This is a genomic window from Glycomyces algeriensis (genome assembly GCF_027622855.1).
Taxonomy (GTDB): domain Bacteria; phylum Actinomycetota; class Actinomycetes; order Mycobacteriales; family Micromonosporaceae; genus Glycomyces; species Glycomyces algeriensis.
Genome location: NZ_JAPZVR010000001.1, coordinates 638,864 through 695,280, shown reverse-complemented (window position 1 = coordinate 695,280; position 56,417 = coordinate 638,864). Strand labels below are relative to the sequence as shown.

At 71.5% G+C, this 56,417-nt stretch carries 50 protein-coding genes and 1 pseudogene (1 of these 51 cut by a window edge); 28 read left to right on the top strand and 23 right to left on the bottom strand.

Annotation, left to right across the window (positions count from 1 at the left end; genetic code table 11):
- Positions 1-1,005 carry the 5' portion of an ABC transporter substrate-binding protein gene (locus tag O2L52_RS02915; RefSeq protein WP_270113806.1) on the bottom strand. It extends 345 nt beyond the left edge of the window, so 1,005 of the gene's 1,350 nt are visible here — the first part of the coding sequence; it begins with the start codon at positions 1,003-1,005; the stop codon falls past the left edge of the window.
- Positions 1,006-1,081: 76 nt separating this feature from the next.
- On the bottom strand, positions 1,082-2,743 hold the full coding sequence (locus tag O2L52_RS02910; RefSeq protein ID WP_270113805.1) for a glycoside hydrolase family 13 protein: 1,662 nt from the start codon (positions 2,741-2,743) through the stop codon (positions 1,082-1,084).
- Positions 2,744-2,925: 182 nt separating this feature from the next.
- Between O2L52_RS02910 and O2L52_RS02905 the strand changes: the two genes are divergently transcribed.
- Positions 2,926-3,948: a LacI family DNA-binding transcriptional regulator gene (locus tag O2L52_RS02905; RefSeq protein ID WP_270113804.1), complete on the top strand. Its 1,023-nt coding sequence runs from the start codon at positions 2,926-2,928 to the stop codon at positions 3,946-3,948.
- A gap of 117 nt (positions 3,949-4,065) precedes the next feature.
- Here O2L52_RS02905 and O2L52_RS02900 read toward each other — a convergent pair whose 3' ends face one another.
- The 4 genes from O2L52_RS02900 to O2L52_RS02885 form a co-directional block, all read right to left on the bottom strand.
- Positions 4,066-5,424, bottom strand: a complete 1,359-nt coding sequence (locus O2L52_RS02900) for a GH1 family beta-glucosidase (RefSeq protein WP_270113803.1) — start codon at positions 5,422-5,424, stop codon at positions 4,066-4,068.
- Positions 5,425-5,482: 58 nt separating this feature from the next.
- Positions 5,483-6,550, bottom strand: a complete 1,068-nt coding sequence (locus O2L52_RS02895; RefSeq protein ID WP_270113802.1) for a carbohydrate ABC transporter permease — start codon at positions 6,548-6,550, stop codon at positions 5,483-5,485.
- Positions 6,547-7,527: a carbohydrate ABC transporter permease gene (locus O2L52_RS02890; protein WP_270113801.1), complete on the bottom strand. Its 981-nt coding sequence runs from the start codon at positions 7,525-7,527 to the stop codon at positions 6,547-6,549. The genes O2L52_RS02895 and O2L52_RS02890 overlap by 4 nt, the downstream gene beginning before the upstream one ends.
- Positions 7,528-7,719: 192 nt before the next feature.
- The gene (locus tag O2L52_RS02885) at positions 7,720-9,129 is read right to left on the bottom strand and encodes an ABC transporter substrate-binding protein (RefSeq protein WP_270113800.1); all 1,410 of its coding nucleotides are present in this window, start codon (positions 9,127-9,129) and stop codon (positions 7,720-7,722) included.
- Between the two features lie 267 nt (positions 9,130-9,396).
- Here O2L52_RS02885 and O2L52_RS02880 point away from each other — a divergent pair, with 267 nt between their 5' ends.
- From O2L52_RS02880 to O2L52_RS02865, 4 genes are read left to right on the top strand one after another with little or no spacing between them, the layout of a single operon-like run.
- Positions 9,397-10,611, top strand: coding sequence for an ROK family transcriptional regulator (locus tag O2L52_RS02880; protein ID WP_270113799.1), 1,215 nt, complete (start codon positions 9,397-9,399; stop codon positions 10,609-10,611).
- A gap of 58 nt (positions 10,612-10,669) precedes the next feature.
- Positions 10,670-13,195 (top strand): sensor histidine kinase, encoded by a 2,526-nt coding sequence (locus O2L52_RS02875; RefSeq protein WP_270113798.1) that lies wholly within the window; start codon positions 10,670-10,672, stop codon positions 13,193-13,195.
- A complete protein-coding gene (locus O2L52_RS02870; protein ID WP_270113797.1) occupies positions 13,192-13,866 on the top strand; it encodes a response regulator in 675 nt (224 codons plus the stop codon). The genes O2L52_RS02875 and O2L52_RS02870 overlap by 4 nt, the downstream gene beginning before the upstream one ends.
- 51 nt (positions 13,867-13,917) lie before the next feature.
- Positions 13,918-14,493, top strand: a complete 576-nt coding sequence (locus O2L52_RS02865; protein ID WP_270113796.1) for a hypothetical protein — start codon at positions 13,918-13,920, stop codon at positions 14,491-14,493.
- A 48-nt stretch (positions 14,494-14,541) separates the two neighbouring features.
- On the opposite strand, the gene O2L52_RS02860 is transcribed toward O2L52_RS02865, so the two are convergent.
- The 3 genes from O2L52_RS02860 to O2L52_RS02850 form a co-directional block, all read right to left on the bottom strand.
- Complete coding sequence (locus O2L52_RS02860; RefSeq protein ID WP_270113795.1) at positions 14,542-16,995, bottom strand: polysaccharide lyase 8 family protein; 2,454 nt, start codon at positions 16,993-16,995, stop codon at positions 14,542-14,544.
- Between the two features lie 136 nt (positions 16,996-17,131).
- Positions 17,132-18,361: an ergothioneine biosynthesis glutamate--cysteine ligase EgtA gene (gene egtA / locus O2L52_RS02855; protein ID WP_270113794.1), complete on the bottom strand. Its 1,230-nt coding sequence runs from the start codon at positions 18,359-18,361 to the stop codon at positions 17,132-17,134.
- Between the two features lie 82 nt (positions 18,362-18,443).
- Complete coding sequence (locus O2L52_RS02850) at positions 18,444-18,899, bottom strand: RrF2 family transcriptional regulator (RefSeq protein WP_270113793.1); 456 nt, start codon at positions 18,897-18,899, stop codon at positions 18,444-18,446.
- 308 nt (positions 18,900-19,207) lie between these two features.
- On the opposite strand from O2L52_RS02850, the gene O2L52_RS02845 reads away from it, so the two are divergent.
- From O2L52_RS02845 to O2L52_RS02795, 11 genes and pseudogenes are all read left to right on the top strand, one after another.
- The gene (locus tag O2L52_RS02845) at positions 19,208-19,783 is read left to right on the top strand and encodes a winged helix-turn-helix domain-containing protein (protein ID WP_270113792.1); all 576 of its coding nucleotides are present in this window, start codon (positions 19,208-19,210) and stop codon (positions 19,781-19,783) included.
- Positions 19,784-20,215: 432 nt separating this feature from the next.
- Positions 20,216-20,761 (top strand): NADPH-dependent FMN reductase, encoded by a 546-nt coding sequence (locus tag O2L52_RS02840; RefSeq protein WP_270113791.1) that lies wholly within the window; start codon positions 20,216-20,218, stop codon positions 20,759-20,761.
- Complete coding sequence (locus O2L52_RS02835) at positions 20,758-21,267, top strand: flavin reductase family protein (RefSeq protein WP_270113790.1); 510 nt, start codon at positions 20,758-20,760, stop codon at positions 21,265-21,267. Before O2L52_RS02840 ends, O2L52_RS02835 begins: the two co-directional genes overlap by 4 nt.
- Before the next feature lie 68 nt (positions 21,268-21,335).
- The gene (locus O2L52_RS02830) at positions 21,336-22,400 is read left to right on the top strand and encodes an ABC transporter substrate-binding protein (protein ID WP_270113789.1); all 1,065 of its coding nucleotides are present in this window, start codon (positions 21,336-21,338) and stop codon (positions 22,398-22,400) included.
- The gene (locus O2L52_RS02825) at positions 22,397-23,266 is read left to right on the top strand and encodes an ABC transporter permease (protein ID WP_270113788.1); all 870 of its coding nucleotides are present in this window, start codon (positions 22,397-22,399) and stop codon (positions 23,264-23,266) included. The genes O2L52_RS02830 and O2L52_RS02825 overlap by 4 nt, the downstream gene beginning before the upstream one ends.
- Positions 23,242-24,006, top strand: a complete 765-nt coding sequence (locus tag O2L52_RS02820; protein WP_270113787.1) for an ABC transporter ATP-binding protein — start codon at positions 23,242-23,244, stop codon at positions 24,004-24,006. Before O2L52_RS02825 ends, O2L52_RS02820 begins: the two co-directional genes overlap by 25 nt.
- Positions 24,003-25,370, top strand: a complete 1,368-nt coding sequence (locus O2L52_RS02815) for an LLM class flavin-dependent oxidoreductase (RefSeq protein ID WP_270113786.1) — start codon at positions 24,003-24,005, stop codon at positions 25,368-25,370. Before O2L52_RS02820 ends, O2L52_RS02815 begins: the two co-directional genes overlap by 4 nt.
- Before the next feature lie 228 nt (positions 25,371-25,598).
- A complete protein-coding gene (locus O2L52_RS02810) occupies positions 25,599-26,681 on the top strand; it encodes an ABC transporter substrate-binding protein (protein WP_270113785.1) in 1,083 nt (360 codons plus the stop codon).
- 140 nt (positions 26,682-26,821) lie between these two features.
- A pseudogene (locus O2L52_RS02805) lies at positions 26,822-27,469 on the top strand (ABC transporter ATP-binding protein); the annotation flags it as partial.
- Complete coding sequence (locus tag O2L52_RS02800; protein ID WP_270113783.1) at positions 27,459-28,349, top strand: ABC transporter permease; 891 nt, start codon at positions 27,459-27,461, stop codon at positions 28,347-28,349. The pseudogene O2L52_RS02805 and the gene O2L52_RS02800, both read left to right, overlap by 11 nt.
- A gap of 190 nt (positions 28,350-28,539) precedes the next feature.
- Positions 28,540-29,067, top strand: coding sequence for a rhodanese-like domain-containing protein (locus O2L52_RS02795; RefSeq protein WP_270113782.1), 528 nt, complete (start codon positions 28,540-28,542; stop codon positions 29,065-29,067).
- Between the two features lie 3 nt (positions 29,068-29,070).
- Here the strand turns inward: O2L52_RS02795 and O2L52_RS02790 are convergent, their stop codons facing one another.
- Entirely contained in the window at positions 29,071-29,643 is a 573-nt protein-coding gene (locus O2L52_RS02790; protein WP_270113781.1) for a helix-turn-helix domain-containing protein, read from the bottom strand.
- A 116-nt stretch (positions 29,644-29,759) separates the two neighbouring features.
- On the opposite strand from O2L52_RS02790, the gene O2L52_RS02785 reads away from it, so the two are divergent.
- Positions 29,760-30,596, top strand: coding sequence for a DMT family transporter (locus tag O2L52_RS02785; RefSeq protein ID WP_270113780.1), 837 nt, complete (start codon positions 29,760-29,762; stop codon positions 30,594-30,596).
- 45 nt (positions 30,597-30,641) lie between these two features.
- Here O2L52_RS02785 and O2L52_RS02780 read toward each other — a convergent pair whose 3' ends face one another.
- The gene (locus O2L52_RS02780) at positions 30,642-31,856 is read right to left on the bottom strand and encodes an MFS transporter (RefSeq protein ID WP_270113779.1); all 1,215 of its coding nucleotides are present in this window, start codon (positions 31,854-31,856) and stop codon (positions 30,642-30,644) included.
- Between the two features lie 122 nt (positions 31,857-31,978).
- Here O2L52_RS02780 and O2L52_RS02775 point away from each other — a divergent pair, with 122 nt between their 5' ends.
- Complete coding sequence (locus O2L52_RS02775; RefSeq protein ID WP_270113778.1) at positions 31,979-33,127, top strand: glutathione S-transferase family protein; 1,149 nt, start codon at positions 31,979-31,981, stop codon at positions 33,125-33,127.
- Here the strand turns inward: O2L52_RS02775 and O2L52_RS02770 are convergent.
- Positions 33,111-33,755, bottom strand: coding sequence for a phosphotransferase family protein (locus tag O2L52_RS02770; RefSeq protein ID WP_270113777.1), 645 nt, complete (start codon positions 33,753-33,755; stop codon positions 33,111-33,113). The genes O2L52_RS02775 and O2L52_RS02770 overlap by 17 nt on opposite strands.
- A gap of 157 nt (positions 33,756-33,912) precedes the next feature.
- Between O2L52_RS02770 and O2L52_RS02765 the strand changes: the two genes are divergently transcribed.
- From O2L52_RS02765 to O2L52_RS02755, 3 genes are all read left to right on the top strand, one after another.
- Positions 33,913-34,641, top strand: coding sequence for an HAD family hydrolase (locus O2L52_RS02765; protein WP_270113776.1), 729 nt, complete (start codon positions 33,913-33,915; stop codon positions 34,639-34,641).
- Between the two features lie 80 nt (positions 34,642-34,721).
- Positions 34,722-35,660 carry an SDR family NAD(P)-dependent oxidoreductase gene (locus tag O2L52_RS02760; RefSeq protein ID WP_270113775.1) on the top strand — a complete coding sequence of 313 codons (939 nt, stop codon included), beginning with the start codon at positions 34,722-34,724 and terminating at the stop codon, positions 35,658-35,660.
- A gap of 46 nt (positions 35,661-35,706) precedes the next feature.
- Positions 35,707-36,654, top strand: coding sequence for an SDR family NAD(P)-dependent oxidoreductase (locus O2L52_RS02755; protein ID WP_270113774.1), 948 nt, complete (start codon positions 35,707-35,709; stop codon positions 36,652-36,654).
- Between the two features lie 7 nt (positions 36,655-36,661).
- Here O2L52_RS02755 and O2L52_RS02750 read toward each other — a convergent pair whose 3' ends face one another.
- Positions 36,662-37,249, bottom strand: coding sequence for a helix-turn-helix domain-containing protein (locus O2L52_RS02750; RefSeq protein WP_270113773.1), 588 nt, complete (start codon positions 37,247-37,249; stop codon positions 36,662-36,664).
- A 26-nt stretch (positions 37,250-37,275) separates the two neighbouring features.
- Here O2L52_RS02750 and O2L52_RS02745 point away from each other — a divergent pair, with 26 nt between their 5' ends.
- Positions 37,276-38,286 (top strand): NAD(P)/FAD-dependent oxidoreductase, encoded by a 1,011-nt coding sequence (locus O2L52_RS02745; RefSeq protein ID WP_344474051.1) that lies wholly within the window; start codon positions 37,276-37,278, stop codon positions 38,284-38,286.
- Positions 38,287-38,336: 50 nt separating this feature from the next.
- Here the strand turns inward: O2L52_RS02745 and O2L52_RS02740 are convergent, their stop codons facing one another.
- From O2L52_RS02740 to O2L52_RS02720, 5 genes are all read right to left on the bottom strand, one after another.
- Positions 38,337-39,005, bottom strand: a complete 669-nt coding sequence (locus tag O2L52_RS02740) for a maleylpyruvate isomerase family mycothiol-dependent enzyme (protein ID WP_270113771.1) — start codon at positions 39,003-39,005, stop codon at positions 38,337-38,339.
- 92 nt (positions 39,006-39,097) lie between these two features.
- Positions 39,098-39,322 (bottom strand): hypothetical protein, encoded by a 225-nt coding sequence (locus tag O2L52_RS02735; protein WP_270113770.1) that lies wholly within the window; start codon positions 39,320-39,322, stop codon positions 39,098-39,100.
- Positions 39,323-39,385: 63 nt separating this feature from the next.
- Positions 39,386-40,096 carry a CE1759 family FMN reductase gene (locus tag O2L52_RS02730; protein ID WP_270113769.1) on the bottom strand — a complete coding sequence of 237 codons (711 nt, stop codon included), beginning with the start codon at positions 40,094-40,096 and terminating at the stop codon, positions 39,386-39,388.
- A complete protein-coding gene (locus tag O2L52_RS02725) occupies positions 40,093-40,572 on the bottom strand; it encodes a MarR family winged helix-turn-helix transcriptional regulator (protein WP_270113768.1) in 480 nt (159 codons plus the stop codon). Before O2L52_RS02725 ends, O2L52_RS02730 begins: the two co-directional genes overlap by 4 nt.
- Before the next feature lie 11 nt (positions 40,573-40,583).
- The gene (locus O2L52_RS02720) at positions 40,584-41,744 is read right to left on the bottom strand and encodes an LLM class flavin-dependent oxidoreductase (protein WP_270113767.1); all 1,161 of its coding nucleotides are present in this window, start codon (positions 41,742-41,744) and stop codon (positions 40,584-40,586) included.
- 187 nt (positions 41,745-41,931) lie between these two features.
- On the opposite strand from O2L52_RS02720, the gene O2L52_RS02715 reads away from it, so the two are divergent.
- The gene (locus O2L52_RS02715) at positions 41,932-43,092 is read left to right on the top strand and encodes a hypothetical protein (RefSeq protein WP_270113766.1); all 1,161 of its coding nucleotides are present in this window, start codon (positions 41,932-41,934) and stop codon (positions 43,090-43,092) included.
- 212 nt (positions 43,093-43,304) lie between these two features.
- On the opposite strand, the gene O2L52_RS02710 is transcribed toward O2L52_RS02715, so the two are convergent.
- Both O2L52_RS02710 and O2L52_RS02705 read right to left on the bottom strand, forming a co-directional pair.
- Positions 43,305-43,964 (bottom strand): hypothetical protein, encoded by a 660-nt coding sequence (locus O2L52_RS02710; protein ID WP_270113765.1) that lies wholly within the window; start codon positions 43,962-43,964, stop codon positions 43,305-43,307.
- A 260-nt stretch (positions 43,965-44,224) separates the two neighbouring features.
- Entirely contained in the window at positions 44,225-45,706 is a 1,482-nt protein-coding gene (locus O2L52_RS02705) for an RICIN domain-containing protein (protein ID WP_270113764.1), read from the bottom strand.
- Between the two features lie 275 nt (positions 45,707-45,981).
- On the opposite strand from O2L52_RS02705, the gene O2L52_RS02700 reads away from it, so the two are divergent.
- Positions 45,982-47,955 (top strand): potassium transporter Kup, encoded by a 1,974-nt coding sequence (locus O2L52_RS02700; RefSeq protein ID WP_270113763.1) that lies wholly within the window; start codon positions 45,982-45,984, stop codon positions 47,953-47,955.
- 27 nt (positions 47,956-47,982) lie between these two features.
- Here the strand turns inward: O2L52_RS02700 and O2L52_RS02695 are convergent, their stop codons facing one another.
- Together O2L52_RS02695 and pnuC are read right to left on the bottom strand one after the other, a co-directional pair.
- The gene (locus O2L52_RS02695; protein WP_270113762.1) at positions 47,983-49,062 is read right to left on the bottom strand and encodes an AAA family ATPase; all 1,080 of its coding nucleotides are present in this window, start codon (positions 49,060-49,062) and stop codon (positions 47,983-47,985) included.
- Positions 49,059-49,688 (bottom strand): nicotinamide riboside transporter PnuC, encoded by a 630-nt coding sequence (gene pnuC / locus O2L52_RS02690; protein ID WP_270113761.1) that lies wholly within the window; start codon positions 49,686-49,688, stop codon positions 49,059-49,061. Before pnuC ends, O2L52_RS02695 begins: the two co-directional genes overlap by 4 nt.
- A gap of 194 nt (positions 49,689-49,882) precedes the next feature.
- Between pnuC and O2L52_RS02685 the strand changes: the two genes are divergently transcribed.
- The 3 genes from O2L52_RS02685 (at position 49,883) to O2L52_RS02675 (ending at position 54,790) form a co-directional block, all read left to right on the top strand.
- Entirely contained in the window at positions 49,883-51,412 is a 1,530-nt protein-coding gene (locus O2L52_RS02685) for an alpha-N-arabinofuranosidase (RefSeq protein ID WP_270113760.1), read from the top strand.
- A gap of 264 nt (positions 51,413-51,676) precedes the next feature.
- Positions 51,677-53,758, top strand: a complete 2,082-nt coding sequence (locus tag O2L52_RS02680) for an alpha-L-arabinofuranosidase C-terminal domain-containing protein (RefSeq protein ID WP_270113759.1) — start codon at positions 51,677-51,679, stop codon at positions 53,756-53,758.
- 36 nt (positions 53,759-53,794) lie between these two features.
- Complete coding sequence (locus O2L52_RS02675; protein ID WP_270113758.1) at positions 53,795-54,790, top strand: LacI family DNA-binding transcriptional regulator; 996 nt, start codon at positions 53,795-53,797, stop codon at positions 54,788-54,790.
- A gap of 96 nt (positions 54,791-54,886) precedes the next feature.
- Here O2L52_RS02675 and O2L52_RS02670 read toward each other — a convergent pair whose 3' ends face one another.
- Positions 54,887-55,879, bottom strand: a complete 993-nt coding sequence (locus O2L52_RS02670; protein ID WP_270113757.1) for a zinc-dependent alcohol dehydrogenase family protein — start codon at positions 55,877-55,879, stop codon at positions 54,887-54,889.
- Positions 55,880-55,972: 93 nt separating this feature from the next.
- Between O2L52_RS02670 and O2L52_RS02665 the strand changes: the two genes are divergently transcribed.
- Positions 55,973-56,305 carry an ArsR/SmtB family transcription factor gene (locus O2L52_RS02665; protein ID WP_270113756.1) on the top strand — a complete coding sequence of 111 codons (333 nt, stop codon included), beginning with the start codon at positions 55,973-55,975 and terminating at the stop codon, positions 56,303-56,305.
- The last annotated feature ends 112 nt before the right edge of the window (positions 56,306-56,417 follow it).

Sequence of the window (56,417 nt, the reverse complement as noted above, 5' to 3'; positions counted from 1 at the left end):
CTCCATGTAGTAGAAGTCGATCCACTCGACCGCGGCGGCCTGCTCGTCGGCTTCGGCGCTGGGGCTGACGGCGGCGAGGGTGCCGCCGCCGAGGACGCCCGAGTCGGGGCCTTCGGCGAGCGGGAGCACGGTCAGGCCGTAGTCGTCGGGGTTGAGGGCGTTCTGGGTGAAGAGGTTCCCGTAGTTGCCGCCGCCGGAGACGTACATGCCGATGCGGCCGGAGGCGAAGGCCTGGTTGATGGTCGCCCAGTCGTACAGGAAGTCGTCGCCCATGGACTGGTCGTCCCAGCGCATGGCCTGGAGCCGGGTGAGGGCCTCGCGCATGGCGGGCGTGTCGATGGTGGCCTTCCCGTCGGCCTCGGTGCGGCCGCCGAGGGCGTTGACGACGGTGGTGAGGATCCAGCCGCCGGTGTTGTCGTTGGTCATCACGGCGTAGCCGGCCTCGCCGGTCTCCTCCGTGATGGTCTTCGCGGCGGCCTGGATCTCGTCCCAGGTGGTCGGCGGGGCGTCGGGGTCGAGCCCGGCGGCCTCGAACAGGGTCCGGTTGTAGTGCAGCCCTTGGCCGTAGGCGGCGATGGGGACCGCCCACAGGTCGCCTTCGGCGTCCTCGCCGGCGGCGGCGATGTTCGGGTTGTACTGGTCGCGGTAGGGCAGTTCGGCGGTGAGGTCGCCGATGTCGGCGATCTGGCCGCGCTCGATGAGGCCGCGCCCGTCGGTGAAGGGCACCACGAACACGTCGGGGAGGGTGCCGCCCGCGAGCTGCGCGGTGAAGGTCCCGGCGGTCCAGGTGTACTCCTGGGTCTCGACGGCGATGTCCGGGTGGGCTTCCTCGAACTGGTCGATGCGGGCGTTGAACGCGTCGATCGCGGCCTGCTCGAGGCCGGCGTCGATGGTGACGGTGATGTGGGTGCGGCCGTCGTCGGGTTCGTCGTCCGAGCAGGCGGCGAGGCCGACCGCGGCGAGGGCTGCGGCCGCGACTGCGGCGGCGGTGCGAGAGGGTTTCATCGGTTGCTCCTTGTCGGTTCTTCGTTGAGCCGGTTCAGTTGCGGGCTCGTCTTGCGGGCATTGAGGGGTGGGCGGGTCAGGTGCGCAGCCATACTGCGGCGTCCTGCGGCAGGCGGCCGTGCTCGAGCGGAGCGCTGGCGATCAGGACCGCCGTGTGGGCGGGCAGGTCTGCGGGCGCGTCGCCGAAGTTGACGACGCAGACGAGGTCCTCGCCGCGCCGGAAGGCGAGGGTCCCGGGTGCGGCCGGGGTCCAGGCGAAGGCGTCGCCGCGCAGCGCGGTTTCGGTGTGGCGCAGGCGGATCGCCGCGCGGTAGAGGGCGAGGAAGGAGTCGGGGTCGTCCTGCTGGGACGCGGCGGCGTAGGCGCCCCAGCCCTCGGGCTGGGGCAGCCAGGGCGCGGTGCCGGTGGCGTTGAAGCCGCAGGTGGGTCCGGTCGCGGTCCAGGGCAGGGGGACGCGGCAGCCGTCGCGGCCGGGGTCGATGCCGCCGGAGCGGAAGTGCATGGGGTCCTGGCGGGTCCCCTCGGGCAGGTCCTCCACTTCGGGCAGTCCGAGCTCGTCGCCCTGGTAGATGTAGAGCACGCCGGGGAGCGCGGCGGTGAGCAGCGCGGCGGCGCGGGCGCGGCGGGCGCCCAGTCCGAGGTCGGTGGGGGTGCCGAACCGCTTGGCGCTGAACGCGAACGAGGAGTCCTCGCGGCCGTAGCGGGTGACCGGGCGGGTCACGTCGTGGTTGGAGAGGACCCAGGTCGGCGGGGCGTCCACAGTGGCGTGGGCCGCGAAGGTGGAGCGGATCGACCCGGCCAGCGCCTCGGCGTCCCAGGGGCGGGACATGAAGTCGAAGTTGAAGGCCATGTGCATCTCGTCGTCGCGCAGGTAGCGGACGAAGCGCTCGTTGTCGTCGAGCCAGACCTCGCCGACGAGGATGCGGGGGTCCTCGTAGGAGTCGGCGACCTTGCGCCAGCCGCGGTAGACGTCGTGGAGCTCGTCGCGGTCGAGGTGCGGGTGGCGGCCGGGCTCGTGGTGCTCCCCGACCTCGGGCAGCTCGGGGTCCTTGGCGATGAGGGCCGCGGAGTCGATGCGGATGCCGGCGACGCCGCGGTCGTACCAGAACCGCAGGACCGCTTCGTGCTCGGCGACGACGTCGGGGTGGTTCCAGTTGAGGTCGGGCTGCTCGGGGGCGAAGAGGTGGAGGTACCACTGGCCGGGCTTCCCGTCCGGGCCGGTGGTGCGGGTCCAGGTGTCCCCGGCGAAGCTGGAGGTCCACCGGGTCGGCATCTCGTCGCCGCCGAGGCCGCGCCCGTCGTGGAACCAGAAGCGGTCGCGGGCGGGGTCGCCGGGGGCGGCGGCCAGGGCTTCCTGGAACCACGCGTGCTGGTCGGAGACGTGGTTGGGGACGACGTCGACGATGGTGCGGATGCCCAGCTCCCCGGCGGCACTGATGAGCTCCTCGGCGTCGGCGAGGGTGCCGAAGGCGGGGTCGATCGCGCGGTAGTCGGCGACGTCGTAGCCGCCATCGGCCTGCGGCGAGCGATACCAGGGGGTGAACCAGAGCGCGTCGACGCCGAGTTCGGCGAGGTAGGGGAGGCGGTCGCGGACGCCCGCGAGGTCGCCGGTCCCGTCGCCGTCGGCGTCCGCGAAGCTGCGCGGGTAGACCTGGTAGATCACCGCGTTCCGCCACCAGTCCGGTGCGGAGGCGGCGGGGCCCGCGGTGGGGTGTGCAGTGGGGTTGACCGAGCGCAATGCGGTTCCGTTCCTTCGTCCGAGCGCGACCTAGGGCATGCCACAGGGAGGGTGTAGTCCCTGCACATGATAGGTTTAGCGCTATACCTAGGTCGGTAGCTTAGACCCGGGTGACAGACTTGTCAACGGCGGGAGCCCTGCTGCCGCCGCGAGAACGTTTGCTGATCGTTTGGGGAGCTCCGTTGGCCGTCACGCTCAAGGACATCGCCGCAGAGGCGGGCGTCAGCCTCATGACCGTGTCCAACGTGGTCAACGGCAAGCAGGCGCGCGTCTCCGCCGCCACGCGCGACCGCATCCTGCGGATCGTCAAGGACCGCGGCTACGTGCCCAGCGCCTCCGCCCGCAGCCTCGCCGCGAAGTCCTCCCGGCTCGTCGGCCTGCTCGTGCCCGCCGAGGGCGAGACCAGCCTGACGATCGACCCGCACACCGTCGAGGTCGTCGGCATGCTCGAGCGCGAGCTGCGCCGCCTCGACTACCACCTCATGCTGCGCGGCATCTCGCACCGGACGGAGATCACCGAGGCCCTGCGGTCCTGGCACCTCGACGGCGCGGTGCTGCTGGGGTTCCAGGACGCCGAGATCGACCGGCTCAAGGCCGACACCGTCGGGGGCGTGGCCTTGGTCGCCATGGACTCGTACTCGGCGAACCCGCTCGCCCTGGAGGTGCGCTCCGACGACTTCGGCGGCGCCGAACTCGCCGTCCGCCACCTGATCGGCCTGGGGCACCGGCGGATCGCCTTCGCCGGACCGGGGTTCTCGGAGACGGGCGTGGTCCGCGAGCGCTTCGAGGGGTACCGGAAGGTGCTGGCCGAGAACGGGATCGGGTTCGAGCCCGAGCTGGTGTCGCGAGTGGAGATCTCGCACGCCGAGGGCGCGGCCCACGGGCGGTGGCTCGCCGCCGAGCGGCCCGACGTGACCGCCGTGTTCACCACCGCGGACCTCCTGGCGATCGGGGTCGTCGACGGCCTGGCCGCCGCCGGGCGCTCGGTCCCCGGCGACGTGTCGGTCGTGGGCTACGACAACGCCGACATCGCGGCCTATGTGACCCCGAAACTCACCACAGTGGCCCAGGACCTCCCCGGCAAGGCGGCAGAAGCCGTGCGGCTCATGATGGACCGCCTCGCGGGCAAGGACCGCCCCGAGCAGGCCACGACGCTGGGCGTCCGGCTCATCGAGCGGGACACCGCCGGTCCCCCGCCGCAGTGAACGGGGCCGGCGCATCGGCGTGCAACGCAGCAGGAGGCCGCCCGGCCCGGCAAAGGCGGGCGGCCTCCCGGCTCATGCCGCCGGGGGCGGGCGCCTCGCCCGCCCCCGGTCGAGGTGTCAGGGCCAGCGCAGCGAAGCGCCGCCCGAGGCGATGACCTCCCGGTACCAGTGGGCGCTGCGCTTGAGCGTGCGCTGCTGCGTGGCGTAGTCGACCCGCACGAGCCCGAAGCGCTTGGAGTAGCCCTCGCCCCACTCGAAGTTGTCGAGCAGCGACCACACGAAGTACCCGCGCACGTTCACGCCGTTCTCGATGGCGCGGCCCGCGGCCCGCATGTAGCCGTCCAGGTAGTCGACCCGCTCGGTGTCGTCCACCGAGCCGTCCGGGCCCACCGCGTCCTCGAAGGACGCGCCGCTCTCGGTGATGTGCACCGGCAGGTCGGTGTACTCGGCCGAGAGGCGCTCCAGGACGCGCTGCAGGCTGTCGGGGTTGATCTCCCACCCGAACCCGGTCACCGGGTTCGCCGGCGGCAGGCTGCGGTTGCCCAGATGCGTGTCGGAGGGGTCGGCCTCGACCACGAAGCGGTGGTAGTGGTTGACGCCCACGAAGTCCAGGGGCGCGGCGACAGTCTCCATGTCCCCCGGCAGGACCGCGTCGAACGCGCCGGTCGGCGCGAAGTGGCGGAGCATGTCCTCGGGGTACGAGCCGCGGAAGAGCGGGTCGAGGAAGAGCCGGTTGCCGCCGCCGTCGGACAGGCGAGCGGCTTCGAGGTCCGCGGGCTTGTCCGTGGCGGCCTCGAGGTCGGTCATGATGACCGCCGAGCCGACCTTGGCCCCCGGCGCGTGCTCGCGGATCGCGGCCACGGCCAGGCCGTGGCCCAGGTTGAGGTGGTGCGCCGCGCGCAGGGCCGCGACCCGGTCCTGGCGGCCGGGGGCGTGGACGCCCGCGTGGTAGCCGAGGAAGGCCGCGCACCAGGCCTCGTTGATCGGGATCCACTCGTCCACGAGGTCGCCCAGGGCCCGCACGGTCCGGGAGGCGTAGTCCGCGAAGCACTCGGCGGTCGCCCGCTCCGGCCAGCCGCCCTCGTCCTCCAGGACCTGCGGCAGGTCCCAGTGGTAGAGGGTCACCGCCGAGCGGATCCCCTTGTCCCGCAGGTCGGCCAGCTGCTCGCGGTAGAACGCGACGGCCACGGGGTTGAGGTCCCCGCGGCCCAGCGGCTGGAGCCGCGCCCACGAGACCGACATCCGGTAGGCCTTCAGGCCGAGGTCCGCGGCGATCCCGAAGTCCTCGCGCCAGCGGTGGTAGTGGTCGCAGGCGGTCTCGCCGGTGTCGCCGCCCTTGACGTTCCCCGGGGTCGCCGAGAAGGTGTCCCAGATGGACGGCCCGCGGCCGCCCTCGGCGGCGGCGCCCTCGATCTGGTAGGCCGCGGTCGATGCGCCCCAGGAGAAGTCCTCCGGGAACGGGGTGGTGGCGGTCATGGCGTTGCTCCTTGCTGTGGTGGTTCGGTTCGGCTCGTTCGTCCGCGTATTTGTCCGCTCATTTGTCCACACCGGTCACGACGATCCCCCGGACGAAGACCCGCTGCGCCACGAGGAAGATCGCGACCGGCAGGGCCAGCGCCAGGATCGCGGCGGCCAGGATCAGGTGGGGTTCGGTGTTGTAGACGCCGCTGAAGTAGCTCAGGCCCACGCCGATCGGGACGATGTCGCGGTTGCCGGCCAGGTAGAGCAGCGGTTCGAAGAAGTCGTTCCAGGCGTAGAAGAAGTGGAAGAGGCTCACCGCGGTGAGGGCCGGGAAGGCCTGCGGGATGATCACGCGCACGAACGTGCGGATCGGCCCGGCGCCGTCGATGCGGGCGGCCTCCTCGAGCTCCTTCGGGATGGTCATGAAGTACTGGCGCAGGAGGAACACGTTGAAGGCGTTCGCGAACAGCTGCGGCACGATGAGCGGCAGGTAGGTGCCGATCCAGCCCATCTGGAGGAACACCGCGTACTTGGGCACGAGGGTGACCGCCGGGGGCAGGAGGATCGTCGCCATGAGCAGTCCGAAGAGGATGCCGCGGCCGGGGAAGCGGAAGCGCGCGAAGCCGTAGGCGACGACCGCGGAGGAGACGACAGTGAACAGCATCGTCGTGAGGGCGTACATGAGCGTCCAGCCCATGAGGCGCAGGAAGTCGATGGTCTCCCAGGCCTCGGCGAAGTTGCCCCACTGGGGTGCGAGGCCGGTGACCGGTTCGAGGGTGCGCCAGCGGCCCTCCCATGCGATGGTGCCCTCGCCCGGGGCGTCGGGGTCGACGAAGGTGCTGGACTCCCGGCCGGGTTCGACGAGGGCGAGTTCGCGTTCCCCGCCGCCGGGCATGGGCACGGCGTAGACGTCGAGCGTCTCGCCCTCGTACTCGAAGGTGAGGGCGGAGACGGGCAGGAGCGAGCCGTTCGGGTCGGAGACGCCGTCCTTGTCCTTGAGCGCGGTGACCGCGCCGTACCCGAGGGGCATGAGGAAGACCGCGGCGAGCAGGAGCGCGCCGAGGGTGGTGCACGCGGTCAGCAGGAGGTTCCTGCGGCGGCGGCGCAGGGCGGCGTCGGAGTGGTCGGTCTGGGCGGTCACGATCGCTCCGTTCCGTAGTGGACCCAGTAGCGGGCGGTGCCGAACAGCAGGCCCGTGAGGACCGCGACGACGATGAAGATGAGCCAGGCCAGGGCCGCGCCGTAGCCCATGTTCCCGAAGACGAAGGCCTCTTGGTAGAAGTGCACGAGGAGGAACCGGCTCGCGCCGTCGGGGCGGCCGCTGGCGCCGAAGAGGACCCAAGGCACCACGAAGTACTGGAGGACCAGCACGGAGCCGATCACCAGGTTGTAGAAGAGGATCGGGGAGAGCAGCGGCAGGGTGATGGCGCGCAGCCGCCGCCACCAGCCGGCGCCGTCGATCTGGGCGGCCTCGTAGAGCTCGGTGGGGATGCCCTGGAGTCCGGCGAGGTTGACGATCATCGAGTTGCCGATGCCCCACAGGCCGATGAAGCTGAAGGCGAACAGGACGAGGACCGGGTTGTCGAGCCAGCGGATGCCGTCGGAGCCGGTGGCGTCCGCGCCGGTGAGCCCGATGAGCTCGTTGACCCAGCCGGTCTGGGGGTTGAGCACCTGCTGCCAGATGAGGATGCCCGCGACGAGCGGGATCATCGAGGGCATGAAGAACAGGAGCCGGAACAGGCCGGTGAACTTGAGGTACTTCGAGTTCAGGAGGAGGGCCAGGCCGAGGGCGACGATGAGGCTCAGCGGCAGGAAGAGCACCGTGAAGCGGAACGTCGCGGCCAGGGAGCTCCAGGTGTCGGGGTCGGACAGCGCCCGCTCCCAGTTGCTCCCGCCCGCGAACGCGGTCGCGTCGGGGTCGGTGAGCTGGAAGTCCAAGGTGGAGAACACGAGCGACGCGGCGATGGGGACGGCCCAGAAGAGCACGAAGCCGATGATCCACGGGCTGATGAAGGCGTAGCCCCAGCGGGCCTCGCGGCGCTGCATCGGGCTGGCGGGGCGGCCGGACCGGCCCCCGCGGCGCCGGGCGGCGAGCACCGCCTGGGTGAAGTCGGACATGGGTCTTGCCTTTCGGAGGGCGCAGTGGGTGCGCGGCGCGGAACGCGGACCGGGTCGGGGCCCCGGTGGGGCCGCCGTGCCGCTTGGGGTGCCGGGCGGGCGCGGAGCCCGCCCGGCGGAGAGGGGCGGTGGCCTCGGCGACGCCTGCGAGCAGTTACGTCGGTTCAGGCGCCGAGGGTAGGCCGCCCGGGGTCACGCGGCGTCGAAGACCGCTTGGAGGTCCGCTCGGAGCGCTTCGAGCTCGGCCGGGATGTCGAGCCCCTCCTCCTGGGTGAAGCGGGTGCCGTACTCGGCGAGGACCGCTTCGGCCTCGAGGAAGTTGGGCATGCCGCCCTCGTGCGGGGGGTTGTCGACGTAGGACATGCCTTCGATGGCGGTGTCCCAGTTGATGTCCTGGCCTTCGAAGCTCGCGGCGCCGACGCGGTCGAAGTAGCCGTCCTGGAGGCTGATGCGCGCGGGCATGCCGCCGTAGGTGGTGGTCAGCTCCTCCGCGGCGTCGCCGAGGAGGTGGGTGAGGACCGTGAAGGCCTCGTCGGCGTGCTCGGTGTCCTTGGTGATCGAGAAGGTGTCGGCGTGCAGCTTCGCGGTGGTGGTGCCGTTGAACGACGGGACCGCCGCGGTGTCCCAGCTGCCTTCGAACCCGCCCATGCAGCAGGTGGCGTACCACAGGTGGGTGTTGCCCATGGCGAGGTTGCCCGACTCGAACCACGAGCCGGCATTGAGCATGTCGGACTCGCCGTACGGGCCGTTCGGCATGAAGTGGTCCTTCCACATGCCGTCGTAGTACCACTGCTGGGCCTCGACCCAGTGCTCCGGGATCTGCGCGTCGCCTTCGGCGTCGACGAGGCTGCCGGCGCCGAAGAGGGTGGACTGGGCGCGGATGTCGGCGTGGAGGTTGCCGAAGCCGAACTGGACGATGTTGCCCGGGTCGAAGTCGGGGCTGTTGGCGTCGTTGCCGTCGGCGTCGACGGTGAGCCGCTTGGCGAGCTCGGTCATCGTCGCGATGTCCCAGGGCTTCTCGTTGCCGTCGGCGTCGATGTAGGGCGCGCCGTACTCCTGGGGCGGGTAGGGCAGTCCGGCCTCGTCGAACAGGTCGAGGTTCACGTACATGAAGGACGGGAAGACCGCGAACGGCAGGCCGATCTGACCCTCCTCCTCGATCCGGTAGAAGTCGACCAGGGCCTGGTCGAAGTCGCTGAGGTCGTAGTCGTTCTCCTCGATGTGCGGCGTGAGGTCGAGCCAGGCGCCGGGGAACGACGAGCGGCCGCGGATGCCCATGGGGCCCACGATGTCCGGGGCGTCGCCCGTGGCGATCTGGGTGGAGAGGATGTTCGGGGCCTGGTCGGCGTCCACGACCTCGAGGACCAGTTCGATCTCGTCCTGGCTGGCGTTGAACTCCTCGACCACCGCCTCCTGGGCGGGGATGGTGGGGGCGTCGGTGCCGGCGCCCATGCCGACGAACCAGCGGATCTCGACGCGCCCGGAGTCGCTCGAGCCGCCGCCGCCGATGCAGGCGGTCGTGGCCAGGGCGGCGACGGTGCCGACCGCTATGGCGCGGGCGGCGTGGGCGCCGCGTCCGCGGAAGAGAGGTGTGATCCTCATGGGATGCTCCTATGTACGGCCGCGGAGGGGGATCCGCAGCTCGGGAGGGATATTTGGAAAGTTCCTTTGTGGAGATGTCGCGTTGCGGGACGGGGGCCGGAGCCGGGTTCGGGGCCGGTTCGGTGCGATCCGTCGTGCGGACCGGAGGTAGGCTGGCGCAGTAGTATATGACTTACTACTAAGACTTAGATTAAGTATTCGGACACGTGCCGTCAATCCCTTCGACATAACGGCATGGTCCCGGACCGATAACGGACTGGTGGACAGATGGAAGCCCCTAGGCACAGGACCACGCGCGACCTCAAGCTCGGCAACCGCATGAGCCTGCTGCGGACCCTCTACTTCGACGGCCCGCTCACCCGCCGCGACCTCGCGCCCGCCACCGGACTGAGCACCGCGACCATCTCGAACGTGACCGCCGAGCTCCTCGCCGACGGCGTCCTGCGCGAGGCCGGCAAGGTCGAGTCCGACGGCGGGAGGCCCCAGATCCTCCTCGAAGTCGACCCCGGCCACGCCCGGGTCGTCGGCGTCGACGTCGGCGAGACCCAGGTCCGCGTCGAGCTGATGGACCTCAAGCTCGACGAGCGCGCCGGCGCCCGCTACGCCCTCGCCCCCGGCCGCCACGACCCCGCCACGGTCATCGAGCACATCGTCGCGGGCGTCAAAGAGGTCGTCGCCGAAGCCGGGGCCGCCCCCGTGCTCGGCGTCGGCGTCGCCATGCCCGGCATCGTCGAGTACGGGCCCGACGGCGTCATCCACGCCAAGGCCTTCGGCTGGGACGCCGTCCCCTTGGGCCGCATGCTGATGGAACGCCTCGACCCGCTGCCCGTGCACGTCGAGAACGGCGCGATGACCATGGGCCAGGCCGAACTCTGGTTCGGCGCCGGGCGCGGCGCCCAGAACGCCGTGATCGCGCTCATCGGCTCGGGCGTCGGCTCCTGCATCGTCGCGGGCGGCGCCCTCTACCGCGGCGCCGGATCCAGCGCCGGCGAATGGGGCCACACCACCATGGCCGTCGCCGGGCGGCCCTGCCGCTGCGGCTCCCGCGGATGCCTGGAGGCCTACGTGGGCGCGGAGGGCATCCTCGACCGGTACCTCGCCGCGACCGGCGTCGTCGAACTCTCCGGCCAAGGCGAGGAGGCCGACCTCGAACGGCTCCTCGACGACCCCTCCCCCGCCGCCGTCGCCGTCGTCGACGAGACGGTCGAGTACCTCGGCGCGGGCCTGGCCGACCTGCTCAACCTCTTCAACCCCGAGCTCATCGTCATCGGCGGCTGGGCCGGGCTCATGCTCGCCCAGCGCCGGCTCGCCGGCATCCAGGCGGCGGCCGGGGCGTACGCGCTCGGCCAGCCGTTCGCGACCGCCCGCATCGAACCCGGGCTCCTCGGCCCCGACGCGGTGGCCAAGGGCGCCGCGACCCCCGTCATCGAGCGGTTCCTCAGCGGCGAACCCCCGGCCCGCACCCGGGCGCGGCGTACCTGAGGCCACGTTTGACGCTTTCTTGATGGCCGAACCCCCGGACACGGGGAATGATGGGTCCGTGCCACGCGGACAACTGCGGATCTACCTCGGCGCCGCCCCGGGGGCCGGCAAGACCTTCGCCGCGCTCGAAGAGGCCCGCAGGCGCGGCGAGCGCGGCACCGACGTCGTCATCGGCCTCGTGGAGACCCACGGGCGGCCCCACACCGCCGAACTCCTCGACGGCCTCGAGACCGTGCCGCGCAAGACCGTGGCCGGTGTCGGCGAACTCGACGTGGACGCCGTCATCGCGCGGGCGCCCGCAGTGGCGATCGTCGACGAGCTCGCGCACGCCAACGCGCCCGGCTCCCGCAACGAGAAGCGCTGGCAGGACGTCGACGAACTGCTCGACGCCGGCATCGACGTAATCTCCACCGTGAACGTGCAGGACCTCGCCTCGCTCGGCGACGTCGTCGCCCAGATCACCGGGGTGGCGCAGGAGGAGGCGGTGCCCGACGAGGTCGTGCGCCGCGCCGACCAGGTCGAACTGGCGGACATCACGCCGGAGGCCCTGCGCCGCAGGATGATCCACGGCAACGTGTACCCGCCGGAGAAGGTGGGGCCCGCCCTCGCGAACTACTTCCGGGTCGGGAACCTCACCGCGCTGCGCGAGATCGCGCTGCTCTGGCTGGCCGACAAGGTCGAGGACCAGCTCGAGCAGTACCGCGAGGCCCAGCACATCACCGCCACCTGGGAGTCCAAGGAGCGCGTCGTCGTGGCGCTCTCGGGCGGCGACGAGGGCGACACGCTCATCCGCCGCGCCGCCCGCATCGCCGCCCGCTCCGGCGGGGCCGACCTCAAGGCCGTCTACGTGGCCTCGGGCGACGGCCTCACCAGCGCGCGCTCCGCGCGGAACCTCGCCCGGCAGCGGAACCTCGTCGAAGACCTCGGCGGCTCCTACCACCAGGTCGTCGGGCGCACGATCCCGAACGCGCTCCTGGAGTTCGCGCGCGGTGTGAACGCGACCCAGCTGGTGCTCGGGGCGTCCCGCCGGGGCCGGTTCGCGCAGATGCTCTCGCGCGGCGTCGGCGTCACGACCACCGCGAGCTCCGGGAAGATCGACGTCCACCTGGTGAGCCACGAGCGGGTCGCCACGGTGAGGCGCACCCGGGCGGGCCGCGGCGTCGTCGGCGGCCGCCGCCGGCTCGGCATCGCACTCGCGGTCCTGGGGATCCCGGCCCTGTGCATGGCGCTCCTGCCGCTGCACGAGGAGCTCTCGCTCACCACGATGATCCTCATCGTCCTCACCGCGGTCCTCGGCCTGACCCTCACCGGCGGCATGTGGCCCGCGCTGCTCGGCGCGCTCACGGGCAGCCTGCTGCTCAACTACTTCTTCACCAAGCCGTTCAACACGTTCAAGGTGCACGACCAGGAGCAGCTGATCTCCCTGGCGATCTTCATCGCCCTCGCTCTGGGCGGGGCGGGGGTCGTCAACCTCTCGGCCGCGCGGGCGCGCCTCGCCGCGCGCGCGAGCACCGAGGCGCAGACCCTCGCGACCCTCGCCGGCAGCGTGCTGCGCGGCGGCAGCCGGGTCGAGGACCTGCTGGAGCAGCTGCGCGAGACGTTCTCGCTCGAGTCGGCGACGCTCCTGGAGCGCACCGAGGCCGGGGCGGGCCCGGCCGAGCGGCAGGACCCGCGGCTGTGGCGCATCGTCGCATGCGCCGGTGAAGGCTGCGCGAGCCCGGGGACGGCCGAGAACGACCTGCCCATCAGCGACGACCTCGCGCTGGCCCTGCGCGGGCACACCCTGGAGGCCGCGGACCGGCGGATCGCGCAGGCCTTCGCGATGCACGCGGCCGCCGCGCTCGAACGCGAACGCCTCGAGCGCCAGGCCGCCGCCGTGCAGCGGCTCACCGACACCGACAAGCTCCGCACGGCCCTCCTCGCGGCCGTCTCGCACGACCTGCGCACCCCGCTCGCGTCCGCGCGCGTCGCCGTCTCCAGCCTGCGGTCCACAGGGGACCTGTTCACGCGGGAGGAGCGCGACGAGCTGCTGGAGGCCGCCGAGACCTCCCTGGCGCGGCTCACGAGCCTGGTCGACAACCTGCTCGACATGAGCCGCCTCCAGGCCGGGGTGCTCGGCGCGAACCCGGTGCCTGTGGCGCTTGACGACGCGGTGCCGTGGGCGCTCGACGAGATCGGGGAGGCCGCCGCGGCCGTGCGCCTCGACGTGGCCCCGGACCTGCCGGAGGTGCGGGCCGACCCCGGTCTGCTGCAGCGCATCCTGGTGAACGTGGTGGCGAACGCCCTGCGGTTCAGCCCGGAGGGCGAACCGCCCCTGGTCATCGCGGGACGCCACGGGAGCCTCGTGGAGCTGCGCGTGGTCGACCGCGGCCCGGGCGTGCCCGACGAGAGCCGGGAGCTCATGTTCACGCCGTTCCAGCGGCTCGGCGACCGCGACAACACCAGCGGGGTCGGGCTGGGGCTCGCGCTCTCGCGCGGCCTCGCGGAGGCGATGGGCGGCTCGCTCGTCGCCGAGGCGACACCGGGCGGCGGACTGACGATGGTGCTGGCGCTGCCGCAGGTGGAAGAGAAGGGCACGGAGTGATCAAGATCCTGGTCGTGGACGACGAACCGCAGATCGCGAGGGCGTTGCGGATCAACCTGAGCGCGCACGGGTACGAGGTGGCGACCGCGCCGGACGGGGCGCAGGCGCTGCGCGCCGCCGCCGCGTTCGTCCCCGACCTCGTCGTGCTCGACCTCGGCCTGCCCGACATGGACGGCACCGAGGTCATCGCGGGGCTGCGGGGCTGGACGAGCGCGCCCATCCTGGTGCTCTCGGGCCGGGCCGCGAGCGCCGAGAAGATCGCCGCGCTCGACGCCGGCGCCGACGACTACGTGACCAAGCCGTTCGACATCGGCGAACTCCTCGCCCGCGTCCGCGCCGCGACCCGCCGCGGCAGCGGCGGCGGCGACTCCCCCGTGACCGCAATCGGCTCGGCCACCGTGGACCTCGCGGCCCGCGAGGTCGTCCGCGACGGTGAGAAGGTGCGGCTCACCAAGACCGAGTGGCAGCTCCTCGAGGTGCTCCTGCGCAATCCGGGCAAGCTCGTCGGCCAGCGCGAGCTCCTGCACCGCGTGTGGGGGCCCAACTACGACCGCGAGACGAACTACCTGCGCCAGTACATGGCCCAGTTGCGCCGCAAGCTCGAGGCCGACCCGGCCCGCCCGGTGCACCTCCTCACCGAACCGGGCATGGGCTACCGCTTCCGGCCCTGAGCCGTGGCGCGCGGTTCGTACCATGTGGTCAGTCGGCAACTAGGAGGCACCATGGACGCGAACGCGATGCGACCGCGCGCACTCGGGCTCGCGAGCGCGGTGCTGTGGGCGCTGGCCGCGGTGCTCGCGGCGGCTGCGGTCGTGAAGGTCGCCATGTACGGGCGGTTCGCGAACGTCTCTGCGGAGGCCTGCGGGGACGTGATGGACCTGGAGCCGCCCGGCGGGTGGAGCGACCGGTCATTCCCGTGCGAGCAGCTCGGGCCTATGGGCTGGTACCTGCCGTACTGGGTGTCGCTGCTGGCCTATGTGGTCTTCGCGGTGCTGTTCCTGGTCGCGGCGATCCTCGCGGCGCGGACGGCCACGACGGCACGGGGGTTCACGCTGTGGACGGCGATCGTCGCGGTCGCGCTGTGCGCGGTGCCGGGGCTGCTGAACCTCGGGCGGCGGTTCGCGGAAGCGGGCGCGAACCAGGCGGACACCCTGGTGGCCGCGCGGGTCTTCGACGCGTTCCCCGGGTGGGTGGAGGCGGTCGAGACCGTGGTGCAGGTGCTGCTGGTCGTCGGCGCGGCCGCGGCGGTGTGGCTGCTGTCGCGGCCCGAGGTGCGCGCCGCACTCGAGCGGCGCTGAGTTCGGGCGGGCCGGGCGGGGCCGCTTCGCGCGGAATCGCCTTGCGGGTCAGCGCAGTCGCACGGTGTGGGTCGCGCCGAGGGAGCCCTCGGTGCGCACGGTGATGCGGGGCCGGTCGCCGGTCTCGACGGTGACGGTGTCGTCGGCTTCGAGGACTTCGCTGGCGGCGGAGGAGAGTTCGACGACGACTTCGCTGGTGGTGCGGCCGGGGTCGGCGATCGCCACGGTGTACTCGCCGTCTTCTTCGGCGACGAGGACCGAGGCGGGGCCGTCGCAGGTGAGGCCTCCGGCCTCGCCGGCCTGCCAGAAGTGGGCGGCGATGCGGCTGCCGTCGGTGACCGCTTGCACTGCAGGCGTGTTCGCGAGGATCTGGAGCCGGTCGCTGCCGGCGGCGGTGGCGGTCGCGGACTCGTCGGCGGTCGGGAGCAGGACGTACGCGTAGGTGGCGGCGGCGGGCGAGGTGCCGTGGTCGAACCACAGGGTGGCGTACCGTCGCGAGTGGACTTCGGTGTCGCCGCCGCCGGTGGTCGGGCCCTGCTCGATGTCGTTCCATGCGCCCGTGCGGGTCTCGCGGAGGCCGCGGAGGCCTTCGGCGCCCGAGGGGAAGAGGTAGCCGCCGACGCCTTCGAGGTGGATCCAGCGGGCGTCGTCGAGTTCGGCGGCCCAGCCCGGTTCGCTCGACTGCTCGTCGCCGTTCACGCTGAGGCGCGGCGAGCCTTCGGCGCCGAGGTTCCGGTTCTCGACGGTGGTGACGACGGTGCGGCCGTCGGAGGCGGTGATGTCCGCGCCGAGGGCGACGACCGCGTCGTCGAGGACGAACCAGGCCTTCTTGGCGCGCAGGCTGGAGCCGTCGGCGACGAGTTCCATCGCCGCGACCGCGTACCGGTCGCCGAGAGCCGCGCCGCCCGCGACGTCGTTCTCGGGCAGGTGCTTGACCATGCCCTCGGAGGCGGCGGTGACTTCCCGCTCCCGGGTGTCCACAGTGGTCCCGGGCAGGCGGTACGGGTCCACGGTGGGCCAGAACTCGTCGTTGTACTGCTCGGCGTCGGTGCGGAGGTAGAGGTAGGTCATGCCGTCGCCGAGGTACCAGCCGTGCAGGTTCTCCCAGTTGCCCATCTCGTAGGCCGCCACCCGGTTCGAGGACATCGACAGCGCCCAGGACCAGTCGGCGCGGCGGGCCACGGCGCGGTCCATCCCGGCGAAGACCCGGCTGTGCTCGGGGCGCGGGGCGGGCGCGACCGCGTCGTCCTCCAGGATCGCCCGGGCGCGGCTCAGGCCGGCGATCCCGGCGCGCTCGGCATACGGGAAGGTCTCCTGCGAGCGTTCGGCCCAGCCCTTGACGACGGCGTGCCAGCGCTCCCGGTACTGCGGCGGGGCGCCGACGGCCAGCTGCGTGAGGGCGGTGATGAAGGCGGCGCCGTTGGTGTGGTCGCGCTGCTCGGGGCGGGAGACGCCGCGCCCGTACACGCAGTCCATGAACAGGCCGTCCTCGAGGAACGGCTCGAAGCTCAGTTCGACCGCGTCGTAGAGCACCGGCAGGTTCTCGTCCACCACCTCGCCCGCCGAGCCCGCGAGGAGCGACACGGCCATCCCGGCCGAGGAGAGGAGCGTGGTGCCGTACGCGGCGGCGTAGGGCACGTTGTCATGCTGGATGAGCGAGCCGTCGCGGTAGAAGCCGTCGTCCTCGGTGACGTACTGGAAGAGGCTGTGGCGGCCTTCGTCGGTGGTGGTGCCGGAGAGGCCGTCGCGGGCGAGCCGCAGCTTCTCGTCGTCCTCGCCGAGGATGCCGCGCAGCGCCAGGATGACGGCCTTGTCGGCGCGGTTGGCGCCGACCTCGTGGATCACGGGGTTGACCACCCGCATGTCGGCGTCGGGGCACCAGCGGTCGACGGCCGCGAAGTACTGCTGCATCCGCTCGGCGGGGATGTGGTCGTAGAGGATCACGCACATCTTCAGCAGGGCGGTGGGCGAGCCGATCTCCCACCAGTACCAGTTGTCGACCTGTTCGACGCGCTCGTTGTAGCCCTCGTCGTAGAGCAGGCCGAGGCTTTCGGCGATCGCGGCCGCGATCGCCTCGTCGCCGTACTGGGAGGTGCCGGGCGTGGCCCAGGCGGTGGCGATCCGGTAGAGCTGTCGGAAGGAGTTGTTGAAGTTGGCGGCCTTGGAGACCGGGTCGAGGTCGGGCCAGACGGCGGTGCGCCCCTCGCTGCGGTCCATCGTGTCCCACAGCTCGGCGGCCTCGGTCTCGATCCGGGCGATCGCGGGTGCGTACTCGGGGTCGGACGGGTCGAACTCGCCGCCGACGAGGAGTTCGGCGGCGCGCGCCCGCAGTCCGTTGAAGTCGAGCGTGGGAATGCTGAGGTCGTCGGAGGCGGCGATGGACGCGGGCTCGTCCGGGCGCAGGAAGAAGGCCGCCCCTCCGGCGCCCACGCCGATGCCGGCGACCCCGAGCGCCCCTCCGAGCAGTAGGCGGCGGTTCAGGGAGGAAGGCGGGTTCGGCATCGAGCGTCCAAATCAGGGCGGCGGGATGGGGGTCGCCCCCATACTAGCGGCCCACACGTGCGACAGCAGCACCTGAATGAGCTGCGTGTTCGCAATGCGCGCAACGCCACAGTGAACGCTCGGCAGCGGGGCTGACTCAGTCCCGGCGGGCTCCGACGACGAGGTCGTCGGCGCGGGTGCGGCCGCGGGCGACGTACTCGTCGGTGAAGCGGTCGAGGCGCGCGGCCGTGTCGGAGTCGGTCTGGGCTCCGCGGGCGGCGGCGAAGCAGGCTTCCGCGGCAAGGCGGATGCCGTCGTCGCCGAGGGCCGCGGTGGCGGCGCGGAGGTACAGGTCGGCGGCGGTGGCGCGGTGCCAGAGCGGTTCGAGGGCGGCGCGGGCGCTCATCGCCGCGGCGGGGTCGTCGAAGAGCGCGGCGACGGCGGCGACGGGCACGATCCAGTCGGCCCCGGGCTGGGCGTCGATCATCCGCAGTTCGAGGTAGTCGCCCCGGGGGCGCACGGGCGGGAAGAGCGTGGAGAGGTGGAAGTCGAGGTCGTCGAGGGTCGGGGCCTGGTGGTAGTCGCCGTTGATCCAGTCGCGGAAGGTGAGGCCGCGCGGCACGGTCCAGCGGCCGGGGCCGCGCACGGCCATGACGCGGGCGTCGAGGGCGTACCGGGCCCAGGATTCGCGCGGGTCGCCTTCGCCCACAGGGCGGGAGCGGGTGCGGTCGATCGCGGCCCACACGTGCTGGCGGGTGGAGCGCCACATGCTCGGTTCGCCGCGGCGCAGCGGCGAGTTGGCGAACGCGGCGATGAGCACGGGTGCGAGCCGGTGCGCGAGCTCCCAGCGGTCGGCGATGCCGCGGTGGCCGGGGCGGTCGTCGCCGATGTCGATGCAGACCTGGACTGACGCGGTGTTCGACATCATCCAGCGCCCGGCGCGCCCGTCCTGGTCGAACAGCTCCTCCATGGCCTGGTAGCGGGAGGTGCGGAGGACCCTGCGGGGCAGGCGGACCGGGTCGAGGCCGAGCCCGAGGAGCTCGTAGCCCTCGGCGCTCAGCGCGGCGGCGACGCGGAGCCGGTCGGACTCGAGGTCGGCGAAACACGCCGCTACGGAGGCGGCGGGCCGCGAGCTGAGCTCGACGGCGCCGCCGGGCTCGAAGCTGAGGCGGGAGCGGCGCGGCAGGGCGTCCCGGACGGCCAGCACGGCTTTGAGGGACTCGGGGTCGAGGCGGCGGCGCCGGTCAGCCGCACTGGTGACGAGGGATTCGACCTCGGCGCCGATCCTGGTCGGGGCGGCGGGCCGGAAGCCTTGGGCGGCAATGTGTTCGAAGACCGCGTCCACGGTGAGGGGCGGGGCTGCGAGGAAGAGCGAGGCGTCGGACATGGGTGACCTCCGAGCGGTGCGGTTATCCTATCTAATCAATAGGATATGTAGATATTAAGGCCCGCGCACCCGCCGCGCAAGGTCAGCGGGGCGCCCAGGCGCCCTCCTCGTCTGTCAATTCCGCGACACGGACCGGGAACTCGCCGCTGGCGGCCTGCTCCAGCGAGACCTCGTCGAGCACCGAGCGCACCGCGGCGCGGGCGGCGACCCACAGCCGCGGCAGGTTCACCGCAGCCCCTTCGTAACTCGTCTCCTCGGGCCGGCGCCCGCGCACCTCGGCGAGCGGGCCGTCGACGGCGCGGAGCACCTCCCCCACCGATATCCGCTCCGGCCCGCGGGCGAGCCGGTAGCCGCCCTCGACCCCGCGGGCGCTCGCGACCAGGTGGGCCCGCCGCAGGTCCCCGAGGATCACCTCGGCGAACTTGCGGGGCAGGCCCTGAGCGGACGCGAGGGTGCTGGCCGAGATGGTGCGCGGATGCTCGGCGGCCAGGGTGAGTGCGATGCGGACGGCGTACTCGCCGCGTGCGGAGACCTGCATGAGCCAGGCTCCCTTCATGGGTTCTGGGGCAGAACGGAACGTGGACTTGAATCCTACTTGATAGATAGGATATGCTGTCATGGTGAACCACAGCAGCGAAGGCGCAGCGCCCGGAACGGCGCCTGGGGCGGAGTCGAGGCGGACCAAGCGCCGCCACATCGACTTCTCCCGCTCGAACTCGGCCCTGTGTCGCCCGGGCGGCACCGTCGGCGCCGGTCACGCTCGCTAGCCGCAAGGCCTCCGAGCACCGCGCCCTTGGCGTCGCCCGCTCCGGTACTCCATTCGAACCCGAACCCGAAGGCGACGCCATGACTCCCGTCCAGACCCACACCCGCCCTCCCGTCCACCGCCGCAACGGACTCGCGACGATCACCGTCACCATCGAGATCCCGGCCGACGACCCCCGCCTCGCAAGGCGGCTCACCGCCGCCCTCGGCGTGCTCTCCCAGAGCGGCGGCCGCATCTCGGTCGCCTCCGAGGGCGCGCCCGCCGCGCCCGAGAGCCCGGCCGCGCTCGCGGCGCCGAGCGCGCCGCAGTCGCCCCCCGCGCTCCTCATCGACGTGCCCGGCCGCGAAGTGCTCGTGCGCGGCGAGTCGATCGCCCTGACCCGCTTGGAGTTCGAGCTCCTGGCGTTCCTGGCGCGGTACCCCGGGATGGTCCACACCCGGGCCGAACTCCTGCAGTACGTCTGGGAGACACCGGACACCGGCATCCCCGGCCGCACCGTCGACGTCCACGTGCGGCGCCTGCGATCCAAGCTCGGGGAGTTCGACGAGCTCGTGGGCACCGTGCGCGGCGTCGGCTACCGGTTCACCCGCAGCCGCGACGTGGAGTACCGGACCGGCGCGGCCTCGCCCGCCGCAGACCGGCTTCTCACCATCTAAGAATTCCTAGTATTTCTATAGGAATACTGATAGTGTTCTCCGTATGACGACCGCCGAGTTCCTCACACGGCGGCGCGAAATCGACCAGATGCGCGCCGCCAGCGCACTGTGTCTGCGAATGTGTTAGGGCCTGTCCCGCGGATCAGGGAGCGGCGGTATCCGAGTCCGTTTGTTCGCTCGCAAGGCGGAAGGCCCTCCAGATACCGGTGTTGTATCTGGAGGGCCGACAACGAAGCGAGCGGGCAAACGGGCCGGATAACGACCGGTCTGATCCGCGGGACAGGCCCTAAAGCGCAGCCCCTAGCGGGCAGGCGTCCCAGGCTGCGCTCGATCACCCTCCTCCTGCGAATCCCCACGGGCCCTTCCATGCCCGCATCCCCGCACGCCCTCCAGCGGCGTGCCTTCGCCCATCTCACCTGTAAGGACACCACCGTGACCGCCGCCATCTCACTGACCACTGTGGTCGGCAATCCGAAGCGACTCTCCCGCACCCTCACCACCGCCGAGGCGCTCGCCGCGGCCATCGGCTCCGAGCTCCGGGCCGAACCGCGCGCCGCCTCCATCGACCTCGCCGAGCTGTACCTGGACGGCATCGAGCCCCCGCACGACGGGTTCGAGCACGCCGCCACCCAGGTGCACACCGCGAACGTGCTCATCGTGGGCACGCCCGTCTACAAGGCCAGCTACACCGGTCTGCTCAAGCTGTTCCTCGACCAGCTCGCCCCGCGGGCCCTCGAAGGGGTCCTGGCCGTGCCGGTCACCATCGCGGCCTCGGCCGAGCACCGATTCCTCGCCGACCTGCAGCTGCGGCCGGTCCTGGCCGAGCTCGGCGCGAGCCTGCCGGTGCCGTCGCTGGCGCTGCGCGAGAGTGAGCTGCCGGCCCTCCCCGAGCACATCGGCGCCTGGACCGAGGCGCACGCCCCGGCCCTGGAGGCCGCACTCGGCCTGGGCCGCAAGCCGGTCGGAGCGGCAGCATGAGCGCGCGCCTCGCAGCCCCGGCGGGGGTCGCCCCCGAGTCCTTCAGGTCCCTGTTCCGGGCCCACCCCGCGGGCGTGACCGTGGTGTGCGCCGACGCCGGGTCCGGCCCGGCCGGGTTCACCGCCACCTCGCTCACCTCGGTGTCGATCGACCCGCCGCTCGTGTCGTTCGCGATCGCCACCGGCTCGTCCGCGTGGCCGGCGGTCCGGGACGCCGAGAGCCTCACCGTCAACTTCCTGTCCGCCGCGCAGCACGAGATCGCGACCCGGTTCGCCACCAGCGGCATCGACCGCTTCGGCGGGCCGACCCTGTGGTCGCGGCTGGAGACCGGCGAGCCGGTGCTCGACAACGCCCCGTCGTTCCTGCGCGCGGTCGTCACCGAGCGCATCGAGGCCGGGGACCACCACGTGGTCCTGGCCCTGGTGGTCGACGCCGAGGCCGGCGGGGACCACGAACCGCTGGTGTACCACGCGGGCGGCTACTGCGCCGCCGCCCCGCTCGAATGACCTGCCGGGCGGCGGCCCGCCCCGGCCCCGCCCGACTCCTTCCCGACTCCTTCTGAAAGGCCGTCCCCATGTCCTCCAACGCAACCCGCCGAACCCTGCTAGCCGGTGCGCCCGCCGTCGCGGCGCTGGCGCTCACCGCCTGCTCCGAGGAGCCGAGCGGCCCGGTGCTCGCCGCCGACGCCGCCCTGCCCACCGCCGTCCCCGAGGGGACCAAGGTCGTCATCGGCGACCCGGTCCAGCAGCTCGCCTTCGAGCTGTCGGGCCTGGTGGGCCTCCTGACCTTCGACGTCGAGTGGGCCAACATCTCGGGCGGGCCGAAGTCCGCCGAGGCGTTCCGCGCCAAGTCCCTCGACGTCTCCTCGGTCGCCGACATCCCGCCGATCCACGCGACCTGGACCAACCTCCCGGTGAAGATCGTGGCCGCCGCGGGCCGCACCGACCCGCTCGCGCACCCCATCTACGACCTCGGGGTCGCCCCCGGCGTGGACGTGGCGGCGATCGAGGACCTGGCCGGCAAGAAGATCGCGTACTCCCCCGGGCAGGCGCAGGGCGCGCTGATCCTGCGGGTGCTCGACGCGGCCGGGCTGAGCCAGGACGACGTGCAGCTCGTGGAGCTGCCGAGCACCGCCGACACCTACTCGAACGCCCTCGGCGGCGGCGAGGTCGACGTCGCCCCGATCGGCGGCACCCAGGTGCGCTCCTACATCAACAAGTACGGCCCGGACGGCGCCACCGCGATCCCGCACGGCCTGCGCGACGACCCGTGGACGCTCTACGCGCCCATCGAGGTCCTGGAGGACGCGGACAAAGCGGCCGCCATCGCGCAGTACGTGCGCCTGTGGGGCGCCGCGAAGCTCTGGACCAGGGCGAACCGCGAGGAGTGGATCAACGCCTGGTACGTCGACCACGAGGGACTGCCCTATGAGGACGGCGAGTACCTGTTCGACCGCGAGGGCGAGCCGGACTTCCCCGAGAACTGGGACGAGACCATCGAGCGCCACCAGGAGACCATCGAGATCGTCGCGGCCGGCACCGGCAACGACGTCTTCGACGCCGAGGAGATCTACGACCGCCGCTTCGAGCACCTCGTGAACGAGGGCATCGCCGAGTACGGAGAGGCGGGCGCGTCATGACCGCCGTGGAGACCAAGCCGGCGCGCGGCGCCCCGCCGCCGCTCAAGCACGACGAGGCGGCGAGCGGCCGCGCCTCCAGGCCGCGGGGCAAGCGCCGCCTCGGCCCGGGCAAGTCGATCCCGCTCGGCTACCTCATCGGCCCGCTGCTGCTCCTGGGCGTCTGGATCTGGGGCTCGGCGCAGGGCTGGATCGACCCGCGCATCCTCACGGCCCCTTGGACCGTGGTCGAGACCGCCTGGGACCTCTGGGAGTCCGGGCGGCTCGGACCGGACCTGCTCGTCTCGGCCCGCCGCTTCGCGCTCGGGCTCACGTTCGGCGTGCTCGCCGGGCTCGTGCTCGCGATCGTCTCGGGGCTGAGCCGCTGGGGCGAGGCCGTCGTGGACGGACCGGTGCAGATCAAGCGGTCGATCCCGAACCTCGCGCTGCTGCCGCTGCTGCTCCTGTGGTTCGGCATCGACGAGCGGATGAAGATCATCACGATCGCGCTCGGCGTGCTCATCCCGATCTACATCCACACCCACAACGGCCTGCGCTCGATCGACGGGCGCTACGCCGAGCTCGCCGAGACGCTGCGGCTCAACCACGCGGCCTTCCTCGGCCGGGTGGTCCTGCCCGGCGCGCTCCCGGGGTTCTTCCTGGGCATGCGCTTCGCCGTGACCTCCTCGTGGCTGTCCCTCGTGGTGGTCGAGCAGGTCAACGCCACCAGCGGCATCGGCTACATGATGCTGCTGGCCGGCACCTACGGGCAGACCGACATCATCATCGTCGGCCTGGTCCTCTACGCCCTGCTCGGGCTCGTCTCCGACACCGTCGTCCGCATCGTCCAGAGGAGGGTTCTGTCATGGCGACGCACGCTGGAGGACTGACCGCCACGACCGCGGCGGTGCGCATCAGCGGCCTCCACCGCTCCTTCACCGACGACCGCCCCGTGCTGTCCGGCCTCGACCTGACCATCGAACCCGGCGAGTTCGTGGCCCTCCTGGGCCGCTCCGGCTCGGGCAAGTCCACGCTCCTGCGGGCCCTAGCGGGCCTCGACCAGGATGCCTCGGGCACCGGCGACATCGAAGTGCCCGAACAGGTCTCGGTGGTCTTCCAGGACTCGCGGCTGCTGCCGTGGCAGCGGGTCCTGCGCAACGTCGTGATCGGCCTCAACGGCCCGAACGCGAAGGCGCGGGGCCGCGAGGCCCTCGCCGAAGTGGGGCTCGCCGGACGCGAACGGGCCTGGCCCCGCGAGCTCTCCGGCGGCGAGCAGCAGCGCGTGGCGCTCGCCCGCTCGCTGGTGCGCGAACCCCAGCTGCTCCTGGCCGACGAGCCCTTCGGGGCCCTGGACGCCTTGACCCGCATCAAGATGCACGGGCTCCTGCGTGCCCTCTACGAGCGCCACAAGCCCGCCGTCCTGCTCGTCACCCACGACGTCGACGAGGCGATCGTCCTCGCCGACCGGGTGCTCGTCCTGGACTCCGGGCACGTGCGCACCGAGCGGCGCGTCGACCTCGACGGACCGCGCGACCCGTCGGACCCGCGGTTCGCCGAGGTCCGCACCGAACTGCTCGCCGCACTCGGCCTGGCCGGCGGCGCCGAGATCAAGAAAGAGGAGGAAGCATGAGCACGAGGCAACTGCATCTCAACGCGTTCCTGATGAACACCGGCCACCACGAGGCCTCGTGGCGGCTCCCCGAGTCCGACCCGCACTCCTCCACCAAGATCGCGCACTACGCGAACCTCGCGCGGATCGCCGAGCGCGGAAAGCTCGACTCGGTGTTCTTCGCGGACTCGCCGTCCCTGTGGGGCACCATCGGCCGCCGGCCCTCCGGGTCGCTCGAGCCCACGGTGGTCCTGGCGGCGCTCGCCGCCGTGACCGAGCACATCGGACTCATCGCCACCGCGTCCACGACGTACAACGAGCCGTACAACCTGGCGCGGCGCTTCGCCTCGGTCGACCACCTCTCGGGCGGGCGGGCCGGATGGAACATCGTGACCACCGCGACCCTCGACGCCGCGCGCAACTTCAACCTCGCCGAACTCCCCGACCACGCCTCGCGGTACGCCCGGGCCGAGGAGTTCCTTCAGGTCGCCAAGAAGCTCTGGGACTCCTGGGACGACGCGGCGATCCTGGGCGACAAGGAGACCGGGCTCTGGGGCGACGAGAAGCTGGTCTACCCCGCCGACCACGCGGGCGAGCACTTCCAGGTCGCCGGGGCGCTCAACGTGCCGCGCTCCCCGCAGGGGCACCCGCTGCTCGTGCAGGCCGGGTCCTCTGAGGACGGCAAGGCGTTCGCGGCGCTCCACGCCGAGGCGATCTTCACCGCGCAGCAGACCCTCCAGGAGGCGCAGGCGTTCTACGCCGACATCAAGCGCCGGGCCGCGGCGGCCGGCCGCGACCCCGACGGGGTGCTCGTGCTGCCGGGGATCGTGCCGGTCATCGGCGACACCGAGGCCGAGGCCCGCGAACTGGAGGCCGAGCTCGACCGGCTCATCGTCGCCGAGTACGCGCTGGGCAGCCTCGCGAAGCAGCTGAAGCTCGACCCGTCCGAGCTGGACCTCGAGCGGGAGCTGCCCGCGAACCTGCCCACGGAGGACGACATCGAGGGCGCCAAGAGCCGCTTCACGCTCATCGTGGACCTCGCCCGGCGCGAGCGGCTCACGGTGCGGCAGCTGATCGGCCGCCTCGGGGGCGGGCGCGGCCACCGCACCTTCAGCGGCACCCCCGAGCAGGTCGCCGACGCGATCTTCGAGTGGTTCGACGACGGAGCGGCGGACGGGTTCAACATCATGCCCGCCGTCCTGCCCTCGGGCCTGGAGGCGTTCGTGGACCGCGTGGTCCCGATCCTCCAGGAGCGCGGGCGCTTCCGCACCGAGTACACCGGCACCACCTTGCGTGAGCACTACGGCCTCGCGCGCCCGGAGAACCCGCGGCGCCGCGAAGCCCTCGAATCCGCGGTCAAGGGCGTCCTCGCCCACGCCCGCTGAGGGAGGGGCGCATCACGTCCGATGCGCCCCTTTCGCGTCCCAATGCGCGGAACGCCGCCCGGACGGCGAACGTTTTCCGAGCTCGCGCACCGAATCCCGGCCCATTCCCGGCCCATTTACTGGGACGCGGGTTGCCCGCGCGAGACTTCCGATCCTAGAATTCCTACTAGTTTGATCTAGTTAATCGAACTACTAGGATTCATGCCCTCTCAATCAGAAAGCATCCCCATGAGCATCAGACGACGAAGCGTCATCGCAGCCGCAGGCGCGGCCCTCACCGCGGCCCCGGTGCTGGCCGCGTGCGGCAACGACGGCGACGGCGCAACCGCTGCCGCCGAAGCGGACGGCGCGACCGCCAGCGGCACGATCCGCCTGGGCTACTTCGGGAACGTCACCCACGCCCCCGCCCTCGTCGGACTCGAGGCCGGCGTCTTCAAGGAGACCCTGCCCGAGGCCGTCCACATCGAAGAGACCGTCTTCAACGCCGGGCCCTCGGCGATCGAGGCCCTCTTCGCGGACGCCATCGACATCTCCTACATCGGCCCGAACCCGGCCATCAACGGCTGGGCCCAGTCCCAGGGCCAGGCCCTGCACATCATCGGCGGCTCGACCTCCGGCGGCGCCGGCCTGGTCGTGAACGAGTCCATCACCACGGTGGAGGACCTGCGCGGCAAGGCGCTCGCGACCCCGCAGCTGGGCAACACCCAGGACGTGGCGGCCCGCTACTGGCTCAAGGAGCAGGGCTTCGCGACCGACGAGAACGGCGGCGGCGACGTCGCCGTCACCCCCATCGACAACGCCGAGGTCGCCGCGGCCTTCGACGCGGGCACCGTGCAGGCCGCCTGGGCCGTCGAGCCGCGCTACTCGGACCTCGTCATCAAGCACGGCGCGCTCGAGTTCGTCAACGAGCGCGAGCTGTGGGAGGGCGGCCAGTTCGTCACCACCCACATCATCGTGTCCAAGGCGTTCCTCGACGAGCAGCCGGCACTGGTCAAGGCGTTCCTCGAAGCCCACCTGGCCGCACTCGACTTCATCGCCGAGAACCCCGAGGAGGCCCAGACCGCCTCCAACGACCGCATCGAGGCGCTCACCGACAAGCGCCTGGACGACGCCGTGATCGCCGCGGCCTGGGAGAACCTCACCTTCACCGCCGACCCGATCGCGGCCTCGCTCCAGGGCAGCAAGGAGCACGCCGTCGAGGTCGGACTGCTCGAAGAGGTCGACCTCAAGGGCATCTACGCGCTCGAGGCCCTCAACCAGGTGCTCGCCGACCGCGGCGACGCCGAAGTCTCGGCGGGTGACCTGGCATGAGCCTCATCCGCCACGCCGTGGCGGCCGAAGACGCCGCCCGGGTCCCAGGGGCCGTGGTGCTGACCGACGTGGTCAAGCGCTACGGCCGGGGCCCGGGCGCCGTCACGGCCCTCGACGGCGTCTCGCTGAACGTGGCACCCGGCAGCTTCACCTGCCTGGTCGGCGCCTCCGGCTGCGGCAAGAGCACCCTGCTCTCGCTCGTCGCCGGGCTCGACGAGCTCAGCGCCGGCAGCATTGACAACGTGGAGCGGCCGGTCGCCATGATGTTCCAGGAGTCGGCGCTGTTCCCGTGGCTCACCGTCTCGGGCAACGTCGAACTCGCACTGCGCGTGAAGGGCGTCGGTCGGGCTGAACGACGCCAGCGCGCCGCAGAGCTGCTGGACACGGTGCGGCTCAACGGGTTCGCGCACAAGCGGCCGCACGAGCTCTCGGGCGGGATGCGCCAGCGCGTGGCGCTCGCCAGGGCGCTGGCGCAGGACGCGTCGGTGCTGCTCATGGACGAGCCGTTCGGGGCGCTCGACGCGATGACCCGCGACATCCTGCACGACGAGCTGGAGCGGATCTGGCGCGAGCGGGAGCTCACGGTGCTGTTCGTGACGCACAACGTGCGCGAGGCGGTGCGCCTGGGCGACCGGGTGGTGCTGCTGAGTTCGCGGCCGGGCCGCGTGCTCAATGTGTACGACGTGGGGCTGGACCGGCCGCGGCGCATCGACTCGGCGCCGGTCGCGGGCCTGGCGGCCGAGATCACCGACGCGCTGCGCGAGGAGGTGTCGCGCCATGCCGGTTGAGACCGTCTCCTCGAAGGAGGAGGACACCTCCCGCGAGCGGCTGTCGGGGCTGGACGAGCTGGAGCGCACGCCGGTGACGGAGACCCGCTGGGGCCGTTTCGGTTCCCGGTTGTGGGCGAGCACGTGGCCGAAGGTGCTGGCGCTGGTCCTCGTGATCGGCGTGTGGCAGTTCCTGGTGCTGATCGAGTGGAAGCCGGTGTGGGTGCTGCCCGCGCCGCTGACGGTGTGGGAGGACCTGGCGGCGTACGCGTCCACTCCGGACTACTGGCAGGCGATCCTGATCACGATGCAGCGGGCCCTGACCGGGTTCGCGCTGTCGGTGCTGGTCGGTTCGGTGCTGGGCATCGCGGTGGCGCGGTTCAGGCCGCTGCGGGCGGCGATCGGCTCGGCCATCACCGGGCTGCAGACGATGCCGTCGATCATCTGGTTCCCGCTGGCGATCCTGCTGTTCAAGATCTCGGAGTCGGCCATCATGTTCGTGGTGGTGCTCGGGGCGGTGCCCGCGATCGCGAACGGGATCATCTCGGGCATCGACTACGTGCCGCCGGCGTACAAGCGGGTCGGGGCGGTGCTGGGCATGAAGGGCCTGACGCTGTACCGGCACGTGATCCTCCCGGCGACGCTGCCGTCGTTCGTGTCGGGTCTGAAGCAGGGCTGGGCGTTCGCCTGGCGCTCGCTGATGGCGGGCGAGCTGCTGGTGATCATCGCCGGGCAGGGTTCCATCGGCGCGCTGATGCAGGGGGCGCGGGAGTTCAACGACGCGTCGCGGGTCATCGGCTGGATCGTCACGGTGCTCGTCATCGGCATCCTGGTCGACGCGGCGTTCCGCGCCGCGGACAACCGCATCCGCAGTTCCTGGGGCCTGAACCAGGACCGATAGCACCAGACTCCCCCGCGGGGCGTTCCGCACCTTCGCCCCGCGGGGGGACCTCCGGCCCGATGGGCGGCTGAGAGCTGCAGCCGCTTCGACCGACGCCCGACCCGCCCCCGCAGACCGCCGGAGGCCGGGTTCCCGATCAGCTCGCGGGAACCCGGCCTCCGGTACCAGGACCGACCACAGAGGAGCCCACATGTCCGTCGCATCGAAGTCGTTCGTCGGCCCGGCGGCCGCGAGGCAGCTGGTGGAGTCGCACGGCGCCGTCCTCGTCGACGTGCGCACGCCCGGCGAGTTCGCCTCCGAACGCCTCCCCGGCTCGCGCAACGTCCCGCTCGCGACCCTCCCGGCCGCCGACCTCGCCCACGGCGGTGCGCCCGTGATCCTGGTGTGCGCCTCCGGGACACGCGCGGGCCAGGCCAGGAACCTCCTCGACGAGGGCGCGGGCGTACCCGTCCACATCCTCGAAGGCGGCCTGACCGCCTGGCGCAAGGACGGCGGCGCGGTCGAGTCGAGCGGCCGCGGCGTCTGGGGCATGGAACGCCAGGTCCGGCTCGCCGCGGGAGACCTCGTCATCGCCTTCGTGGTCCTCAGTCTCGCCTGGGACCCGCTCAAATGGCTCGCCGCCGCCATCGGCGCCGGCCTGGCCTTCGCGGCGGTCACCGACACCTGCGCCATGGCCCGCGTCCTGGCGCTCCTCCCCTGGAACCGCAGGGCCGCTTGAGGTTCAGGCTCCGGGCGGCAGGTGCACGGTCATGACGAGGGTGCACGTGCCGGTGCCCGCGCCGCGGTAGGCGTGGGGGGCGTCGCCGCCGAACGTGGCGGTCTGGCCTGCGGTGAGCGGGTGTTCCGTCCCGTCCACGACGAGGACCATCTCGCCGGTCATGACGCTGACGGTCTCCTGCACGCCCGCCTGGTGCGGGTGGCTCGCGTACGCGTCGCCCGGCTCGAGCCGCCAGCGCCAGACCTCGACGGGGGCGGGGCCGGAGGTGGTGAGCATGAGGCGGGCCTCGCCGCCCCGCTCACCGGTCCACAGTGGTGTGACCGCTGCTGCGGTGACGATGCGGACGCGGTCTTCGGCGGGGCCCTCCATGAGGGCGGAGACGGAGACGCCGAGGGTGTCGGCGAGGCGGACCAGGGTGGCGAGGTTGGGGTTGCCCTGGGCTTTTTCGAGGCCGACGAGGGCGCCTTTGCTGACGCGGGCGCGACGGCCGAGTTCGTCGAGGGAGAGGCCGGCGCGGACGCGGGCCGCCTTGACGTTGGCCGCGACGGTGCGCAGGGCCGCCTCTGCGTCGCTCATGTGCCCGCCTTCCTGACGCATAAGTCACTCGAATAGTCCGCGCGGTCGTTTGACTGCACCACCGCGGTCGTTCTACTATTCTATCCGGTCGTTCTGATAGAGGATGGTGGGATGCCGTGATCGCCTTGGTACTGGCTCTGGGTAGTTCGCTCGCGTACGGCTGCGCGGACTTCCTCGGGGGGCTCGGCGCGCGCAAGGCGCACGTGCTGCGGACGGTGATGATCGCGGCCCCTGCGAGCCTCGTGGTCGAGCTGCTGCTGTGGCCGCTGCTCGGGGCGTCGTTCGATGCGGCCACGGTCGCTTGGGGCGCGGCCTCCGGCGTGGCTTCGGCGGCGGCGTTCGTGCTGCTGTACCGGACGCTGGCGATCGGTCCGATGAACGTGCTCTCACCGGTCACCGCGCTGGTCTCGGCGGCGCTGCCGGTGGGCGTGGGGCTGCTGCAGGGCGAGCACCTGGCCGCGGCCGGAATGATCGGCCTGCCGCTCGCGCTGGTCGCGGTGGTCCTGGTGAGCGCCGGCCCGGGAGTGCGGTCCTCACGGCCGTCGCGGACGGCGCTGCTGCTCGCATTCGGGGCGGGCGCGGCCATCGCGCTGCAACTGGTCTTCCTGCACCAGGCGCCCGCCGAGAGCGGCGTCGGGCCCTTGATCGTCGGCCGGACCGTCTCGTCGGCGGTCACGCTCGCCGCGGCGTTCCTGATGCGGCGCCGACTGGGCCCGGAGCGGCCCGCCTACGCGGTCTCGGCCGCCGCGGGCGCGCTCGACTCGATCGCGAACCTGCTGTTCCTCCTGGCGGCCCGCAGCGGCGACCTCGCGGTGGTCGCGGTGATCGTCGCCCTCTACCCGGCCGGCACAGTCCTGCTGGCCCGCAAGGTCCTCGGCGAACGCCTCCACCGCGGCCAACTCATCGGCCTCGCCGTAGCGGCGGCGGCAGTCAGCCTCCTGGCCCTCAACTGACCGCTCGGACGATGGTCCTCTTCGGGCGGTCGACCGTACGGTGGACTAGACCTTCTCGAGGGGCTGCTTCGGGGCGTCCAGGTCGGCGGCGGCCTTGGCGCGGCGCTCGGCCGCTCCGGAGGCCGCGGCTACGGCGAGGGCGGCCAGGCCCAGGGCCACGCCGATCCACACTGGAGCGATGAGGCCGTGGCCGCCGTCGATGGCGAGGCCGCCGAACCACGCCGAGAGGGCGATGCCGACGTTGAACGCCGCGGCGTTCACCGAGGACGCGAGCGAAGGCGCCTCCTTCGCCACGTCCATGACGCGGGTCTGGAAGACCGGGACCATCGCGAACCCGGCCGCGCCGAGCGCGAACACCATGACCGCGGCCGGGACCGCGTACGGGGCCGCGAAGGCGAACACGACCAGAGCGGCGGTGGCCGCCGTGATGGTGCCGTACATGGTCGGCATGAGCGCGCGGTCCGCGAGCCGCCCGCCGAGGAGGTTGCCGCCGGTCAGGCCGATGCCGAAGAGGATGAGCAGCCAGGGCACCGCCCCGGTGTCGAACCCCGAGACGCGGGTGAGGATCGGCTCCATGAAGGTGATGGCGGCGTAGGCCGCGCCCCAGCCGAGCATGGTGATCGTGAGGACCTGCCACACCTGCGGCCGGCGGAAGACCGCGAGCTCGGTGCGCAGCGACCCGCCGGTGTCGTTGGCCCGGGAGGGCACGAACGCGATGATCGCCGCCAGCGAGACCGCGCCGATGACCGCGATGCCCCAGAACGCCGCCCGCCAGCCCAGCTGCTGGCCCAGCGCCGTGCCGAAGGGCACGCCGACGACGTTCGAGAGGGTCAGGCCGGTCATCATGAGCGCGATCGCGCGGGAGCGCCGGTCGGGCGCGACGAGGCTCGCGGCCATGACCGGGCCGATGCCCATGAACGCGCCGTGGCAGAGCGCGGAGACGACGCGGCCGGTCATGAGCACGCCGTAGTCGGGGGCCTTCGCGGCGAGCACGTTGCCGGCGATGAAGAGGCCCATGAGGATGACGAGCATCGTCTTGCGCGGGAGGCGGGTACCGGCGGCGGTCATGATCGGCGCGCCGACGGCCACCGAGGCCGCGTACCCGGTGACGAGGAGTCCGGCCGTGGAGATCGAGACGTCGAGGTCGTCGCCGAGCGGCCCGAGGAGGCCCACCACGACGAACTCGGTGAGACCGATTCCGAACGCGCCCAATGCGAGTGCACCGAGGGCGAGCATGCGGCGGCGCTTGGAGGTGGACATGGCGGTCAAGTATTCGCCGCCGCACCGCGAACGTCCAGTACTTTCTCAACCCCTTGGAAGAATCGGCCGGACGGTCTCGCGCGCGCGGCACCCGCCGGCTCGGCGATGCGTAGGCTGGGCGTGTGGCACAGAGCGAACCCAACCGGACCGACGGCACCGCGCACTCCACCAAGGGCGCGTACGTGACCGGCGGCGAGTTCACCAGGGACACCAACTACATCGAGGACCGCGTCGTGGCCGACGCGGCGGCCGTGCGGGCGGCGCCCGTCGAGGCGCACTCGAAGATCGGCGACCCGCGCATGGCCGGGCTCACCGAGGGCGCGCTGGCCTGGCCGGTCGAGCCGGGCCGCTACCGGCTCGTGGCCGCGCGGGCCTGCCCGTGGGCGCACCGGTCGATCATCATCCGCCGCCTGCTCGGCCTCGAGTCCGCCATCTCGCTGGCGACGCCGGGGCCGGTGCACGACGTGCGCTCGTGGACGTTCGACCTGAACCCCGACGGACGCGACCCCGTGCTCGGCACCGAGCGGCTGCAGGAGCACTACTTCAAGCGCTTCCCCGAGTACCCGCGCGGCATCACCGTGCCCGCGCTCGTGGACGTGCCCACCGGTCAGCTCGTCACCAACAACTACCCGCAGCTGACCTTCGACCTCTCCACCCAGTGGGCCGGGCACCACCGCGAGGGCGCGCCGGACCTGCTGCCGGAGTCGCTCATCGACGAGATGCTCCCGGTGATCGAGCGGATCTTCACCGAGATCAACAACGGCGTCTACCGCGCGGGCTTCGCCGGGTCCCAGCGCGCCTACGAGCTCTCGTACAAGCGGCTGTTCAAGGCCCTCGACTGGCTCGAGGAGCGCCTGGCCGGGCAGCGGTACCTCATGGGCGAGCACATAACGGAAGCCGACGTGCGGCTCTTCACGACCCTCGTGCGGTTCGACCCGGTCTACCACGGCCACTTCAAGTGCAACCGGAACAAGCTCGCCGAGATGCCGGTCCTGTGGGCGTACGCGCGCGACCTGTTCCAGACCTCCGGATTCGGGGACACTGTGGACTTCGACCAGATCAAGCGGCACTACTACGTCGTGCACGAGGACATCAACCCGACCCAGGTGGTACCTGCGGGCCCGGACCTCGCGAACTGGCTCTCCGAGCACGGCCGGGAGTCCTTGGGCGGCAGCCCGTTCGGCGACGGCACCGCGCCCGGGCCGGTAGCCGACGACGAGCGCCCGCCGGGTGCGAACCCGCTCTACGCCAACATCACCAGCCCGCGGTGACCTCGGCCCGCCGCTCCCATTCGGCGACGGCTGGACCATCCGGATCCCAGCGGCGGCAGAACTCGCGCAGCTCCAGGCACCGGTCGACCATGGCGGCCCGGCGCAGCGGCCAGTCCGGAACCGACGCGCCGTAGCCCTCGAAGAACGCGTCGAGCGCCCCGACCCGGTCGGGGTGGTGCATCCGCACGATCCACTCGCACCACGCGAGGTCCTCGATCGGGTCGCCGAGATGCGCGAACTCCCAGTCGACGACCGCGGTCACCGCGTAACCGACCGGGTCGAGCAGGAGGTTGTTCGGCCCGAAGTCGCCGTGGACCAGCGTGCCCTCGCCGAGGGCGCCCGTGGTCGCGTGAATGCGACGCAGGACCTCGCCGCAGGAGCGCAGGACCTCGGCCGCGTCGCCGGAGTCGAGGAGCTCCTGGCCGGGCGCGCCCTCGACGAAGCCGAGCGTCAACGCGCCCTCGCCCGCGCCGAGCAGTGGGGGCACCGGGACCGTGCCGGCCAGCGCGGTCAGCACCAGGCGTTCGCGTTCGAGCCGCAGCTCCGCGTCGGGCCCTTCGTAATGCTTCACCACCGTCGCCCGGTCGCGGGTGGTCCGGTTCGTGTAGCCGTGCGGGAGTCGACGCATCCGCAGAGTATGCGGTCCCGGTGCCGCGGTGGCCAACGGTTTAACGGCTGCGGAACTCAGCGGTTCCCGGTGTGAAGTGCGGCCGGAACCGTGGTGGGGTCGCCCGTGCTCGGTTACGGTTGCGGCGACCGCCGCAGTCCAGGACGGAAGGCCCGCCGTGATCCACAGCCTCTTCGACTCAGCCGTCGCCTACCGGCCGACCGCGGCCGAGCAGTCCGAGCCCGTGCCGCCGATCGAGGCGGTCCTGTTCGACTTCAGCAACACCATCTTCAAGCTCATCGACGCGGGCACCTGGCTGCGCCGGGTCGCCGCCGCCACGGGCCGCGTCCTGGACGACGACCTGCTCGAGAAGACCGTCGCGCAGCTCGGCGAGGCCTACCGCATCCCCGAGGTCGCCGCCCTGCAGATCGGCCGCGACGAGTCCGCCGAGCAGCACCGCACGGCCCTCCTCGGCTGGTTCGAGCACGTCGACTTCCTCCAGGGCATCGAGGCCGAGGCGTACGACGCGATCGCCGCCCCCGACGCGTGGGTGCCCTACCCGGACACCGAGCCGCTGCTGCGGGAGCTGCGCCGCCGCGGGATCAAGACCGGCATCGTCTCGGACTTCCCGTGGGACGTGGGCGTACACATGGAGCACTTCGGCCTGGTCGACCTCATCGACGTGCGCGTCATCTCGTACCAGTACGGCACCGAGAAGCCCGACCCCGTGCTGTTCCGCGCGGCGTGCGAGCGCCTCGGCGTCGACCCGCGCCGCACGCTGATGGTCGGCGACAACCCGGCCAAGGACGGCGGCGCGGCGGCGAGCGGCCTGCGCGCGTACATCCTCCCGGGCGAGGTCCGCATGGGCGAGCGCGGCCTGGCGCACGTCCTGGGCTTCCTCGACTAAACGAGACTCCACTCAGGTCGGTGCGGAGTGCTGACCTGGCGGTTTGCGTTGGAGTGCACTCCAAGCCGTAGCGTGGTGGCATGACCGACAAGCAGCAGCCGATCGACTCCGGCTTCAACAACCGCTCCACCGCCGCCGACGTCCTCGCGGGCATCGACCTCACCGGGAAGACCGCCGTGGTGACCGGCGGTTACTCCGGCATCGGCCTCGAGACCACGCGGGCGCTGGCGAACGCCGGGGCGACGGTGATCGTCCCCGCCCGCCGGCCCGACCTCGCCGCCGCGAGCCTGAAGGACATCGACGGCGTCGAGGTGGACGACCTCGACCTCGCCGACCTCGACAGCGTCCGGCAGTTCGCCGAACGGCGCCTCGCCGACGGGCGGCGCTTCGACATGCTCCTCGGCAACGCCGGGATCATGGCCTGCCCGGAGACGCGCACCGAGCGGGGCTGGGAGCTCCAGTTCGCCACCAACCACCTGGGCCATTACGCCCTCGTGAACCGCCTCATCCCGCTCCTGGAGGGCGCGCGCGTCGTCATGACCTCCTCAGGCGGGCACGGCAACTCGCCGATCCGCTGGGACGACCCGCACTTCGAGCAGGGCTACGACCGCTGGAAGGCCTACGGGCAGTCGAAGACCGCGAACATCCTGTTCGCCGTCGAACTCGACCGGCTCGGACAGAGCTCTGGCATCCGCTCCTTCGCACTGCACCCCGGGGCGATCCTCACGCCGCTGCAGCGGCACATCCCCTTGGCGGAGCAGAAGGAGATGGGCTGGATCGACGACGAGGGCAACCCGCCCGAGCGGTTCAAGACCACCGAGCAGGGCGCCGGGACCCAGACCTGGGCCGCCACCTCGCCGCGGCTCGACGGCATGGGCGGGCTCTACCTCGAGGACTGCGAGGTCGCCGAGGTGTCCGAGGAGTGGTCGGGCGTGCGGCCCTACGCGGTCGACCCCGACGAGGCGAAGCGGCTGTGGGCGTTTTCGGCCGAGCTCACCGGCGTGAACGCCTTCGCCTGATCTGGCGGTTTGCGTTGGAGCGCACTCCAGGCCGTAGATTCGGGGCATGAGCGAACAGCAGCGACCGATCGGATCCGGCTTCGACAACCGTTCCACCGCAACCGATGTCATCGACGGACTCGACCTGACCGGGACGACCGCGGTCGTGACCGGCGGCTACTCCGGTATCGGCCTGGAGACCACGCGGGCGCTGGCGCGCGCCGGGGCGACGGTGATCGTCCCGGCGCGCCGGCCCGACCTCGCCAGGAAGCACCTCGAGGGGATCGACGGCGCCGAGGTGGACGACCTCGACCTCGCCGACCCCGACAGCGTCCGGACGTTCGCCGAGCGGCGGATCGCCGACGGACGGCGGATCGACGTCCTCGTCAACAGCGCGGGCGTCATGGCCTGCCCCGAGACGCGGACGCCGCAAGGCTGGGAACTCCAGTTCGCCGTCAACCACCTCGGGCACTACGCGCTCGTGAACCGGCTCATGCCGGTGCTCGCGGGCGCCCGGGTCGTGTCCGTCTCCTCGGTCGGCCACCGCCAGTCCGCGATCCGCTGGGACGACCCGCACTTCGCCACCGAGTACGACCGCGGGCTGGCCTACGGGCAGTCGAAGACCGCGAACGCGCTCTTCGCCGTCGAGCTCGACCGGCTCGCCCGCGGCGCCGGAATCCGGGCGTTCACACTGCACCCCGGGGCGATCCTCACCCCGCTGCAGCGGCACTTCAGCGAGGCCGAGCAGCGCGAGATCGGCTGGATCGACGAGCACGGCCGGCCGCCGGCCCACTTCAAGACCCCCGAGCAGGGCGCGGCCACGCAGACCTGGGCGGCCGTGTCACCGCAGCTGGACGGCCGCGGCGGGGTCTACCTGGAGGACTGCGAGGTCGCGGCGGTGAACCCCGACCCGGGGCCCGGACCGGGCGTCCGGCCGCACGCGGTCGACCCCGACGAGGCGAAGCGGCTGTGGGCGTTCTCGGCCGAGCTCACCGGCGTGAACGCCTTCGCCTGAGCGGCGCTCAGCCGCCCTTGGCTTTGGGCTTGGCGCGCAGGTGGGCCCGTTCGCCCTGGCTGCCGAAGAGGCTCAGGAACTCCACGGACCGCTCATCGGCGTTGCCGAACCAGTGCGGGGTGCGCGTGTCGAACTCGGCGGCCTCGCCCGGCTTCATCACGAAGTCGTGCTCGCCGAGGACGACCCGCAGGTTCCCGTTCAGGACGTACATCCACTCGTACCCCTCGTGGACCTGCGGGGTCGGCTCGCTCTTGCCGCCGCCGGGAATGATGAGCTTGTAGGCCTGGATGCCGCCGGGGCGGCGGGTGAGCGGCAGCAGGATCATGCCGTGGCGGGTCACCGGTCGCATGTGGATGCGCGGATCGCCCGTGGGCGGCGCGTCCACGAGGTCGTCGAGGGTGACGTTGTGGGCTTTCGCCAAGGGCAGCAGGAGTTCCAGGGTCGGCTTGCGGGCCCCGGACTCCAACCGCGAGAGGGTGCTCACGGAGATCCCGGTCTGCTCCGAGAGATCCGCGAGGGTCGCCTCGCGCGCCTTCCTCAGCGCCCGCAGGCGCGGGCCCACCGCGCCGAGCGCCTGGTCCATCGCGTCGTCCATGCCTCGAGTTTGCCAGATCGGCAAGAATGTTTGCCAGTTTCACGGGGGCACCTTTACCGTGGGGCGCGGAGGTGGTCGCAGTGACCGATGAACTGAGGGAACAGTACGACGCCGTGGTGATCGGCGGCGGCGCCGCGGGACTGAACGGGGCGCTCATGCTCGCCCGCGCGCGGCGGTCGGTGGCCGTGATCGACGCGGGCGAACCGCGCAACGCCCCGGCCGAGGGCGTCCACGGCCTGCTCGGCCGCGAGGGCATGCCGCCGTCCGAGCTGCTGGCGATCGGGCGCGGCGAGGTACGGCAGTACGGCGGGCACGTGGTCGACGGGTCCGTCACCGGCGCGAAGGCGGGTGAGGAGGGCTTCACCGTCGCGCTGGCCGACGGCCGGGAGGTCAAGGCCCGCAAACTGCTCGTCACCACGGGCCTGGTGGACCGGCTGCCGGAGATCCCGGGTCTGGCCGAGCAGTGGGGCAGGGGCGTGATCCACTGCCCGTACTGCCACGGCTGGGAGGTCCGGGACCAGCCGATCGGGATCGTGGCGACGGGACCGATGTCGATGCACGGCGCGCTGCTGTTCCGGCAGTGGACCGACGACCTGGTGGTGTTCACCAACGACCGGCTGGCCCTGCCGCCTGAGGAGGCCGAGAAGCTGAAGGCGCGCGGCACCCGGATCGTGGATGGCGCGATCGAGCGCATTGAGTCGGAGGACGGGCGCATCACCGGCGTCCGGTTGGCGAGCGGCGAGTTCGTGGCGCGGACCGTGCTGGCCACGGCCTCGCGAATGGAGGCGCGGGCCGGATTCCTGCAGGACCTGGGGCTCGTCGTGGTCGAGCACCCGTCGGGCGCGGGCGAGCACGTCCCGGCCGACCCGTTCGGCAGGACCGACGTCCCCGGCGTGTGGGTCGCGGGCAACGTCACGGACCTGATGGCCCAGGTCGGCGCCGCCGCCGCGGCGGGTGCGATGGCCGGGGCGCAGATCAACGCGGAACTGGTCGGCGAGGACACCGACGCGGCGGTGGCCGCGTACCGGGTCCGGTAGCGAGGAACGCGGCGGCTTCACGGCCGCCGCGTTCGCAACCCGCCGCGTTCTCAACCCATGGTCGCGCAGCGTTCCCGCAGGACGGGGACGCCGTCGCCTGCCAGGTCGTCGCAGAACGCCGCTCGGCCGGTCATGGCCATGACCAGGGCCACCGTGGGGCCGGAGACGAGCGGGCCGGTGCCGGCCTCGAACGGGCCGTCCGTGGCGACGAGGCGGAGGTCGAGCACCCGCTTCTTGGCGACGACCACGAAGTCCGAGCCGCGGTAGTACTCGGCGAGGAGCGTGATCGTCTCGACCGGATAGGTGCGGGGCAGGCCCAGCGGGCGGCGGATGTCCTCGCCGTGGACGATCGACTCGCCGAGCATCGCCTTCAGCGGCACCGGGCTCGACGTGCTCGGGACGGCGCGGCCGAACCGCGCCAGCGTCTCTTCCGGGTCAGCGCCGAGCTGCTCCCGCAGGCGCATCACCACCTGCTTGTCGAAGTCGAAGCGGCACTTGAGGACCCCGGCCATCCACCGGGCCCAGCCGATCGTCGCACCGGAGGTCAGGTGCGCCAGGACGTCGCGCACCGACAGGCCCTCGCAGAGCGACGGCGTCGCCCAGCGCTCCTCGCCGAGTCCGGCGAGGTCGGCGGCCAGCGCCGCCCGCTCGGCGTGGATCATGCGCCACAGCCGTGCCTTGCGCGCTGCTCGCGTCGTGCTCGATGCGTGTTCGGTCATGTCGAATCCTCTCCGGGTCTCCGGTACTGAGACTGCACCGGGGTCGGGGATTCATCGGCCGCACCGCGCGGGCGGGCATGCGACTGCTGCGTTCAGGGCCCGGAGGTGGTGTCGGGTTCGACCCAGGTGAGGGCGACGAGGTCCTCCTCCTCGGACTGGAGGCGTTCGCCCGCGAGATCCGGGGGTATGGGGAGGACGAGGTCGTGGAAGTCGTCGCCGGGCGGGCCCGCCGACACCGCGGCGACCGCCGTGCCGTGCTCGACCGGGAGGTCCGCGGCGGAGTAGTCCACCAGTTCGCCGTCGCCGCCGTCGCTCATCGTGCCTCCAGTGTTCTCGGCTCCCTTCCAAAATACTGGTCGGGAACCGAGAACGGGGGTCCGCTAGGCCTTGCGGTTCGGCTTGGCGGAGCCGCCGGTGGCCAGGCGCATGAGGTCGGAGCTGAGGTCGATGTCGAGCTCCGTGCCTCCGGCGCTGCCGTATTCGTGCTGGTAGTGCCTCCAGGACTCGCTGCGGACCTGCTCGGCGAAGCCGGACTCCATGAGCAGGAGGAGTTCGATAGCGGCGCGGGTGATCCGCTCCCCCAGCTCCTTCGAGTTCCAGTCCTCGGTGGCGGCGAAGACCGAGGTCGGCACGGTCATGGTCCGCAGGTAGGCGAACAGCGAGCGCATCTGGTCGTCCACGACGAGCGCGTGGCGGGCCGTGCCGGCGGTCGCGGCGAGGACCACCGGTTTGGCGATGAGCAGGTCGTTGTCGAGGACGTGGAAGAAGGAGCTGAACAGGCCGCTGGGGGCGGCCTTGTAGACCGGGGCGCTGGCGACGACGGCGTCGGCGCGGCCGAGCAGTTCGATCGCGCGGGCCATCTTGGGGCCCATGAGCTGCGAGACGATCGCGGTCGTGATCTCGGTGGCGAGTTCGCGCAGGTCGATCACGTCGGTCGCGACCTGCTCACCGCGGTCCTCGGCGAGGGTGTGCACGCGGTCGGCGATGCGGTCGGCGAGCATCCGCGTCGAGGACGGGTCGCTCGTGCCGCCGCTGACGACGACCAGGTGGAACGGTTGGGCGCCTTCGGATCGGCGCTGCTGGACGGTCACAGGACGGCCTCCTGGCGGTTGCGTTGGGCGGGGGTCGCCGCGCCTTGGGCGGCGAGTTTACGGCCGATCGCCTCAAGCAGGGCGATCTCCTCGTCGGTGAGGGCCGCGGTGACGGCGCGGGCGACGTCGACGGCGTGGCGGCCGCCGACGCGCCGCTGCCGCTCGCGGCCGGCCTCGGTGAGGTCGAGGCGGACGCCGCGCCCGTCCTCGGGGTCGGGCGTGCGCTCGATCAGGCCCCGGTCGGCGAGGCGGTCGACGAGCCGGGACAGGGCGGGCTGGCTGAGCAGCACGCCGCGTCCCAGTTCGAAGAGGCGCAGCGGCTCGTCGTGCTTGGACAGCGTGTAGAGGACGTCGTACTCGCGCATCGACAGCTCGCCCCAGATCGGCTCGGCGGCGAACCGCTTCATGAGCGAGGCGTGCGCGGTGAGCAGCGCTTCCCACGCCTCGTTGGCGCGGCGGCTCCTGCTGCGGGTCATGGTCGCCCCCTTCAGCTCTCGTCGTCCTGGTACGGCATGTCGCCGGCGGTGTTGTCGCCGAGGTTGGCGTTCGGGCGCGGCTGGCGGGCCGGGCGGTCGCCGTACTTCGCCCTCACGAGGCCCGCGTGCGTGGGCGCGTCGGCCGACTCGGGGTCGCGGCGGGCCGCGAGCTCCTTGCGCAGCACCGGGACGACCTCTTCGCCGAGGAGGTCGAGCTGGTTGAGGACCATCTTGAGCGGCATCCCGGCGTGGTCGATGAGGAACATCTGGCGCTGGTAGTCGCCGAAGGCGTCGTGGAAGGTCAGGGTCTTGTCGATGACCTCCTGCGGGCTGCCGACCGAGAGCGGGGTGCCCTTGGTGAACTCCTCCAGGGACGGGCCGTGGCCGTAGACCGGGGCCTCGTTGAAGTACGGGCGGAACTCGTCCACCGCGTCCTGCGAGCGCTTCGCGATGTAGGCGTGGCCGCCGAGGCCCACGATCGCCTGCTTGCGGGTGCCGTGCCCGTAGTGCTCGAAGCGCTGGCGGTAGAAGTCGACGAGGCGCTTGGAGTGCGAGGTGGGCCAGAAGATGTGGTTGGCGAAGTAGCCGTTGCCGTAGAACGCGGCCTGCTCGGCGATCTCGGGCGTGCGGATGGAGCCGTGCCAGACGAACGGCGGCACGTCGTCGAGCGGGCGGGGCGTCGAGGTGAAGCCCTGGAGCGCGGTGCGGAACTCGCCCTCCCAGTCCACGACGTCCTCGCGCCACAGCCGGTGCAGGAGGTTGTAGTGCTCGAGCGCGAGCGGCAGGCCCTGGCGGATGTCCTGGCCGAACCAGGGGTAGACCGGGGCGGTGTTGCCGCGGCCCAGCATGAGGTCCATGCGGCCCTTGGAGAGGTGCTGGAGCATCGCGTACTCCTCGGCGATGCGCACCGGGTCGTTGGTGGTGATCAGGGTCGTCGCGGTGGTGACGATGAGCCGCTCGGTGAGGGCGGCGATGTGGGAGAGCAGCGTGGTGGGCGAGGAGGAGAAGAACGGCGGGTTGTGGTGCTCGCCGATGGCGAAGACGTCGAGGCCGACCTCTTCGGCCTTGACGGCGATCTTGAGGATGCCGTCGATCCGCTCGGCCTCGGTCGGCGTCTCCCCCGAGACCGGGTCGCGCGTGATGTCACTGACTGAGAAGACACCGAACTGCATGGTATTCCCTGCTCTCCCCGCCGCAGCGGTCCAATCTTCATGCGTTTGCATCTACCTTAACGGTCCTGGGACAAGGACTATTCCGAAATATGGGAGGCGCTGCTCACACCGGGGGCCGCTGACAACCGTCGCGCCCCGGCGGCGGTATTACCCGCAACCGACATCCCCATCGAGAGGACCACGATCAATGCGACACAGAACAGGCCGGGCGCTCACCTCGCTCGCCGTCGCCTGCGGCCTGCTCGCCGCCGCGGCCTGCAGCGCCGAGGGCGCTCCGGAAACCGTCGGCGGCACCGTGGAGCCGGGGCCCGACGCCGTCGCCGAGGCCGAGCGGCTCCACCAGATCGTCAACGAGAGCCAGGCGATCACCGACGAGCTCACGGCGATCGAGCACCGCGTCGCCAAGCGCTGCTTGGAGGACGAGGGCTTCACCGTCCACGACCCGATGGAGTTCCAGGAGTCGCACACCGCCGCGTACAGCGCGGGCGGCTACCTCTCCGCCGCGCCGCTCAGGGCCGTGCCGACCGCCGAGGCGGCCGAGGCGTGGGGCTTCGGCGTGTGGGCCGAGTTCGTGCGCAACCCCGGCAACGAGGACCTGGCCGAGGAGCTGCTCACCCCTGAGGCGATGACCGCCTTCGGCATCCTCGACACCGAGGACATGGGGATGGACACGAGCGAATGGGACGCCGAGGACGACGAGTACCACGCCGAGTGGATCGAGGCCTATACGGGCTCGCCCGCCGTCGACGAGGGCATCAAGGGCCCCGAGCCCGACCCCGAGGCCCCGCTGGGCGGCTGCTGGCTCCAGATGGTCGAAACCATGTACGGCGAGCCCTTCATGGTGACCTACGAAGGGGAGGACGGCGAAGAGGGCGGCCAGTACCCCGAGACCCACGAGCCGAGCCCGCTGTTCGCGCTCGGCGAGTTCGAGGACTTCAGCGCGCTGCTCGATGCCGTCCGCGACGAGGTGGACGCGTTCGAGAGCTGCCTCGTCGACGCCGGGTACGAGGGCTGGGAGCTCGGCGAGAGCTTCTATCCGCCGCTGTGGGAGTACTTCGGCGCGATGTACGACCCGGACCACTTCGAGGAGTTCGGCGAGGAGGGCCTGGAGGTCCCCGAAGGGCCTGAGGAGGTCCCGGCCGACTTCATGGGCGTGCTCGAGCTCGAACGCGCCATGGCCGTCGACTTCGCGGCCTGCGGCCAGGAGAGCGGCCTGCGGATGGCTGTCGAGGAGGCCTGGGCCGCCATGCTCGTCGAGGCGTACCAGCCGATCGAGACCGACCTGGTCGCCTGGCGGGACGCCATGCAGGGCCACCTCGACAACGCCCAGGACTACCTCCAGGCGTAGCCCTCGTGAGGCCGGGTCGCAGTCGCGCCCCGGCCTCACGCGAAGTCGGCGATCTCCTGGTAGCCCAATCGGCATCATGCCGATCGGCCTGGACGCCCGATGCGGCCGCGGGCATGCCGCCGTCCTCGGCGTCCGGACCGGCCCCGCCCCTCGCGGGGGGCGCACGTCGAACGGCCCCGCCGTAAGGCGGGGCCGTCGTCGATCGCGTCGGATCAGGCGTCGCCGTCGGCCTCGAGCGCGTCCCACACCGGGTCGGTCTCGAGTTCGGTGGCGAGGGCGATGATCTCCTCGGTGGTCACGGCGAGGTCGCCGTTGGGAAGGCCCCACCAGACGGTGGCGACGGAGCCGTCGCGGTGGAACACGGCGGCCTCCACATAGGTGCCGTCGGTCGTCCAGGCGACGAGCGAGCCGTCCTTGCGCTTCTCCTCACCGCAGTCGGTGTCGCTCTCGTGGCAGTGGAGGAGGTAGTGCATGTCGAGGTCCGCGCCGCCGGTGAGGTCCTGGACGCCGGTCGCGACACCGCCGGGCAGGTAGAGGGCCACTTCGAAGCCCTCGCCGGTCTGGTCGACGTAGTAGTCGGTGCGGAACTTGCGCTGCACCGGCGTCTCGTTGCCGCCGTCGATGTAGTAGTTCTGGAGGCGGAGGGTCGGCAGCGAGTTGTCGAAGCTCCAGTCCTCGAAGGAGTCCTCGAGGAGCTCGTCGATCTCCTCGTTCGCCTCGGCGGTGTACTCGTCGTTCACACCGTCCCAGAGCTCGGAGTACTCCCAGCCCTCGGCGGGGATCTCGGGGTCGTCCGCGGCGGCGGCGGTCGCGGGGAGGAGCACTGCGGCGGCCGATGCGACGACGACTGCGGTGCGCTTGAAGGAGGACATGATGGTCACCTCTCGGTAGATCCTTGCCCGTAGTTATATGCCCCGGCTCGCCGCCTGCGCACCGCCTCATGCCCTGTTGTGGAGTTCGTTCCCTTTTCGACTGGCAGGCAACGCCGAGGGTCCTCATAGGCGTATTCATTCAGGTTCGTGCGCCCGAAAACCGGGTCGGGGCGGGGGGCGGGGGGCCGCCCCCGGCGCCCCCCCCCCCCCCGGGGGGGGGGGGGGGGGGGCGGCCCCCCCCCCGCCCCGCCCGCGCGCCCTCAGAGGGTCCAGTGCTGGCTGGTGGCGGTGGTGCAGTCGGCCTGCTGGAGGCGGGTGCCGTTGGCGGTGGCGCCGTTGATGACCTCGAGGCATTTGCCGGAGTGGCGGGCGACGAGCTGGACGTACCCGCCCGCGTCGCGCACCTGCCACTGCTGGTTGGTGCCGCTGCCGCAGGTCCACTGGATGGCGCGGGCGCCGGTGGCGGTGGAGACGCCGCTGATGTCGAGGCACTTGCCGGAGGCCCGGGAGACGATCTGGACGTAGCCGCCGCCGGCGTCGCGCAGCTCCCACTGCTGGTTCACACCGCCGTGGCAGTCGTACTGGATGATCTCGGCGCCGTCGGCGGTGGAGCCGCTCACGACGTCGACGCACCTGCCGGAGACGCGGCTGACGATGTCGGTGACCTGGCCGCCGCCGCCCCCTTCTCCCCAGCCGTGGAGGATCCGGTCGGCGCCGGAGCGGTTGCGGAGGGCCAGGTTGATGTCGGTGCCGCTGCCGCTCTTCGCGAACATGGAGTACCAGTCGTAGCCCGAGGTGCCGGTGAGCTTGCCGCCGAGGGCGGGCCAGTAGGTCGAGCCCATGCCGAGCTCGCGCTGGGCGTCGGTGATGCCGCGCAGGTACCGGACGAAGTTCTGGCTGCTCGCCGCGTCGGCGTAGTTCAGGCCGTTGTCCATCGGCGAGCCGTACTCGGTCAGCACCGTGCGGGAGGCGCAGTTGCCGACGCCGTTCTTGAAGCTCTGGACCCACCAGGCGTAGTCGTGGTCGCCGTAGAAGAAGGCGTAGTGGTGGTAGGAGAGGAGCGTGCCGTTGAGGCGGCTGTCGGCGCACAGCGGCTTGACGTCCTGCGCGAAGCCCGAGCCGTCGATGAGGATGCGGCCCTTGGGAACGGAGGGGCGGGAGCTGACCCAGGCGGCGGCGACGTTCGCCCAGTCGCCGGCGCTGTAGCCGTGCGGCTCGTTCATCGGCTCGAAGTAGACGAGGCTGTTGGAGCCGTACTTGGCGACCACGGTGTTCCACATGGTGTTGAACGCGGTCATGTTGGTGATGCGCCCGCCCGAGGCGGCGCCGTCCTCCCAGTAGGCGAGGATGACCTTGAAGCCGCGCGCGGTGGCCTCGTCGATGGTCGCGGAGTACGCGTTCCACCAGGCCGTGCCGACGGTGTGGGTGTTGACGGGCAGCCGGATCGTGTTGGCGCCCATGAGGGTGTCCATGTCGCTGTACACCGCGGCGGCCTTGGCGCGGACGGTGTCGTAGCTGTCGGACTGGCTCAGGCCGTCGAGGACGAGCGGGCCGTCGTTGAAGTTGTCGCCCAGCATGGCCCAGTTGAAGCCGCGGAACCCGCTGGTGTTCGCGGCGGCGGGCGCCGCGTCGGCGAGGGCGATGACGGGCACGAGGACGAGCGTGGCGAGGATCGAGAACAGGAGCCTGCGGAGGGGGCGCCCCCGCCGGGGCGGGGCGTGGAGGGAGGATGCGGCGTTCATGGGCCGGCCTATCTCGTGCGTGGTGCACGCGTGAGGGAGCAGGAAGATGGAAGCGCTAACATCCGCCCAAAGTATGACACCGGCCCGACCTCGGGTCAAGCATTGATTCATGTCGATGTCTGACATTCGATTGCGGCGTTCGCGGCCGTCAACAGGGCGTATGCAGCGGCGCAATCGGCGTCAAGAAAACGTATGAATTTGCGAGGAGTCGTCGCGAATCCGTTTTCGACCCTTTCCAGGGACTAGCATCCGCCTGCGAAAGGAGCTTGACACCCGTGACCGCTCAGAGCACCGCAGTACCCGCCGGCCCCGGCCTCGCACCCCCGACGAACGACCCGCGAAGAACCTCCGCCGGCGGCGCGACGCGGCTCGCACTCGTCGTCGGCGCCCTCGGCATCGTGTACGGCGACATCGGGACCAGCCCCATCTACGCGCTGCAGACAATCTTCAACCCCGCCGACCCCCACCCGGTGCCCGTCACCATCGACAACGTCTACGGCATCATCTCGCTGATCTTCTGGTCGCTCATGCTCATCGTGACCATCTTTTACGTCGGCTTCGCGATGCGCACCGACAACGACGGCGAGGGCGGCATCATGGCCCTCATCACCCTGATCCGCCGCCACAGCGAGGGGCGCGGCCGCAAGACCGGGTTCTTCCTCGCCGGTCTCGGCATCTTCGGCGCCGCCCTGTTCCTGGGCGACAGCATGATCACCCCCGCGATCTCGGTCCTCTCAGCGGTCGAAGGCATCAAGACGGTCAACCCCGACCTCGAGACGTTCATCATCCCCGCCACCGCCGTGATCATCGTGCTGCTGTTCGCGTTCCAGCGCAAGGGCACCGCGGTCATCGGCCGCTGGTTCGGCCCGATCATGATCGCCTGGTTCACGGCGCTCGCCGTGCTCGGCCTGGGCGGCATCACCCGCAACCCCGAGATCCTCCGCGCCCTCTCCCCCACCTACGCGATCGACTTCCTGTTCGGCCACTTCCACATCGCATTCTTCGCCCTCGCCGCGGTCATCCTGACCTTCACCGGCGCCGAGGCGCTGTACGCGGACATGGGCCACTTCGGGCGCAAGCCGATCTCGCGGGCCTGGCTGTTCATGGTCTTCCCCGCGCTCCTGCTCAACTACATGGGCCAGGGCGCGCTCATCCTCGACGACACCGGCAACATCTCCGGCTCCTTCTTCCTCCTCGCACCCGAGTGGGGGCGCATCCCGCTGCTGGTCCTGGCCGCGACGGCGACCGTGATCGCCTCCCAGGCCGTCATCAGCGGCGCCTTCTCCGTGGCCGCGCAGGCCTCCGAGCTCGGCTACCTGCCGCGCCTGCGGGTCGCGCACACCTCCGAGCACCACTACGGCCAGATCTACGTGCCGTGGATCAACTGGCTCCTCATGGTCTCCGTGCTGACCCTGGTCTTCGCGTTCCGCACCTCGGAGTCGCTGGCGTTCGCCTACGGCATGGCAGTGATCGGCACGATCGTCATCGTCACGATCCTCTTCCTCTACCTCGCCAGGAAGCGCTGGAACACCCCGCTGTGGATCCTCGCGTCCGGCGGCGGCCTGCTCTTGGCGATCAACGTGACCTTCCTGGCCGCGAGCAGCACGAAGATCGTCCACGGCGCGTGGCTGCCGCTGCTCATCGGCCTCACCGCGTTCACCGTGATGATCACGTGGAAGCGCGGGCGGCAGGTGGTCTCGGACGAGCGGGAGCGCCGCGAGGGTCCGCTGCGCGAGTTCGTCGAGAAGATGCGCCGCGGCGAACCGAAGGCCGCCCAAGTGCCCGGCACCGGGGTGTACCTGGGGCGTGGCAAGGACACCGCGCCGCTGGCCCTGCGGGCCGCGTTGGAGCTCAACCACGCCCGGTACGCGCAGACCATCGTCCTCGCGGTCCAGACCGAACCGGTGCCGCGCGTGCCCGACGAGGAGCGGATCGTCGTCGACGACCTGGGCGACTGCCAGGACTCGGTCATCCACGTGACCGCCCGCTTCGGCTACGCCGAGACCCCCGACGTGCCGCGCGCGCTGCGGCTCGTGAGCCCGGCGCAGGCCGAGGGGCGGAAGCTGCGGCTGGAGAAGGCCACCTACTTCCTCTCCACGATCCAGCTGCGCTGCGGCCCCGAGCCGACCATGGCGACCTGGCGCAAGCACCTGTTCATCGCCACCTCGCACATCACCTCCGATGCGGCCGAGCACTTCCAGCTCCCGCGGGACCGCACGATCATCGTCGGCTCCCACATCGAGGTCTGACGCGGGAAGCCGCTCCCCGCGCGCCGTTCAGCGGTACTCGGGGAGCGGCTGCGTGAACCGCCAGCCGCCCTCGATGAGGGCGTCGACGGCCTCGACCGCGTGCTTGAGGCGCTGCTCGTGCGGCCCTCGGAGTGTCACGTAGCGGCGGCCGGTGCGCTCCAGCTCCGCCGCGAAGCGGGCGGTCATCCACGGGCGCAGGTGCTCGTCCGAGCGGAGGCCGTCGTCCTCGAACGGGACGCCCTCGTGGTCGGTGAGCAGGTAGAGGTCGTGCGCGACCCGGTCCGCGACCTCGTCGATCGCCGGGTTGCGCCCGCCCATGTAGCGCTCGTGCCAGATGCCCGTCGCGAAGGCGTCCGTGTCGCAGAACAGGACCGGCCCGCCGATGCGCACCGCCCGCTCCTCGAGTTCGAGCTGCCGCTCGGCGATCACCGGGAAGTCCTCGGTCGCGAACCGGACGTCGGCCCAGGTCGCGTCCGGGCGCTCGGCCTGCAGGGCGAGCAGCCGCTCCTCGCTGAACGTGCGCCCGTACTCCCCCGCGCACTGCGTGAGGGACCAGACGCCGCCGCGCCCCCGGTAGTGGTCCGCCAGCGCCTCGGCGATGGTGGTCGTGCCGGTGGATTCGGCGCCGAGGGCGACGACGCGCAGGGCGAGGCCGGCCCTGACGGGGCCTTCGAGGTAGTCCCAGCTCCCGGCCGGGTCGGCCCGGACCTTGGTGCCGGAGATGGGGAACGCGCCGCGGTCCTGGTCGACTTCGACGTGGGCGGCGCCGAGGCGGCGGGCCAGTTCCGGGCCGTAGGACTCGGAGGTGAAGAGCGCGTCGATCCGCTCGGGCACGGCCGCTTTGAAGATGTCGACGTGGGCCTGCCAGATCGCCTCGTCGTGGAGGTCCATGTGGACGTCGTCGACGGTGCCGATGACGCGCGCGTCCGGGTGGGCCTCCTGGAGCCAGGCCATGCGGGTCGCGAGCGGGATGTTCTCGACGGTGGCGTGGGAGACGAGCACGGTGAGGCGTTCGCATCCGGCCCGGGCGGTGCGGATCAGGTGGTGGTGGCCGGCGTGCGGCGGGTAGAACTTGCCGAGGACCAGGCCGTGGTCGGGTTTCGTCATGCCGCGGCTCCCACCGGTTCGGCCTGGGCGGCGAGGTCCTTCCTCCAGTTGCGGAGGCCGATGACGCACAGCGCCATGAATCCGATGTAGAGGATCGAGGTGAGGTAGAGGCCCTTGTACGCGTAGAGCGGGACGTACACGATGTCGGCCGCGATCCACAGGTACCAGGATTCGACGCGCTTGCGGCACTGGCCGTAGGTGGCCAGGAGCGAGAGCACGGTGGTGAGGGCGTCCCAGAAGGGCACGTTCGAGTCGGTGGCGGCGCTCAGGAGCAGCGTGATGCCGGTGAGTCCGACGAGCCCGGCGCCGGCGAGGGCGAGCCACTCCATGCGGCCGGTGCGGCTCACCGGCAGGGTGTCGGCGCGGCCGCCGCCTTGCACCCAGTTCCACCAGCCGTAGACGCCGAGGGCGATGAAGACGAGCTGGAGTCCGGCGTCGGCGTAGAGGCCGCTGTCGGTGAAGATCAGGATGAAGAGCAGGCAGTTCGCGATGCCGATGCCCCAGTTGGCGAGGTGCTGGCGGGCGACGAGCCAGACGCACAGCGCCCCCGTGACGAAGGCGAGGCCTTCGGCGAGGGTGGTGGGGACTCCGGCGATCGTGAACAGGGGGAAGTAGAGGAATTCCATGAGAGGGGCCATGCCGCATGGAATCACAGAAACCCCTCTGGTGTCCATGGGTGTCGGCTGGTGCTCATTGCGCGGGACGCTGAGGATTCAGGTGCGCGGCGGTATTGACACGGCGGGTGTGCGACCGGGTAGAGTGAACCGCGCTTTACCGATAAAGATCCCGTACACCGGTCCATTCGCCAGGAAGGCACCCCATGAGCACCGACGCCGTGTCCGCCGTCATCAACGTCGACATCGAAGGCCCCAAGATCAGCAAGCACGTGTACGGCCACTTCGCCGAGCACCTGGGACGCTGCATCTACGGCGGCTTCTATGTCGGCGAGGACTCCGACATCCCCAACGTGCGCGGCATCCGCCTCGACGTCGTCGAGGCCCTCCGCGCCCTCGACATCCCCAACCTGCGCTGGCCCGGCGGCTGCTTCGCCGACGAGTACCACTGGATGGACGGCATCGGCCCCAAGGAGGACCGCGCCGTCATGGTCAACACCCACTGGGGCGGCGTCGAGGAGAACAACCACTTCGGCACCCACGAGTTCATGGACCTGTGCGAGCTCCTGGAGACCGAACCGTACATCTCCGGCAACGTCGGCTCCGGCACCGTCCGCGAGATGAGCGAGTGGGTCGAGTACATCACCCGCGAGGGCGACTCGCCGATGGCGCGCCTGCGCAAGCAGAACGGCCGCGAGGAGCCCTGGAAGGTCAAGTTCTGGGGCCTGGGCAACGAGACCTGGGGCTGCGGCGGCAACATGACCGCCGAGCAGTACGCGATGGACGCCCGCAAGTACGCCACCTACTGCCGCAATTACGGCGACAACAAGCTCTACCGCATCGCCGCCGGTGCCGCCGACGCCGACTACGGCTGGACCGAGACCCTCATGAAGCAGCTGAGCCACCTCGGCTGCCAGCGCGTCGAGCGCCCGCTCTACCAGGCCCTCTCGATCCACTACTACACGATCGCGGGCGACTGGAACGACAAGGGCGCGGCGACCGTCTTCACCGACGACGAGTACTACACGACGATGCTCAAGGCCAACCGCACCGACGAACTGCTCACCGGCCACGCCAACGTCATGGACCTGTACGACCCGAAGAAGGAGATCGGGATCGTCATGGACGAGTGGGGCACGTGGTGGAACGTCGAGCCCGGCACCAACCCCGGGTTCCTGTACCAGCAGAACACGATGCGCGACGCGCTCGTGGCGAGCCTCCACTTCGACATCTTCCACAAGCACGCCGACCGCCTCATCATGGCGAACATCGCGCAGACGGTGAACGTGCTGCAGGCGATGATCCTCACCGACCCCGACTCGGGCGCGCTGGTGCTGACGCCGACCTACCACGTGTTCCAGATGAACAAGGGCCACCAGGACGCCGCGTCGCTGCGCGTGGACACCCCGGCGGGCGTCCCCACCCGCGAGGTCGACGGCAAGGAACTGGCCACGGTCTCGGTCTCGGCCTCCCGCAAGGACGGCCGCCTGCTCGTCTCGCTGTCCAACCTGGACGCTGGTGCGGCGCAGGACGTCGAGATCGACCTGCGCGGCGGCGGCCTCGGCGACCTCGAGTCGCTGATCCTCACCGCCGACACGCTGCAGAGCCACAACACGCCGGAGCAGCTGGAGGCCGTTGCGCCGCAGAAGCACGACGGCGTGACGCTCGACGGCTCGAAGCTGCGCGTGCACCTGCCCGCGCACTCCTTCGTCACCGTTGCTGGCGCCCTCGCGTGAGCGAGCGCTTCACCGTCCGCGTCGGCGCCCCTGGCGCCGAGCCCCCCCCGGGCCCCCCCCCCCGCGGGCGCCCCCCCCCCCCCCCCCGGCGCGCCCCCCCGGCCCCCCCCCGCGGCCCCCGACCTGTGGGGCCTGTTCATCGAGGATCTGAACGACGCCCTCGACGGCGGACTCAACGCCGAACTGGTCCGCAACGGCGACTTCGAGTTCAACGAGGCCGACCGGGAGGGCTGGCACGCGCTCACCGGCTGGACGACCACGGGCGTGGTCGAGGTCCGCACCGAAGCGCCGCTCCACCCGAACAACGAGCACTATGCGCGCCTGACCGGCCCGGCCGCGATCGCGAACGGCGGCTGGGACGGCGTGCGAGCGAGCGCAGGAGGGCGGATGCGCCTGTCGCTGTTCGCCCGTACCGACGCGCCGACCGCCATCGAGGTGCAGGCGAGCGGCGGCGCGGCAGTCGGCGACCTCGCCGTCGAGGCGGGCGGTTGGCAGCGCGTGGAGCTCGACCTGGAGGCCGCGGCCGTCGGCCGCGGCGAGCTGCGCCTCGCCGTCCCGGCGGGCGCGACCGTCGACGTCGACGCGGTCTCCTTGCGGCCCATAGGGACCGACGGCGAGCCGCTGACCTTCCGGCCTGACCTCCTTGCGGCGCTGCAGGACCTGAAGCCCAGCTTCATCCGCTTCCCCGGCGGGTGCCTCGCCCACGGGTACGGGCTCGACAACATGTACCACTGGAAGCGCACGATCGGGCCGCGCCACGAGCGCGAGCAGATCCGCAACGTCTGGGGCTACCACCAGTCGCGCCAGATCGGGTACGTCGAGTACTTCGAGCTGTGCCTGGCGACCGGCGCGACGCCGGTCCCGATCGTCGCGGCGGGCGTGTGCTGCCAGAACTCCCCCGGCGGTCCGCACCCGATCCCCGAGTCCGACATGGACGACTACATCCAGGACGTGCTCGACCTCGTCGAGTTCGCCAACGGCGGCACCGACACTCCCTGGGGCGCGAAGCGGGCCGAGCTCGGCCACCCCGAGCCGTTCGGGGTGCGCTACCTCGGCATCGGCAACGAGGACCAGATCACCGACGACTTCCGGGACCGCTACGCGCGCATCGAGGACGCCGTCCGCGCGGCGCACCCGGAGATCACGGTCATCGGCACCTCCGGTCCCCAGCCGTTCGGGCCCGACTACGAGGCCGGATGGGCGTACGCGCGCGAGCGCGGCACCCCGATGGTCGACGAGCACGGCTACCAGATCCCCCGCTGGTTCCACCAGAACATCGACCGGTACCAGGCCTACGACCCGGACGAGGCGAAGGTCTACATCGGCGAGTACGCGGCGCGATCGAACACCGTGCGCTCGGCGCTGGCCGAGGCGGCGTACATGATCGGCCTCGAGCGCCGCCCCGAGGTGGTCAGGCTGGCCTCGTACGCGCCGCTGCTGGCGCGGGCGGGGCACACGCAGTGGACGCCGGACCTCATCTACTTCAACGCCGACGAGGTCCTGCCGAGCGCGTCCTACCACGTGCAGCAGATGTTCGGCTCCGAGCGCGGGACGCGCGTGCACGCGGTGGAACTCGAAGGCGTGCAGCCGGTTCCGGTGGTGCTGCCGAGGCAGGGCCGGGCGCTGCTGCGCTCCGACCGCGCCACCGTCGCCTTCACCGATGTGCGGCTCGACGGGCACCGGCTGCCCGACGTGATCACCCGCGCCGACGGCGAGGGCGTGCTCCTCGGCGGCATCGACCCGGGCGCCGCAGAGCTGGAGTTCGAGGCGGTCCAGCAGGACGGCATCGAGGGCTTCACCGTCGTCCTCGGTCCCGAAGCGCCCCAGAGCCACCTGGCGGTGAACATCGGCGGCTGGCAGAACAAGTCCACCGCGGTGGCCCGCAGCGACGACGGGATCGGCGAGAACGACGACGGCCCGCTCCCGTGGCGGGGCATCCGGACCGGCGAGCCGTTGCGGGTGCGCATCCGCCTCGACGGCCCGCGCGTCCAGGTCTGGGTCGACGGGGAGCTGCGGCACGACTACGAGCAGGACCTCCGTCCTGAGCAGCGGGTCGTCGCCGGGGTGCTCTCCCGCGACCCGCTTTCGAACGGCACTGGCGAGTACGTGGTGCGGCTGGTCAACGCCACCGCGACCGCGCGCACGGCCGCGGTGGCGGTGCCGGACGGCACCGGCCCGGTCGCCGCCGACGTGCGGCTCCTGGCGGGCGCCGGCCCCGACGAAGGGCGCCCGCACGAGGCCTCGCCGGTGACCCCGGCGGACTCCCGTGTGGAGGGCGACGGCGGCTTCGACCTGGAGCTGCCCCCGTGGTCGTTCGCGACGGCCGTCGTGCGGCCGCTCGGATGATGGGAAGATAGGCGGCGACATGAGAGGCGGTAACCGATGGTGACGATGAGCGACGTGGCGCGGCTGGCCGGGGTGTCGAAGATGACGGTGTCCAATGTGGTCAACAACCGGCCCGGGGTGAGCGACCCCGTGCGCCGGCGCGTGCTCGAAGCCGTCCAGCAGTCCGGTTACCGCCTCAATGTCAACGCCCGCACGCTCAAGGCCGGCCGCACCGGGGTCATCGGCCTCGCCGTGCCCGGCGTCGACCAGCCGTACTTCGGGGTGCTCGGCGAACACGTGATCGCCGCGGCCGCCGCCAAGGGCTTCCACGTGGCCATCGAGCAGACCGGGGCGGCCGCCGAGGGCGAGGCCGAGGCGATCTCGCAGTCGCACCGGCTGCAGTTCGACGGGCTCATCATCAGTGCGGTGATCCTCGACCCGCGGGAGCAGGCCCACGCGTGGGCCGACTTCCCCATCGTGATGCTCGGCGAACGGGACTACGGGCAGGCCATCGACCATGTGGGCATGAACAACGAGGCCGGGTCGCGCGCGGCCACCGAGCACCTCATCGAGCGCGGCTGCACCAGGATCGCCAATGTGACCGGGTGGAGCCTCGAAGGCGTGCACGTGGGCTCGCGCCGCTACCGGGGCTACACGGAGGCGTTGAAGGCGGCCGGAATCCCCGTCGACCCGGCGCTGGTGTGCCTCTCGGGCATGGGCCAGGAGACCGGCCGCCGGGCGGTGCACGACCTCCACGAGGCGGGCGTCGAGTTCGACGGCGTCGTCGCGATCACCGACTCCGTGGCGATCGGCGTCATGCGCGGCCTCGCCGACCTCGGCATGCGCTGCCCCGAGGACGTGCGCGTGGTCGGCTTCGACGACATCTCCGTCTGCGAGTTCCTCACCCCTTCGCTGACCACCGTCGCACCGGGCCACCGCTGGATGGCCGAGAAGGCGGTGGAGCTCATCGCCTCCCGCCTCGAGGACCCGAGCCGGCCCCCGGAAGACCACACCGCCCCATACGAGCTCAAGGTCCGCGAGTCGACCCGCTAGACCCCTGCGGGACTCACCGCTAAGTCCCCACAGACTCTTCCGCTACGTCCCCACGGGACTCTCGCTACGCCCCCACGGGACTCTCCCGTTACATCCCTACGGGACGGCGACGAGCTTCCCGAACTGGGCCCCGCCCTCCATGTGGCGGTGGGCCTCGGCGATGGCGTCGAGGGCGAACACGCGGTCGACCGTGGGCGTGAACGCGCCGTCCCGCAGGCCCGAGGCGATGAACGCGGCGGCCCTGCGCAGCCGGTCGGCGTCCCGGGTCGTCTCGTGCACCAGGAACGTGCGCATGTTCAGCGCGGGCATGCCGAGGTCGAAGCCCGGGTACGGCGTCGGCTGACCCGAGAGCGCGCCGTAGAGGAACAGGATCCCGTCGGGCGCGACGGCCTTCGCGAGCGCGGTGACGCCGGGACCGGCGACGGCGTCGAAGGCGAACTCGGCGCCCCGCCCGCCCGTGAGGTCGAGGATCCGCGCCGTCACGTCCTCCTCGTCGGTAACGACCACTTCGGCCGCACCGGCTTTGAGGAGCGCGTCCTTCTTGGACTGCGAACGGGTGGTGGCGATCGGCACGGCGCCAAGGCGGTTCGCGATCTGGATCGCGGCGAGCCCCACACTGCTGGAGGCCGCGGTGATCACGGCGGTGTCCCCGGGCCGGATGCCGCCGACCTGGGCCAGCGCGCCGTAGGCCGTGAGGTAGGGCATCCACACGGCCGCGCCTTCGACGGCGTCGACCGAGTCGGGCCGGGCGATGAGCGAGGCGACCGGGACGACGGCGCGCTCGGCGTACACCCCGTAGTCGTTCATCGAGAAGGTCGGGATGACGCTGACCGCCTGGCCCGCAAGGAAACCGGCGGTATCGTCGCCGAGTGCCTCGATGACGCCGGCGGCTTCGGCGCCGAGCCGGGCCGGGAACGAGCGCGCCCGCTCGATGTACACGCCGCTGCGGAACAGCGCCTCGGCGCGGTTCAGGCCCACGGCCTCGATCCGCACCAGCGCCTCCCCCGGGCCGGGCTCGCCCACCGGGGCGTCCTCGACGCGGAGCACGTCGGGACCGCCGTACTCGTGGAAGCGTACCGTCTTGGCCATGTCCAGCTCCTTCACCGCTAAAGTACGATCATCATCGAAGTTCGATCATGATCATACTTCGATGGGGATCGAACAATGAACCGGGGAGGTCACATGGGAACGGCGGAGCAGGAGCGGCGGCGGGCGCCCGCGCACCCGGAGGTCGGCGACGTGCCGCTCCAGCAGGTGCTCGAGGCCCTCGCGGACCCGGTGCGGCGCGTCATCCTGCGCGAGCTCTACGACTCCGGGGAGGACCGCGCCTGCGGGACCTTCGACATCGCCGTGAGCAAGTCCACCGCGACCCACCACTTCAACGTGCTGCGCGAGGCCGGGCTCATCCACCAGCGCTACGTCGGCACCTCCCGCATGAACACGCTGCGCCACAAGGAGGTCGACGCGGCCTTCCCCGGGCTCCTCGACGCGGTGCTCGGGCACGTCGAGGCTTGAGCCGCCAGGTTTCTCGCATCCAAAATCGTTGCGCTGCAATGAGAAGGCGGCCCCGGGCACGTGCCCGGGGCCGCGGCTGTGCGCGAGGTCAGGTGAGCGAGCCGGTGACGTT

Coding starts and splice junctions, on each gene's coding strand:
- O2L52_RS02780 (WP_270113779.1), bottom strand. CDS start 31,856: ATGTCCACCTCCAAGCGCCGCCGCATGCTCGCCCTCGGTGCACTCGCA.
- O2L52_RS02705 (WP_270113764.1), bottom strand. CDS start 45,706: ATGAACGCCGCATCCTCCCTCCACGCCCCGCCCCGGCGGGGGCGCCCC.
- O2L52_RS02865 (WP_270113796.1), top strand. CDS start 13,918: ATGGACGCGAACGCGATGCGACCGCGCGCACTCGGGCTCGCGAGCGCG.
- O2L52_RS02750 (WP_270113773.1), bottom strand. CDS start 37,249: ATGGACGACGCGATGGACCAGGCGCTCGGCGCGGTGGGCCCGCGCCTG.
- O2L52_RS02835 (WP_270113790.1), top strand. CDS start 20,758: ATGAGCGCGCGCCTCGCAGCCCCGGCGGGGGTCGCCCCCGAGTCCTTC.
- O2L52_RS02820 (WP_270113787.1), top strand. CDS start 23,242: ATGGCGACGCACGCTGGAGGACTGACCGCCACGACCGCGGCGGTGCGC.
- egtA (WP_270113794.1), bottom strand. CDS start 18,361: ATGTCCGACGCCTCGCTCTTCCTCGCAGCCCCGCCCCTCACCGTGGAC.
- O2L52_RS02670 (WP_270113757.1), bottom strand. CDS start 55,879: ATGGCCAAGACGGTACGCTTCCACGAGTACGGCGGTCCCGACGTGCTC.
- O2L52_RS02800 (WP_270113783.1), top strand. CDS start 27,459: ATGCCGGTTGAGACCGTCTCCTCGAAGGAGGAGGACACCTCCCGCGAG.
- O2L52_RS02685 (WP_270113760.1), top strand. CDS start 49,883: ATGAGCACCGACGCCGTGTCCGCCGTCATCAACGTCGACATCGAAGGC.
- O2L52_RS02900 (WP_270113803.1), bottom strand. CDS start 5,424: ATGACCGCCACCACCCCGTTCCCGGAGGACTTCTCCTGGGGCGCATCG.
- O2L52_RS02695 (WP_270113762.1), bottom strand. CDS start 49,062: ATGACGAAACCCGACCACGGCCTGGTCCTCGGCAAGTTCTACCCGCCG.
- O2L52_RS02665 (WP_270113756.1), top strand. CDS start 55,973: ATGGGAACGGCGGAGCAGGAGCGGCGGCGGGCGCCCGCGCACCCGGAG.
- O2L52_RS02755 (WP_270113774.1), top strand. CDS start 35,707: ATGAGCGAACAGCAGCGACCGATCGGATCCGGCTTCGACAACCGTTCC.
- O2L52_RS02710 (WP_270113765.1), bottom strand. CDS start 43,964: ATGTCCTCCTTCAAGCGCACCGCAGTCGTCGTCGCATCGGCCGCCGCA.
- O2L52_RS02860 (WP_270113795.1), bottom strand. CDS start 16,995: ATGCCGAACCCGCCTTCCTCCCTGAACCGCCGCCTACTGCTCGGAGGG.
- O2L52_RS02885 (WP_270113800.1), bottom strand. CDS start 9,129: ATGAGGATCACACCTCTCTTCCGCGGACGCGGCGCCCACGCCGCCCGC.
- O2L52_RS02740 (WP_270113771.1), bottom strand. CDS start 39,005: ATGACCGAACACGCATCGAGCACGACGCGAGCAGCGCGCAAGGCACGG.
- O2L52_RS02825 (WP_270113788.1), top strand. CDS start 22,397: ATGACCGCCGTGGAGACCAAGCCGGCGCGCGGCGCCCCGCCGCCGCTC.
- O2L52_RS02735 (WP_270113770.1), bottom strand. CDS start 39,322: ATGAGCGACGGCGGCGACGGCGAACTGGTGGACTACTCCGCCGCGGAC.
- O2L52_RS02830 (WP_270113789.1), top strand. CDS start 21,336: ATGTCCTCCAACGCAACCCGCCGAACCCTGCTAGCCGGTGCGCCCGCC.
- O2L52_RS02850 (WP_270113793.1), bottom strand. CDS start 18,899: ATGCAGGTCTCCGCACGCGGCGAGTACGCCGTCCGCATCGCACTCACC.
- O2L52_RS02715 (WP_270113766.1), top strand. CDS start 41,932: ATGCGACACAGAACAGGCCGGGCGCTCACCTCGCTCGCCGTCGCCTGC.
- pnuC (WP_270113761.1), bottom strand. CDS start 49,688: ATGGAATTCCTCTACTTCCCCCTGTTCACGATCGCCGGAGTCCCCACC.
- O2L52_RS02880 (WP_270113799.1), top strand. CDS start 9,397: ATGGAAGCCCCTAGGCACAGGACCACGCGCGACCTCAAGCTCGGCAAC.
- O2L52_RS02760 (WP_270113775.1), top strand. CDS start 34,722: ATGACCGACAAGCAGCAGCCGATCGACTCCGGCTTCAACAACCGCTCC.
- O2L52_RS02745 (WP_344474051.1), top strand. CDS start 37,276: ATGTTTGCCAGTTTCACGGGGGCACCTTTACCGTGGGGCGCGGAGGTG.
- O2L52_RS02890 (WP_270113801.1), bottom strand. CDS start 7,527: ATGTCCGACTTCACCCAGGCGGTGCTCGCCGCCCGGCGCCGCGGGGGC.
- O2L52_RS02810 (WP_270113785.1), top strand. CDS start 25,599: ATGAGCATCAGACGACGAAGCGTCATCGCAGCCGCAGGCGCGGCCCTC.
- O2L52_RS02845 (WP_270113792.1), top strand. CDS start 19,208: ATGACTCCCGTCCAGACCCACACCCGCCCTCCCGTCCACCGCCGCAAC.
- O2L52_RS02815 (WP_270113786.1), top strand. CDS start 24,003: ATGAGCACGAGGCAACTGCATCTCAACGCGTTCCTGATGAACACCGGC.
- O2L52_RS02725 (WP_270113768.1), bottom strand. CDS start 40,572: ATGACCCGCAGCAGGAGCCGCCGCGCCAACGAGGCGTGGGAAGCGCTG.
- O2L52_RS02720 (WP_270113767.1), bottom strand. CDS start 41,744: ATGCAGTTCGGTGTCTTCTCAGTCAGTGACATCACGCGCGACCCGGTC.
- O2L52_RS02675 (WP_270113758.1), top strand. CDS start 53,795: ATGGTGACGATGAGCGACGTGGCGCGGCTGGCCGGGGTGTCGAAGATG.
- O2L52_RS02790 (WP_270113781.1), bottom strand. CDS start 29,643: ATGAGCGACGCAGAGGCGGCCCTGCGCACCGTCGCGGCCAACGTCAAG.
- O2L52_RS02795 (WP_270113782.1), top strand. CDS start 28,540: ATGTCCGTCGCATCGAAGTCGTTCGTCGGCCCGGCGGCCGCGAGGCAG.
- O2L52_RS02770 (WP_270113777.1), bottom strand. CDS start 33,755: ATGCGTCGACTCCCGCACGGCTACACGAACCGGACCACCCGCGACCGG.